Origin of the sequence: Tenacibaculum sp. M341 (genome assembly GCF_004337695.1) — a bacterium.
In the GTDB taxonomy this organism is placed as follows: Bacteria; Bacteroidota; Bacteroidia; order Flavobacteriales; family Flavobacteriaceae; genus Polaribacter.
This window is the reverse complement of the sequence record NZ_SJXJ01000002.1, coordinates 346,030-387,136: the sequence shown is the minus strand read 5'-3', so window position 1 is coordinate 387,136 and position 41,107 is coordinate 346,030. Positions and strand designations below refer to the sequence as shown.

Sequence of the window (41,107 nt, the reverse complement as noted above, 5' to 3'; positions counted from 1 at the left end):
TTTCGTTCTTTATTGAATAGATTTGACACCACAATTACTAGTTGGAAAGGCTTTAATTTCCTAGCATTTATTGTAATCGGATTAAAGAAATTTCATAAAATTGAAAAGTCAAGATGACTTCAATATATGAATTTCAACAAAATGAAAGAAACATCAACTTCATATTTCTAACTTCAAACTACTTAAAAAACAAAAAAACCTCACAGAATATCTGCAAGGCTTTGTTTAAATGTTTTATATCTAAATTGAAATCAAAAATTGTTTTAATACAATTCGTAATTCCTAATTCATCATTTGTAATTAAAAAGTTACATCATCAGCATCTGTCCAATTCCATTTTCCTGTAATTACTCCTTTTTCAACTTTTATAACACCTGGATTTGCACGAATTGCCGTTTTTAAAGCTGTGGCATCACAGAATCCAAATACATAAGGTAAATCATACTCTTGTTGCGATTTTGCTAAATCTTCAACATAAGAAGCTGTTAACACGTAAATTTCATATCCTTTAGATTTTGCTTCTTTAGCCACTTTAGCTATAGGAGCAACTCCTTCTTTTTCTAATTTTTCAAAATCACGAAGCACCACTAACATTGCTTTATCTTTTGCTAACATTTGCTCTAATAAATCACCTTCATCAGTATCAATCATAAAATCGTGAATCGGAGGTACTTCTCCATCTCCCTGATACTTCATTCCTTCTGCAATATTAGTACCAACAGAATAAGCTCTAAAATCTATAATTGGTAAGTGTTGTAACACGTAATACACAATTACAAATGAAATAAATATAGAGGTGTAAGTAGTTAACTTTGCTATTTTTAATGATGGTATTTCTTTAATATATTTTAAACCAGCTATTAAAATTCCTATTAAAACAATAAATATTACATTCTTATAAAATGTTTGTTTTGGTGTTATTTTTATGGCATCTCCAAAACAACCACAATCAGTTACCTTATTATAAGTATATGAATACCAGGTTAAAAACAAGAATATTAGTGTAATTCCAAACAAACTCCAAACGGTAAACTTCGGTTTAAATCCTACTATTAACATAATTCCTAAAACCGTTTCAGCTACAACCAATAAGATCGCAAAAATTAATGCATACGGAGTAAAGAATTCTAAATCTAATACTGCTTCACTAAAATATTCTTCTAATTTAAACATAGTTCCTAAAGGATCTATAAGTTTTACAAAACCAGAATAAATAAATAATAGTCCAACAAAAACTCTTGAAATGTGTGTTAAAATTTTTAGCATAGTTATAGGGATTTTTATGTTTACCTTATAAATAAATCGAATTAAAAGTATGTAGTATTTCCCTTGTTTAAAGAAATATCTACGTAAAAATAGCAAATCAAATAGGTTTTCGATTATTTTTATCGAAAAATTTAATTATTTTAATTATGAAATCGATTACTGTTTTCTGTGGATCTAGTGCTGGTTTTCAAAATGTTTACCAAAATATAGCCACAGAATTAGGTGTTTTTTTTGCTAAAAATAACATCGAGTTAATTTATGGAGCGGGCAAAGTGGGGCTAATGGGCATTATTGCAGACGCTGTTTTAAATAATAATGGAAAAGTTACAGGTATTATTCCTGAATTATTAAAAAAAGAAGAAGTAGTACACACGGGGCTTACACAAACATTGTTTACCAAAACTATGAGCGAGCGAAAAGTGTTAATGAGTAAAATGACGGATGCTTATGTGATTTTACCTGGCGGATTTGGTACTTTAGATGAACTTTTTGAGGCATTAACCTTACAACAATTACATATTGAACAAAAACCTGTGGGCATTTTAAACATCAACGGATTTTTTGATGCTACTTTGCAACAGTTGGATGTAATGGTACGCGAAGGCTTTTTAAAACCACAAAATAGAGAAATGCTTGTAGTAGATATTACTATTGAAGGTTTGTTTACCAAACTAAAAAACTATAAAGCACCTCAAAAAACACATGTTATTAATAAAGTGGTAAAATAATATTAGACGTTTTTATTATACTAGTATTAAGTAAACGATTGATAATAAATTTTAAAAATGAATATAATATCCAAATTAGTTTTACTGCTTACTCTAACAAACTCTTTTATTTGTCTAGGTCAAAACCGATATAATAATTTCCTAGTAAATTATGTTGACTCGATAAAAGTAGAATACACCTTAGAGGAAAATCCCATGATTCTTTTTGATGGAGTTTCGATTGATTATAAAAACATCAAAGAGGAGGTGTTTTCTATTTTAAAGAAAGAAATTCATAGTGTAAAATATATCCTTAAAGAAGAATCGGATATATATGGAAGTAGAGGAAATTTTGGAGTAATTTCATTAACATCAAGAGAACATATTCTAAAAAAATTAGATCATCATTTTGTTCATAAACCAAAACGCATTTATGTTTTAAACAACAAAGTAGTTAGTGAACATTTTATTGATTCTTTTGACCGAAATAAAATTCAAGATGTGAAAGTCATTAATGAGCAAAGTAAAATTTCAGAATATACTTCTGAGAATTTTGATCAATTAATTTTAATATCCACAAAAAAGAATGAATAATTTTGCTAGTAACATCGAGCCAACAACTTTGTACTTTATACTCAGTACTTAATTACTAATTAAAAAAATGACAATAAACTGTAAAGGAACGCTAATCGATTTTGATACTCCTAAAGTGATGGGAATTTTAAATATTACTCCCGATTCTTTTTTTGATGGAGGTATGTATAAAAACGAAAAAGAAATTTTATCGCAAACTGAAAAAATGCTGACAGCAGAAGCTACTTTCATTGATGTTGGTGCGTATTCTTCTCGTCCTGGAGCAAAACATATTTCAGAAGAAGAAGAACTTAGTAGAATTCTTCCTGTGATAGAATTATTAGTGCGTCATTTTCCTGATATTATTATTTCAGTAGATACATTTAGAAGTAATGTTGCAACACAAACAATCTCAGCAGGTGCGGCTATCATCAACGATATTTCTGGTGGAAAAATGGATAGTGATATGTTTGCTACTGTTGCAAAATTACAGGTTCCTTACATTTTAATGCATATGCAAGGTACTCCGCAGAACATGCAAGAAAAACCAAGCTATCAAAACATTACCAAAGAATTAATCTCTTTTTTTGCTGAACAACTTTTTAAACTAAAGCAACTGAAAGTAAACGATGTTATTATTGATGTTGGTTTTGGCTTTGGTAAAACATTAGATCATAATTACGAATTACTAAAAAAACTTTCATTGTTTAAAAGTCTAGATGCTCCTATTCTTACAGGAGTTTCCAGAAAATCAATGCTATATAAATTACTCAATTCTTCTCCTCAAGAAGCCTTAAACGCCACTTCTGTTGCCAATACCATAGCCCTTTTAAACGGAACTAATATTTTAAGAGTGCATGATGTGAAAGAAGCTATTGAGGCCGTAAAAATTGTTGAGCAAATAAAAAAATAAGATATAAAATGAAAAAAAAGGGATTTGTCATCATTTGTTCGCTATGGATTTTACAAATTTTAGTTGCATCTTGTTGTCCTGACTCAAAAAGTGTTTATAGTTATATTGTGGAATTAACCGCAGAAAACTATAACATTTCAACTAATGAAAATGCTAATGATATGATTTCTCAAGATGACTTTCGTATCAAGCTTATATTTTCTGAAGATAATGATCGTCTAGCTTTCAACCCTTATTTTATGGTGCACACGGCTAATGCTGCCTTTAGTTGTCATACTTATTTTGGGGGACTTGAACATAAAATCATAGATTTCTCTATTACATGTAATAAAGAAATACTCAATACAAATGCTAATGAGCCAATAGACTACAGTAAATTAAATGTGTATTCTCTTGATACATTAAATAATACAAGTAATGAAAAAATTACTATTCAAGAATGGCTAAACATTATGAATCGTAATGAATATTTATCAGTATTTGAGTGGTATTTTGAGTTTAATACTCATATAGATTCAGATGAGAACTTAAAATTCAAAATTTATTTGAAACAAGAAGACGGAACTGAATTTGAAGTTGAAACTAGTTCTATAGAAATCTCCTAATCTAATATGCTAAATATCATTAATGAACAAGTAAGCATAGATGCAACTTATTGTAACCTTTCTTTCTTTGGAGAAATTAGAAACTCCGAATTAAAAAAACTACTTCATTTAAAAAAGTTAAAACACTTAAATATAGCCATTTCAGATGTATTGGATAAACATCTTAAAATTATAGGTCAATTAGGCACATTGGAAATGCTTGATTTAGATTCAACAGAAATAACAGACAGAGGTATTAAACACTTACAAGAACTGACTCTATTAGAAGACTTGAGACTTAAAGACAATCCTCAGTTAACAGATAAATGTGTAGCGTTTTTATTACATATTAAACAATTAAAATTAGTACATCTTGGTAATACATCCATTACAATAACAGGATTGAAAAAATTGATCTGTAAAAAAGAGTTAAGATTAATCATTTTAAGTTCTGATTTCAAAAACCTCAAAAATGAGTTATTAGAAATTTCTGTTTTAAATCCTAAGGTTGAAATACTTGTTAAAGGGATAGCATTCATATCAAATGGAAAATTTGAATAAAAGTATACTATCTTTATAAAAATAAAATTACAACAAATGAAAAAAGAAAAAACATACAGAACAAATGGTGCTGTAGGTGCCTTGTTAGATGAATATGAAAAAGCCTTACATGAAATGATTGAAGTTATCAATGATTTAAATGATGAAGAGCTAAAAATCATTATTGATAAAAATACTACAGACAATGACTGTAAATCTGTTCAAACTATTCTTACTCATGTTGTACAGAGTGGATACACTTATGCCTTAGAAATCAAAAAATCATTAGGACACGAGATACACTACAGAAATAAAATAACCTTATTAAATGTTCATGACTATCAATTAGCTTTGTTAAAAATGTTCAGTTTTACTGAAAGTATTTTTAATGAAAATCCCAATATTAAAATTACTGAGTATAATTTGAATCAAAAATTTATAGTTAGATGGGGACAAATTTTTGATATAGAACAACTCATGCAACACGCTATTGTTCATATTTTAAGACACAGACGACAAATTGAAAAATTTAAAGCAATTATAAAACTAAAACTTGATTGAAATAGAGTTTGAAACTAGTGCTATACAAATAAATTAATACGCTTTCTTTTCACAAAATAGAATTATAACTAGTTTTGCCACAAATACAGTTTAATAATTGACAAATTGTATTTACAACACATTAAAAATTTAAATTAATATGAAAACAACAATTAAAATTGCTGCCATTGCTATGATGGGAATAGCGCTAAGTGTTTCTGCTCAAGAAAAAGTAACTACTGAAAACGGAGCTAAATCTGATTTTATTTATAAAGATAGTAAAGTCGGTATAGGAACTACCATACCGACTGAAAAACTAGAAATAAACGAAGGAAATTTAAGAATCTTTGGTGAAAATACCTCTAGATACATACGATTTGGTGAAAATAATTTTCAAGGTGCATATATTAATTATGATGGTACTAAAAACATTCTTCATCTTGGTGTTCATCAGTCAAATACTGCTGATATAAATGATGACTATAACTCTCTAAGTATAGTAAGAAGTAATGGATATATTGGTATAGGTACAACCACACCAGCTGAAAAACTAGAAATAAACGAAGGAAATTTAAGAATTTTTGGTGAAAATACCTCTAGATACATACGATTTGGTGAAAATAATTTTCAAGGTGCATATATTAATTATGATGGTACTAAAAACATTCTTCATCTTGGTGTTCATCAATCAAATACTGCTGATATAAATGATGATTATAACTCTCTAAGTATAGTAAGAAGTAATGGATATATTGGTATAGGTACAACCACACCAGCTGAAAAACTTGATGTTAACGGTAACACTTCCATAAACGGTGATATAACTGTTAAATCAGATAAACCTATTTTTTGGTTACATAATAAAGCTATTAATAATGAAAGAAGTGGAGAAATTAGATTAACTGAAACCTCAGGAAGATTTCAAGGTGGTGGTATCAAGTATAATGGTATTACAAATCAATTAAAAATTTTCACTCATAATACAGATGATTTAGATTTAGCTAAAGATTTTGATGCACTTGTATTTAATAGATCAAATGGTAACGCAATGTTTGGATCTAAAGTAGGTATAGGAACAACTTCTACAGGAAACCATAGACTAGCTGTTGAGGGCTCTATTGGTGCAAGAGAAATAAAAGTGGAAGCAAATGGATGGTCTGACTTTGTTTTCTATAATGATTATAACTTACCTACTTTACAAGAAGTTGCACAACACATTAAAGAAAAAGGACATTTAAAAGATATTCCTAGTGCTAAAGATGTTGAAGAAAATGGTTTTTATTTAGGTGAAATGGATTCAAAACTTTTACAAAAAATTGAAGAGTTAACTTTATATACCATTCAACAAGACAAAGAGATCAAAGAACTTAAAAAGCAAAATGCTAAAATTGAAGCTCAAGAAAAGAAAATTGAAAAACTAGAAGCTTTAGTTGAACAATTATTGAAAAAATAAGTTCTTACTCCCCCTTTCTTTTTAGAAAACATTAACGAATCCATATTGATAATCAAAATGATATCAATGTGGATTTTTCTATTTTTGTAAATAAAACTAAACCCATTGCAAATGAAAAACAAAATTATAAAAGGAATCACCCTCTCTTTTTTTACAACTCTTATAATTGCTTTTGTGGCATATAAATCAGGATATTTTAAAAATCAGCAACCTACAAATAATTCAACTATAAAAGTAGACTCAATTAAAAAAATTCAACTCTTATCTTCTTCTAAATTAATCGTTTTAAAAGATCATGAAATGGTAATTAATGATTCTGTAAAAAAAGAAATGGACTCTATGTCTATAGAGTCTGATAAAATTATTCTTTCTAGTTCTAAATCGGGAATAATATTTACTCAAGACGATTTAAAGAAAATGGCGGACTCTATAAAAACTAATTCTTCTAAAAAATGATGTCTTTAAGAGAGTTATACGAACTACTTGAAGTTACTTTCATTAGCTTCTTTTTTTTAGCACTTGTTTTTATTCCCATGGAAAAAGTTTTTCCTGCAAAAAAGAATCAAAAACTCTTTAGACCGAAATGGTTCCTTGATTTCTGTTTTTTTCTTGGTCAATATTTTCTTTGGAGTAGCTTAGTACTATTTACACTAAATTACTTTGGTGAATACTTAACTTCAATTATCCCTAAGCCTTTTCAATTAACAGTTAAAAATCAGCCTTTTATTTTACAAATAATTGAAGTTCTTTTACTAAGTGATTTTTTAATTTATTGGGGACATCGTTTACAGCATAATGTTGATTTTTTATGGCGTTTTCATAAAGTACATCACAGTGCTGAGCATCTCGACTGGTTAGCGGCTCATCGTGAACATCCACTTGACTCCATTTATACTATTGGTTTAATTAATCTACCAGCATTTGTTATGGGCTTTCCTTTAGAATCTATTGCTGGTATTATTGCTTTTAGAGGTATTTGGGCTATCTATATTCACTCTAATGTTAGATTACCTATTGGACCTTTAAGAATCTTAATTGGCGCGCCTGAGTTACATCACTGGCATCACGATTTAGATAGAAGAGCTGGTAATTATGCTAATATTTCTCCTATTATGGACATCTTATTTGGCACTTATAAATGCCCTAATCATGAACCTGAACAATTTGGTATTATAGAGAAAAGTCCAAAAACCTATTTAGGACAAATAATTGCACCATTAGTTACTAAAAGAATTTGGAATTATTTTTTAAAAAAAACTAAAACATAAACAATTCTCAAAAACGTCTTTGTGAACGAAACGCAGTGTAGTGAAACAATCTGTTTATTTCTTTGGTAATTAATTGTGAATACTAAATTTTTTCAAATTTACAATCTTATCAATTTCTAATGTTATTTTTTCAACTTCTGGATGATAATAATCCCTAAGTATTATTCGTATATTATTTAAACTATCCCCTTTTATTTCTATGACTTCTCTATCATGGGGATATTCTCCAACATAAAACTTTTTTAATGTATCTGTTTTAATTTTTTTTAGTTTACTGTAAAAATTATAAACCTTTTTCTTATTCAATACTTTCTGATAAATTATTGTGTCTTTACAATTCTCAAAATCACAATCATAATGTATTCTCAAACTATCTTGATTGATTACGTATTTGTACATAACACCTTCACTTCCATACCAATTAGTATATTCTAAACTGAAACGATCAATTTTATAATCACTGCTACAAAAACTAAATGTTAATACTATCATTGATAGTAGCGTATAAAAACCATTCTTTTTCATATAATGTAATCTACTTTAAATTTTATTTATACATAACAAAGAGAACTGATGTATTTTTCAAAACAAATTTATAGAAAACGATGTGAGTATCATCATTTCAATTTAGTCTAAATGGTATTTTTATACTATTTTTCATAAACTCCCCCCTTCAAAATTATCCATCAAAAAAAACCAACGCAACCATTACAACTTTTTTTCATCTACTTAAAAAACAATACCAATGAAAAAAATTATTCTATTAGCCTTTGCTATCATTACTATTAGCTGTACTAATAATAACGAGATTATTGATGACAACATAGAATACCAAGATATTGTAGCCTATAAAGATGTTATTATAGACGATGCTATTGAAGGAGAAATCAACTTTATGCCTATTGAGGTTTACAAAGCTGAAGGAATAACTACACCAAAACTCCAGTTAAAATTAGCTACAAAGCAATTTTATGGTTGTGTAAACTATGGCATTTCTTACAATATATTTAAACGAGATGATGAGTTAATTATACGATTCAACAAAATAAAAGAACCAACAATCTGTTTAACTGCTACAGGTCCTGCAACAGCGTATATTGACTTACCTGAAACTTTTAATAAAATTACTTTTATAAACGGAAAAACCATAGATACTTATAACATTGCTATTAGTACAGAAAAAGTATCATTTACAACTATAACCAGTAATTTTACAAACTCGCTATACAATCATACCTTCAGAATTCCACAAAATTCTTTTGCTTTTGTTTGTGGCACCAATACGAATAATACACATATTTACAACGACTTCTTAACCATTTTAAGAGAAAATCCAAATTTTACTGAATTCGAATTTAATGGAGAAGGAAGAATTCCCTACCAAGAAACCTCTAGTGGAAACTGGGTCAATCATCCTTCTAAATATTTCACGTATACCAATAATACTGAATTTGAAAATCTAGATAACATACTAGATACTTTTGCTTCTGAAAATATTGAACCAAATACAGGAGTAACAATTGCTATTTTCAGTTGGAATAATCAAAAATTCTATAGTTGGGATTAAAAATACAAGTCCCTAAAATACTTTATAAAAGCGTATGATTACATACGCTTTCTTTTTTATGGCATAGTAGTTGTTAAATTTTGTTAAAACCAAAAATTGTTCACACCAAGCTTTTAACAATTTTATTAATTATTAAAACTACTTTATTATGAAAAGAAAGCGTATTTCAGATATTAACGCGGGCTCTATGGCAGACATTGCCTTTTTACTTTTAATCTTCTTTTTAGTAACTACTACTATGGATGTTGATAAAGGGATTTTCAGAAAAATAGCCGAAAAACAAACTCATCCTACTAATATCAAACTACACGATAGAAATGTATTTGATGTAAACATTAACAAAAACAACGAAATTTGGATTAGCGACCGTGTGGTAGCAGCTAATGAAATTCAGAAAATGACGTTAGAGTTTATTGATAACGGTGGTGGAAAAGACATCGATGGTAATTCTTGTGATTGGTGTTCAGGTACTAAAAAAAGTAATTTATCAGATCATCCATCAAAAGCTTTTATTACCATTGCTGCTGATAGAGATGCCAGTTATGAAACCTATGTAATGGTATTAGATCAGGTAAACGCAGCCTATGCTACTTTAAGAAACCAATTAGCTTATAAAATGTATGGAAAAAACTACCATGTGTTAGAAGAAGAATTCAGAAAAACAAGAAATCCTAAAGTTTTAGATCAAATTAAAACGGTACGTACTAAATATCCATTGTTAATTGGCGATTTAGAAACGACAACAAATATGGCACAAAAGTAAATTATTAGTACTTTTACGAAAATGTCATTACGAATGTAACGTAACACCATGAAGTAATCTGCTTGTAAACATATAGATTCCTTCGTCATACCTTTTCGGAACGACAAAACAAAGGATATCAATCTTACTTTTTATATTGTAACCATTATATGTTAGATTTTATTGAATTTTCTGTTTTAGATATACTTGACATTATACTTGTTGCCGTACTGTTGTATTATATTTATAAACTACTAAAAGGTACAGTAGCCATAAACATTGTTATAGGTATTGCTCTAATTTTTTTAATCTGGAAAATTACGCAAGCCCTACGCATGGAAATGTTGAGTGGTATTTTAGGATACTTATTATCTGGAGGAGTTATAGCCTTAATCATTGTATTTCAACAAGAAATAAGAAAATTCTTATTAATGATTGGTACTACTAACTTTTCTGCTAAAAGAGGATTTTTAAATCAGCTAAAATTTTTACAATCTGAAATTAGTACAGAAACAGATGCAGATACCATTATAAAAACTTGCATTCAATTTTCTAAAACTAAAACAGGAGCTTTAATAGTTATCGAGAGAACCAATAAATTAGACTTTTTAGTTAGCACTGGTGATACCATGAATGCTTTGGTAAACACTGCTATTTTAAATAGTATTTTTTATAAAAACAGCCCTTTACACGATGGGGCTACCATTATACGAGACAATTATGTAATTGCTTCTCGAGTTATTTTACCTGTTTCTGAAAACACTAAAATCCCTGCTCGTTTTGGTCTTAGACATAGAGCAGCCATAGGTATTACAGAAAAAACAGATGCTGTATGTATTTTAGTTTCTGAAGAAACAGGTGAAATTTCTTATATAAAAGATGGTAATTTTGTGTTGTATAAAACGATTGAAGTATTAACAGAAACCTTGAAAAAAGATTTATCATCATAAAAAAAATCCGATGTTGAAGTGACCAGTTTCAACACCGAATTTGAACCAAATTTAATTATTTTTCATTGCTATTTATTTTATTACTATTTTCTTAACCATAGGCAGCTTTTTAGTATTGTCATTAATTTCTAAAATATACAGTCCTTTAGACAAATCACTAACTGACAACTCAGTACTCTGAGCGTCTATTAATGTTCGTTCTCTTACAACTTTCCCTTGCAAGTTGATCAATCTAACTACCGTTCCTTCAGCAAACTTGTTAGCTATATTATGAATTCTAATAAAGTTTGTAGCTGGATTTGGGGATGCTACAATTTCTGATAATGATGTATTTTTTTCATTATCTACTTCAGATAAAGCTACTACTCTATTTAACGCATTACAGTTTGGTTTATTGGCACTTGTACTTAAATAAATTGTAAAGTTTTTAGTTTTTGAAACAAACACTAAATTATCTCCATCTAAGGTTACCCAATAATTACCATCTAACCCTGCAAAACCAGAACTACTAAAGGTAATATCAGGCTGTGATTGATTAAAATTATGTGTAATACTTGGTATTAAATTATTCCACCAAGACGGCACTCCATTATTTGTGTTTATAGACAGTTGCCATAATCCGCTATCTGCTAAATTCCAATTAATAGTAAACTTATCAATATTACTCAAATCTGGACCACCAGTACCTAAAACAAAAACATTATCATATGTAGTATTAATACTTGGTAACGGATTGCTTACTGGAGTATTAAACTCACAACCAGATGGATTACCTCCACCAGGGGCAACAACACTTACGGTAGCACTTTTAGTATCTTGTAAAAGTCCATCACTTACGGTAAGTGTTACATTATAATCTCCAACTACAAGATACTCATAAAAAATCATTTTTCCAGTACCTGTATTACCATCTCCAAAATCCCATGAATAAGTTAAAGAATCTCCATCAATATCAGAAGAATCTGAGGCATCAAACTCCACAATCAACGGCACTGTTCCAGATGCAGTACTTAACGTAAAATCTGCTACTGGTGCTGTATTTACAGGTGTATCACTTACAGAAATTGTTACCGTTTCGGTACTTTGTTTTGTTCCATCACTTACAGTTAGTTCTACAATATAACTTCCTGTTGTGGTAAACTCATGTGATATTATTTCACCAACACCAGTATTTCCATCACCAAAATCCCATGCATACGTAATTGCATCTCCATCTGGGTCATAAGATCCTGAAGCATCAAACTGAATCGTTAAAGGCGATTGCCCCGAACTAGTACTATTGGTAAATGCTGCTACAGGTGCCCTATTTTCTTGAACAGAACCATCAGGTTCTAATCCCCAAACCAATACACCTTTATGATACAAGGTGACCATTACATGCTCTTTAAACGATTTTTTTCCTGGATCGTAAGAAAAATCATTCGATTGATTGTGTGTTTTAAATCCTGAATGATGCAATCTAGTAACTATTTGTCCAGATTTAGAATTGGCATTCAAATTACCAGATGCATTCGTAAACCCTAGCTCTACATAATTCTCTGCTCCTAAAGCATCATACAGACCAGTTACCCCTTTTGGCTGCGAGTAATCAATATTAAAAACCATTGCATTGGTATGCTCTGGAGTAAACCAGTATCGAATTTTAAAATCCTTTAATGGTAAATTTTCATCCGATTCGTTTACAATTTGAAACGCAGGTTTTAATTCTGATGAATTAACTCCAGCACTATTGTCTTTATATTCAATACTAAAATCTGTATTTGGTAAATTCGTAAGCCTATCATCAACAGTGACTGTAATTTCTGTAAACTCTCCTGTTAAGATTCCATCTGCTTCTACCAATGCCAATTTAATAGTATGATTTCCTTCCGATAAATTAGTCACAGTGATTGGAGCAATTGTAAACAAATCACTCACTTTTACATCATCTAAAAAGTAAGCCACATGTCTTCCCCCAACAGCTAAATCCCATAAAATAGTAGAAAACTCTATATTAAAATCTGGAGCTACCAAACCTCCATTTGAAGGTGATTCTATTATTACTGTCGGATCTTTTGGCAACGGATCATTGGTTACCGTAACGGTAATTGTGTCTCCTAATTCTGTTAACGAATTATCACTACGCTCCATTTGTAAAGTAAGTTCATGAGTTCCTTCCGATAAACTAGTTAAGTCATCATGCACTCCTTCCGAAGTAATTAAACCTCTATCCTGTCCATCAATTCGGTATCGTAACTGAAATTGTTGTGATGGTAAATCCCATCCTTCCGTTTCAAACTCAATTGAAATTGGTGCATTTACCAACTGTCCGTTGGTTGGCGACGTAAAATATACATCAGGTAACGGACCAATTGGAGTATCTGCATCACCACCATGTAAAGTCCATAACACCGCTGCATCAAACATTTTCAACCCTTGCTCGGTTAATAAATGCATAAACTGATCACGCAATGGAAAAGCAGTTCTTCTTGATGGAATCGTAGCACTAGCTTCATAACCAAATAAAATAGGTTTGTCACCTGCTTTTGCAATTACTATTGCTTCTGCTGATGGACTACCAAAAGGGAAACTTTGTGTAATACTATACATTGCTGCTTGTGCTCCTGCATTGGCTGCCATAGGGTGATTAGGTGCTTCTATCGCTATTTCTGAATATCCTTCTCTTGTAATACCAAAACCTGTATCTAAAGAACCCGATGTCATTCTTAAGCGATTATACATAAAAGGGTTCCAAGTTAACAAGGGTACTCTAGCTCCTTCTAAGTCATTTCCTAACTCTCTAGGGTCTACAGTAGCAGAAATCAATACTAAATCAAAAGGATTTGCAGATTGAGGACTTGTTGCTTCCTCGTCTGAATACAAGGTAATTGTAAAACCTAACTGTTGCTCTAACCTCGATTTAATACGCTGATCTTCGCTCGATAAATTTGTTTTATCTCCTACTACAAATAGTACTTTAATTGTGTTTTTATACTTCACTTTAGCTTCTGGTGTAATAGAAGCCGTTTTTCCATTGTTATAAAACACTTTTGCGGTAACTACATAAGTTTTCCAAATAATTGGTTGCCATTCGCTTTCAAACGGAGCTTTGTCTACTGTTTCAACCAAATTACCATCTACATAATAGGCTACCTTGGTAATACCTTTAATGTTACTATCAATAGATAGTTTTATAGGATCTGAAGTACTTATTTCTGCTCCATCTGCTGGCGAAGCAATTTCTAATAATTGCGTATCATTATTATTTAATTCTGCTCCATCTATTTGGTTGATATATGCTATAAGCTGATCAATTTCTTTTTTACTCAATGAAGATACGTTTCCGTGTGCATCATTGGTATTACGTGTTGTTAATACCTCTTCAATAGTCTTCGCAGAACCATCGTGTAAATAAGGTGCCGTAGCCCAAACATCTTTTAAAGTTGGTACATCTAAACCTAGCAACGTATTTTTAAGTCTATTACCGCTAGTAGCAACTACTGTACCTACATCGTGAAGTTTTCCTGAAGGGCTGTCGGTAAAAATACCTCCACTATGGCACGAAGCACATTGTAAATCTTTAAAAATTTCCTTTCCTGCAACTCCATCTGCTGTTAATGAACCATCATTGTTTTTATAAGGACTCGGTTCAAAAGTATCTAACGACTCTATATAAGCTGTTAAAGCATCTAAGTCCACTGATTTTCCTGCTTTGGTATCCCCTAAAGTTAAAGCTGTAGTTCCTTCATTAAAATCTGAAGTATTCATAAAACCTTGTCCTTTAAAATGTGTACGAATATCATTTTCAAAATCTTGAATTTCATCAAAATTTGCACTCCAATGCACTCTACCATGTCCAGTTCCTGCTCTACCTACTAACGAAATGGTATTTCTTAACCCTTCTCCTCTATCGGTAAAATCCCAAGTTCTTCCATCTTGAGTTCCGTCCACATGACAACTTGCACAACTTACATAACCATCGGTACCCATTTTTAAGTTTGCAGCATCGTAAAAAATTTGTTTTCCTTTTAATACCGTTGCAGATAACAATTCATTTTTTACTGTAGTTACTGTTTCTAAATTATGTAATACTGTAGTTCCTTCGGTTACCATATTTGTAGCATCTAAAACAGAAACAGTACGATCCATAAAGTTTTTCACAAATAAACGATTGGTACTTTTGTCAAATGCCATTCCTTGTGGCGATTTACCAACTTCTTGTTTTAAAATTTCCAATCCAGTATTTGGGTCTACTACAATAATTCTATTATTTCCTTGCATGGTTACAAACAAATAATTTCCTGTAGGACTATACAATGCTGACGAAGGTTGTCCGTGATTATCAAAATCTAGTCGATCATTTAGTTTTTCTTTACCAGATACCAAATCAATCGGAGAAATTGCTGTTCTTACACTATTATCAAAAGTAAGTGCCTTTCCATCTCTTGCATGTCCTCTTAAAATATTATCTTTTTTAGCTACAGACCATGCTGTTTTATTATTAGGATGAATACTAATACCAGATACATAATTTGGCAATCCACGTGCCTCATTTCCATTATCTACTGTAAAATCATCTAATGGCAATGCAATAGTTTTAGTATTTAATGTTTGTAAGTTTATTTCCCAAACTTGTCCTTCTTCATCTGGAGAAATAAAACGTGTTACTAACATTTTTTTTCCATCGCCTGTAATTGCCATTGCTCTTGGAGTAGTTCCTAAGAATAATGAATTGACAATACTTTTAGTCGTTGGATTTATTTCTATGATCTCTCCAGAACCAAATGCCGAAACATAGGCCTTTGTTAAATTTGGTGTAAACACTATCCCATATGGTCTAGTTCCTCTTGTTAGTGCTATAGTATCTTGCACAACTCCATTGGTATTTAACACATATACTTCGTCAGAATCTCTACATGTAATCCAAGCATTATTAGCTGCATCTAACGCTACACTTATCGGATCTTTCCCTACTGTTACCTCTTTGATTATTTTAAAAGTATCTGCATTGATAAGCGTTACTGAATTATTATCAGGATTTACTGACCAAACAATACGATTGACTTCATCTACAATAATTGGTCCCGATTGTGTTGGTAAAGTACTTGCCAATGGCTCAGAAACTACGATAGATTTAGAGGCTACTGTAAACCCTCCATTATTATCAGATACTTGCACTTGAACAGTATAATTACCAGCAGCTGTATAGTTATGCGCTACTTCATTAGTAGTCCAGTCTGTTTTTGCTGATCCATCTCCAAAATCCCATCGATAACTCAATGCATTTCCATCAGGATCAGTTGCATTTGCTGTAAATGTTACTTGATTACCAATAGTTACTGGAGAAGCCACATTGGTATCTATACTGGTAACCTCTGGCGATTGGTTAGACGAATTGCCTCCTGTAGTAAAATAAAAGATATATTCTTCCATTCCATTTCCTACAGCATCTTTAATTCCTCCTGCTACAAATTTTACTTCATAAGTAGTATTAGGTAATAAATTCTTTTTAGGCGCATAATTAATTACTTGGTAAGAAGTAGTTGTAACATCTCCCTCAATTACCTCTCCACCCAAAGGACGTACTTGTATCGTTTGATCATTTAAAGTAAGATCGTTTAACGTTTCATTAATTACAAAACCTATAGTAGATGTGATAGGCTGATTGATAGCTCCTGAAATTGGAAAATGATGTCCTACTGAGGGACCTTTAGTATCTAACTCATCTTGATGTGCAAAAATAGAGGTCTTATCATCTCCACTTGCTACCAAAATATGTCCAATTGGCATCCATTGATTGTCTATAAATTGTAATGTTTCATCACTTGACGGAGGAAAAAATTCATGATCTATTTCCATCGTTTCAAAATTGAACTTTACCCCTCTATCAAACCTTCCTGAGAAACCAAATTCATCTTGAAAAATCATGTAACGCCCCAAAGTAATTTGATCTGAGTGTAAACTAAACCCTCTTTTTACATTGGTTGGATCACTAATATCAAAACCAACCAACGCATCTGGTTCTTGGTTACCACTCATAAATACTAGGTAATTTCTCCATAATTGAATTCCTGTACTGTATTGCTCATGGGGAATATCTCCTCCAAAAGCTCCTAAAAATTTAATATTATCAGGATCTCCAAAATCAAACACATTAATAGCGCCTGTTTGTGGTGCGTAAAAAACATAGTTCCCTACACGCACTACTACATCTGGTACTGATGCATTTACAGGAATGTTATCTACTTGTTTTCCATCTCGCATGTCAAATACTCGATTGCCAACAATCGTATGAGGAAAAGTTTCTAGATTATCGTAATTCGCCTGACCGTCTTTTACAGTGTATAAAATATCAGAAGATGTTACTGGTTTTCTATTTAACATATCTGACAAGTCTAAATACTTATAACCGGTACCTTGTAATTCTGGCACTGAATATTCCCTGTAAAAAAGGTCTCCTTCTAACTTCCACCAACGGTGTCCGTTATTCGCGTCTTCACTAAATTGTACTCTTTTAGGTGTTGTAGGATTTGAAATATCCCAAACTCCTGTACCTGCTTGTCCGTTAATCATTAAATAATTACGGTGGTAAGTATTGATACGATCTCCTTCTGGAAAATTGGCTAAAAAAGTTCCTTTTGGCCAAGTTTGCTTTGTCATTTCTGGTCCTTTGGTTCCGTCATATACGGGTAACGCCGATCTTACTGCAAGACCTAGCGAAACAAAAACGAATAATAAATACCAAATAGAACGGTTGACTTTTTTCTGTGTTTTAAAAATACTTTTGATTTGTATTTTACTTTGAAATTTCATGATAGATTTTTGTTAGTTTTTCATGGTTGACTGTCTAACACCAAAAGTTTTTACGCTTTCTATTATATCCTTTTTCATGTGAAGGTAAACCTACTGTTTATAGAGATTTACCTCAACATGAAATTCCCTTTTATCAACGACTCATACATGCATAGAAACTTGTTGATAAAGGTTGGTTATCGCCCTGCGATTAAACTATTTTTTACTTTTTGGTTATTTTCTTTCTTATAATATTTCCTTGAGAATCTGTGATTTCAAGAACATAAATTCCTTTCAGTAATCCTTGAGTTGAGATCGTAACCTCAGATTCTGATGTAAACTTTTTCTCGTTTAATAATTGTCCTCTTAAATCCATTAAACGGATAGTTCCTTTTAAATTCAAGCTATTCAAAGACTCTTTTCTTTCTTTAAAAAAGACTGAAATAAAATCTTCCGTCGGATTCGGTCCTATACTAGTGATTATACGTTGCGTATTTTGAGATATAACCGTGGTTTCGCAATTTGGTTTATTAGCTGAATTGCTGAAATAAATACTGAAGTTTTTATTTTTTGAAACCATTACAAAATTACCTTGATCTATTGCCACCCAATAACTACCATCTAAACCTGCGAAACCAGAATTGGTAATTGTTACTGCTGGTTGCGACTGATTAAAATTTTGAGTTACTAAAGGCAATAAATTTTGCCACCAAGAAGGCGATCCATTATTGGTACTCATAGAAAGTTGCCATAATCCGTTGTTTTGTAAGCCCCAATTAATACCAAAGTTTGTTACATTACTTAAATCTGGTCCGCCTTGACCTAGTACGTGTATGTGATTGTAAGAGGCACTAATCGATGGTAATGGATTTGCCAATGGTGTATTAAAAGTACAACCTACTGGTGGCGAATCATCTGTTACCGTAATTACAGTAGTTGCTGAATCTTGTAAAGTACCATCACTTACTGTTAATGTTACATTGTAAGTACCTGGTTGTAAAAAAGTATTCGCAACAGTTACTCCTGTATCTGTATTTCCGTCATCAAAAGTCCATGCATAGGTTAATGCATCTCCATCTGGATCGAAAGAACCACTGGCATCAAAATTTACTTGTAATGGTGCTGTACCAGATACAACACTACTCGCAAACATAGCTGTAGGTGCTTTGTTTTCACTCGTGTTAGGTTTGTAAATTTTAAATGCTCCTGCTAAATGCATGTAACTCATCATGTATAACAATCCGTCATAATAACGATACATTCCAGAAGGTGGTGATAATTCATATAACTCATCTACAAATGGCCAAACTTTTGCATCTGCTATAGCTAAACTTCCTACTGCATTACACGCCACCAAACCAGGATTATGATCAAAAGTAATTGGTGTGGTACCATCTAAACTCCACGAACCTTCATAATTTGGCTTGTCTTTAAAGAAATCAATTTGATTGTTAATGATTGTTTGAGTATTGTTTTTACTTTTTTGAAACCATGCAAAATCAAATCCCATATTCATAATTACTCGCCAAGCATCAAACCCAAAATGCCCACGATTTAAGTCATCTTTAGGACTCCCATCAAATCCAGAATAATCTGGAGTTAATCCAGTTACTGGATGCGCAGCTCTTGGTAATAAATAATCTCTACTTCTGGTAGCCATATCTGCCCATAAGTCGTTATTATTATCTGCATACATTGCCCAAAGATCATAGAATGCCGCCAAATGATAAGAAGGATCTGTAAATTGTGCCGAGTCTCCACAAGGAGTAAACACTATTTGTTTCTCGTTTAAATCAATTAAATTGGTTGGACATTGACCGCTATTTGCACTTGCTTTGTTAATCATATTATCTAAAATATAATTTGCTTGTGCTTTGTAATTAAATACGTCGGTTTCTGAATTAAAATTACCCGTTCCTTGTTGGCTACCCCATCTTGCATCAGCAAAAAATAATGCAGTAATAAAATACTCTTCGCCATCTGGGGCAGAGTTTGGATCTATCATCCCATAATCTGTAGTGTTTAATTGCCAAGAAAACAATCCTTCTCTGGCGTCACCTGGCTTATGCTGACTGTATGTTTTTGCAAATTTCCAAAGCTTATCAAAAGCTTCTTTTTTATCTAATTGCACACAAATCATCATTCCATAAGACATTCCTTCAGAACGAATATCATTATTTCCTGTATCTAAAATATAAGCCATATCATTGCCTACCTCGTACAGCAATCTTTCTGATGTTGCATCTCCATTTACAAAATATCGATTCCACAATTGATCTAATTTTTGTTGAACAGCCGCTTCGCTTCTTCCTGATTCTACAAACATATTACGATACACATCTGTTACAAACGATGGTTGGTTTGGAATGACCGGCGCTGGTCTTGTATCACCACCAGCATCTGATTCATAAGTAAACGTTATGGTTGAATAATTGAAAGATCCTTTATCTATAAAAACTCTCATTACTTGCTCACCTGCACTAAGTGTAACATTCGATATTTTTTGAGATACATAACTAGACCATCCACCTGTAGCTGCTACATTTTGTACTCCTGTTACATCTACACCATCAAATTCAATATGGTAAGCTCCTTCTGATACTGCTGAAGCGACTAATACATCTAATGAATACACACCTGCCTGAGTAACATTAACCGTATATTCTATCCATTCTCCGTCTGCTGTAAAACCAATATTGCCGCCATCACCTCCAGATTCTGTATCTACATCTTCCTCTGGTCTTATCCCATCACCATCATTTCCTATCGTAGTATCATGATAAGCTACAATCTCTCCTCCTAAATCAAAAGAAGTCGCTTTTATTTTTCCAGGTATTGATTGCGGTTGACCATTTACATACGGTACTTGTGGCGGTAAAGGCACATCTTCAAAAACAACGTTAATTTTATGATTGGTAGTTACATTTGTAAAAGTATAGGTATTTACTGCACCAATTGAAGCGCCATCTACCAATACATCTCCTATTTTATAACCTCGATTAGCTGTTATATCAAAAGTTTGATTTTCATTTTCAGAAATAATTACATTTCCTGATGGTGATATTGATCCTCCAACATTAGTAGTTGCCTCAATGGTGTAAGTTACTCCACAAGCTGGAATACTCGGATCTAACATTGATGCTGGAATGATAGAGGTGTTTTTTATAGAGTTTACATCTGTTACCGAAATTTCCTCTGCAAAATTGGTAGCCCAACTTCCGAATTTTCCATCGGTAGTAACATCTAACTCACTGTTTGGTGAACCACAATCGTTATTATTCACAGCTCCCCAAGACCAACTTAACCATCCTATTTGTTCTTCTTGTAATCTCTTAATCATTTCTACATACGGAAAACTTTGTCCGCAAGCTATAGGAGAGGCTACTTTTTGAGGACCTTCACCAATGATATAAGGTAGTTTTTTAGCTTTTGCATCTTCAATCATTAAATTTAATCGATCTACTTTTGCTTGATCATCACCATTTGTCCAATAGGTATGAACAGCAAAAATGATGTTGTGTAATGGATCAAATTCTAACAATTCATTTCCTCCTTCTAAAAAATAACTTTCTCTATTACCATATCCTCCACAATCAATCATCAAAGGCGTATCAATACCTGCTTCTCTTAATTGTGTAATTGCATCTTTGTAATAAGCAACCCATTGTGCTGTAGTTTCTGAACCGTTTCCTACCTCATTACCAATGTTTACAATAAGCCATTTCTTATACTTTTGTATGGTTGATAATACTGCTGGACGCTTCCAATAATCTAATAACATTTGTAGCTTACTAAAATCTCCTGTAGCATCGTGTAATTCTGCTACAGGGATCATTGAGTTTTGTATACTGTTATTAATTAACTGATCGAATTCAGCTTCGTTACCTTCTGTTGTCCATACTAAACGAACTGCATTAGAACCTGTTTTGGCTATTTCTGGTAAAATAACATCTCCGGTTCTATCTTGCGACCAAATGAACATTTCATTATATCCTCGCATGACAATTTCTTCATCGCACGAGCTGTAAATTTTTCCATTTTCAACACGAATTGTGTTTTGTGAAAAGACGTTTTGATGAAAGGCACCGAATATAATCAGTGCTATTAAAATTATCGTTCTTTTTAAAATAGTTTTCATCAATTTTTGGTTTTAGAATCGTTTGATTATCTTTTTAATAATCGTCTGATTTCCTTTTTGTAAATGGATAAAATACATACCGCTTTCTAGTTTACTTAACTCAAAAACTTTACTTTTTGCATCGTCTGTAATTTCTTGTTCAGAAATAATTACACCTGAATAGTTAGCGATTTTAACTGTGGTGTTTTTTAAACTTGTATCTGACTCAACTAACAGTTCATTTAAAACTGGGTTAGGTGATACGGTAAGCGCTATTGGGTTTATTCCTACTGAATTTTCACAAACTGGTTCTTGTGAACTTGTACTGAAGTAAATAGTAAATCCTTGTGATTTTGAAACTAACACAAAATTATCATTATGAATGCTTACCCAATAACTTCCGTCTAAACCAGGAAAACCTGAGTTAGCTATTGTAATTTCTGGGTTCACTTGATTAAAATTTTGGGTAATTTTAGGTATAAAATCATTCCACCATGAAGGCTGACCATTACTTGTATTCATAGAAAATTGGTACAAACCGTTATTGGCTAAATTCCAGTTGATCGTAAAATCTACAACATTGCTAAGATCTGGTGCATTACCAAAAGTAAAAATATGATTATAAGTTGCATTTATAGTTGCCAAAGGAGTAGCCAAGGGTGCTCCAAAAGCACAACCTCCTGGTCCTTCACCTTGAGTTACCATAATTGATTTACTAGTTGAAACTTGAACTTCTCCATCATTAACCGTTAATACTACCATATACTCACCTTCACCTACAAAAGTATGTCTTACTTGTAAACCTGTAGCTGTGTTACCATCACCAAAATCCCATGAATATGTTAATGAATCTCCATCAGGATCAGATGAATCAGAAGCATCAAAAGCCACTGTTAACGTATCACCAACTACGGCTTCATTTGTAAATTGAGCAATTGGCAATTGGTTTTCATCTCCTATACCTCCTATTACATTTGGTATTTCTGGTTCAAAATAAGGCTTTAACACATCTAATTTCCATTGATTTACTGTAGCCCAATCGTCTTGTAAAATTCCACCAGTATCTCCTGAATTAGGATTCATACACCAGAAAGTCCAAGAATATCTACTCCCCATAAATTGCATTAACTCGGTAAACCAAGTGTATGAAATGCCATTAAAAGCATCTTGATTTTTAATTCCGAATTCTCCAACAAATAACGGAGATGTGTTTTCTTCGTATAAATATCCAAAATTGTCATTCCAAATAGAAGACATATTGTCTGGGAAATTAGGCTCATTAAACCAATCTTGAGCAGATACTTCTGGTCCATATTCATGAGCAGAATACACTAATTTACTTTGATCAGACAATTGAACAGGATACTTTCTTGCTCCCATTAATTGACCTCCCCACCAATAAGAATTTCCTTCAAACTCTCCAACTCCTTCTACTATAATTAGTACATTTGGATTTACCTCTAAAATTGCATTCCCACATCTTTCAGCTGCTTTATTCCAATCTGTTGCCGGATTACTGTTACCCCATGTAGATCCATGAGGTTCATTATTTAAATCCATTCCTACAACTGCCGAATAATCTTTATAACGTTCTGCTAAAAAAATCCAATCGTTAATCCAACGTTCTTCTGAATACTCCTCTGTATACCAATAATCTTCATCTAAAAAGGCATCAGAAGCTCTCGAATGATTATCTAATACAATTTTCATGTTATTATCTTGACACCATTGTACAAAAACATCTAACAAATCAATTGGTTTTGTTATGTTGGTTTCTACCTCATTCATTGGCGAAATACCTGTGTAAGCATCTGAACCATAAGAAGGAATGGTTATTGTAGTTTCTGCATTTAACATTTCATTACACCAAGGTAAACGTATGGTGTTAAAACCTAAATCTTTAATTTGCTGTAAAACACTTTTCATATCTCGGGTCCAAATACCATGAGGCATAAAATTTTGCGTTTCAAAACCAAACCAATTTACTCCTGTTAATCGAACTTCTTTACCTCTGCTATCTATTAATTTATTACCTGATACCGACAAGTAATTTTGCTGTTGTGCCATTAATAATGCAGAAAAGCAACAGCATAGTAGCGTTAAAACTTTGTATATATTTTTTTTCATTTTTAGACTGTTTGATTCAAAAGAATTTTAATGTTATCTTTTAATTAGTAGTTTTTTTCTAACACTTTCATTCGTCTTCGGATTGTATATTTCTATGGTATATACTCCTTGCGATAAATCGTTCACCATCACTTTATTTGAACTATCTTTATTGATGGTATTTCCTGAAAAGTCAATTACTCTAATCATTAAGTTACTGGTGTTTTCGTAACCTTTTATATTAATGTAATTGGTAGCTGGATTTGGGAATATGGTTACTGATGACAGTTCATTAGTTGCTAATGCTGACGGCTCTGTACCAGCAATTAAAGTTCCGTTAAGATATAAAGTGATGTTATTATTTTGCTGATAACTATTAGCGGCAGCATTGTAAGAATAGTCATTCGTTTCATCAAACGGGCTCCAATTTGATTTTGCTAAACGCCCTTGAATTGGTCCTGAGTTTTGTGAAGCTGCTAATGCACCTGCACCTGCATCAAAAGAAACTTCTAAATAATTAACGCCTCCTAATATTCCAAAAGTTCCGTTTACAAACTGAGAACCTAATTGTGCCCAATCACACCAAAAATTCAAATCATTATTTCCTTCAGAAGTAAACCAATATCTAATAGAAATGTCTTCATAATTCACCGATTCATTACCATTATTTACAATTCTTAGATGTGGATTAACCATATTATCGGTAGCATTACCTCCTCCATCTTTATACTCCAACCCAATAGATGCGGTCGTTTCTTCTCTTACAGTAATCGTCATACTTTCTGTATCAGAAAGACCTGCTCCATTATCAACAGTTAACACAACTTCATACGAACCTACTTGCGTAAATGTATGAGCAACGGTAACACCTGTATCTGTAGCTCCATCTCCAAAATCCCAATTATATGACAATCCATTTCCTGATGGATCTGTAGAAGCTGTTGCATCAAAATTAACTAGTAATGGCGCTACTCCTGAAGTAGTATCTGTAATAAAACTTGCCACTACATCTGTAGACTTAACTGTAATAGTTTCTGTAGCAGTAGTTGACAATATTCCGTCACTTACGGTTAAAGTAACCTCATAAGTACCACTTTCAGTAAAAGTATATGTAACCGTTTCTTCTGTTGATGTATCTCCGTTACCAAAATCCCATGCATACGTAATCGTATCTCCATCTGTATCACTTGAAGCCGATGCATCAAATAATACCTCTAAAGGTGCATCTCCCGATAATGTTGAAGCATTTAAAACAGCTATAGGAGCATTATTAGTGATCCCTGTAGGTTCTTCTCCACTAATTAAAACTCCGTTTAAATATAAACCAACTCTATTCCAAGTTTTAAATTCTTTTTGCAAACTGTTGTATGAATAATCATTTGCTTGATTCATATCTGACCAGTTGCTGTTGGCAAATTTTGCCTCTATTCGCCCTGAGTTTACATTGCTTTCTAATACACCTGCACCATCTGTAAAAGTAATTTCTAAATAACGTGTATCTTCATCAACAGTTACAAACTTTCCTTTTACATTACTGCTTCCTATTTGTGCATAATCTGTAAAAAAACTTAAGGCTAAATCATTTTCAATATCAAACCAATATCGAATACTCAAATCTTCATATGCAACACTTACCGATGCATTATTTTTAATTCTGAAATGAGGTTTTATAATATTTGTTACTGTACCTTCTGAAGCATCTTTATATTCTAAAGCTAAAATACCGTCTCCACCAACTTGAATAGTTCTTGGAGTAGATGTTTTACTATCGCCATTTCTTCCGATAGCTTTTGAAGTAATACTGTAATTTCCATCAGCTAACTGTATATCTAATTCAAAAGGAGCAATACTATCTTCGCCTATTTTAACTCCGTTTGCATAAAATTCTACTTTGCTAACCGTATTGTTTTCATTAATTAAATTGGTAGCTATATGTACTGAACTTCCTGATACATATTTATCGCCTGATTTTGGTGACATTAATGATGAATATATAATTTCACCTCCAGACATTTCTTCCATTTTGAAAGCATGCTCTTTATAAATAGCTAGCTCTATATCTCCTTCAAAAACACCAAACTTATCTCTAGGTGTATTGTTATCAGGAAACCACCAAAATGCGCTACCTCCAATTTTCTTTTCCTCTATAAATCCATAAATTTCATCCCACCATTCTAATCTTTCTATTTTTTCTACATTAAATTCACCTATGTATAAAGGCTTTTTAATTTGATCGTGAGATTCATCTGCCCATTGACAAATTAGTGCCATCGTTTCATCTAAAGTGAAATCTGCCCAACTCTCTCTAATATAAGGATGCGCTGATGTAAAATCTACATATGGTGATTCGTGAATTTTAATAAAATCATTTCCTTCATCTCCTCCAAACCCATACTTAAGTCCGTGTGCTTCTAAACCTGTACCTAATAAGTGATTGGAATCTATATTTTTTATAAAAGCTCCCATATCATCAACCCAAGCTCTCAATGTATCTGAAGTTAAATCATCTCCAAAACCTTGGTATCTTGGTTCATTCATTAATTCCCACGCTAAAATTGTAGGATCATTTCTGTACTCTACTCCGTCATAATGATTTTTTCTAGTGATAAAATACTCTACATAATCTTTATATCCTTGTATAGCCGATGCGTTGGTAAAAAACTGACCTTGATCATGAGTACCTGCACCTTCTACATCTATTCCTTCCCACTTTAATCTATCTTTAATTCCTCCATAGTCATTCCAGTAATTTTCTAATGCAATTATTAATTTTAATCCATTAGATTCTGCTGATTTTACTACATAATCGAAAAGAGAAAATTGTGCTTCACTATACACTCCTTTTTGAGGTTCAAATCCGTGCCAATCTTCATGGCTAAATCCCCAAATACGTATTACTCGAATACCGTTTTCATATAATTTTCTCATATGAGCATCTATACGATCTTTATCCATAAACTGAGTTTCAATATCTCCGCTTGAGGATCCGTAGGTAAAAAAATCGTACACATTAGCCCCTGAAAAATAAAAAGGCTTTCCGTTTAACATGAATTTATCTCCCTCTGCGTACACAAAGTTTGACATGTTTTTATTTGACTGTGATAGTATATTTAAAGAACTAAATAATAGCACTAAACACAACAATTGTATTTTGTGAATTAAGTTTTTCATTGTTCTCATTTTAGTTTATTGGGTTGATTAATTAAAACAATGCCTTTTACGAGTTTAAAAGAGAGGAGTTGTACAACTCCTCTCTATCTCAATAAAAAAACACACTAAATTTCCCTTTCTCTAGAAACTATTTTACAATAAGTTTTTTGGTAGTTACCAATCCGTTAGCTTTATCATTGATCTCTAAAATATATAGACCTTTAGCTAAGGCATCTACAGAAAGTTGTGTACTTGAAGTTCCTTTAAACTCTTTAGTTCTTACTACTTGTCCAGTGATATCAATTAAACGAAGAATTGTTTCACTAACTGCTTCTGTTGGTTGTAATGTATTTACATTATCTACAGATACAGTTACATAGTTTGATGCTGGATTTGGATATACACCTGCCACTAACTTAGGCTCTTTAGCTTTCACTGTAGTAGTTACAGGATCATTTCCGAAGAAGTATCCATAATCTGCATTTGCAAGTGCTACTTCAATTTGTGCCCAACTTCTGTGGTAATTTTGAGTAAACTCTTGACCAGAATTGTAAGCTTGCTCTAATCTTGCAAACTCAGGATCATTTCTATATCCAGATCTAATATCTAAGAAACTAACACCAGGTTGAATAGCATCACCGTTAGGCATAGTTCCAGAGAATCCATTAGGAACAAATACTTCTTGCTCAAAAATTCTTGAGAAATCTCCTCTTGATTCTGGTGCAGCAACTCCTTTATCATCTCTGTAAGTTCTCCACATTCTGTCTAAAATTTCCTTAGCTAAATCACGAGACTCTGTATCTAGTGTTGCATACTTTTTTGTAGCTGCTGCATAATAAATTAATGCTTTAGCTGTAGAAGCTGCAATTCCTAAATCTTTACCGTAATCAGTAACCGTTACACTTAAACCATTATTGTTACCTGGATTGTTAGGATTCCAAGTATCTGGCTCACCAGTCCACTCTAAAGTAGCAGGTACATCAAAATCATCTTCACCTATTAAAATAAATACATCTTTAACCCAACTAGACCACTTGTCCATTAAGTTTTTAGCCATAGGATCGTTAGTAATATAATAGTACTCTGCAATTCTTTCCATAGACCAAGCTTGCCATCCGAACCATGTTCCACTTCCTGGATCATGATATACTGGGTTAGGGTCATAAGCCATGTCATAGAACGTAGACTTTCCTGCTGGATATGGACTATAATCTCCATTCCAACTATTTGTTGCTCCACCTGCAATACCACCTTCTTTAGATTGTAACCAAGTGTAAAATTCTAATTGTCTTTGTAAACTTACACCCCAATCTCTTGATCCGTTTGGAGTAATAGGCTTTAATTCATTTGTTTGAGATAAAGCATAAGCTGCAACAGGATTTTGATATCCGAAATGACAGTGACTAGAACTAATTCTGAATGCCCAAGGTGCAGAAGTATCTACTGCTCCTCCCCATGAAATGTACCATGACATTAAATAGTGTGCACTATCGTAACCAGTACCAGCTCCTGTAGTTTCACTTTGTACTCCTAAAGGCTTAAAATATTTATCAAACATTCCTAATCTTAAATAGTCACCCATTTTAGTAGCCTTATCTAAGTCTAAAATATTTAAGTTTACATTTTGCTCTTTAGCATATACTTGTGCCCAATACATTACTTGTACCGCTCTTGCATCAGCATCAGTAGCACTCGTATATCTCCATTGTTTTGAATAATTTTGATCGATTGTGAATAATGGTAAATAACCATCAGCACCTCCCCAATCAAATCCTTCCCAAGATGGGTGTGGAATTGTTTCGTATACAGATTCTTGCTCTCCTCTTTGGAAAGTATTAATGTATGAAGGTGTACTTACACCATCTCCTCTATTTCCATATCCATAGAAATTATCGTTATCTAATAACCAGTGCATTTGATATACTTCTGGTCCGTAAGCTGCTGTTAATTCTGATGATACAGGATCTACACCCACAGGTGCAGAAAACTCTAATGGTGCTGGGTAATTTTCTGGTAATGGAAATTCTGGAGCATATGCCGCAGGACTTGATGGATTATAAGCAGCGTTTGTTGGCTGATCTGCTTTTGTTGGAATGATAAATTCTTCAATTTTATCCCATACATTGCTTAACGGAGCCCAATCACCTGTTACACGTCCATTCATTACTTCTAACCATAACCAATAAGAATATAATTCACTTGTAGATTCATGTCCATGATCTGGTGCTTCTACAATTAATGTTTCTATAGAGTGGTGCGGAGATCCATCTTTACTAAAATATCCATTATTCTTGTCTAAGAATTTAGCTCTCATTTCTTTAAACCTATCTATGTAGATATTTCCAGTTGGGTCTGGATCTGGGTCTGTATCAGGGTCACCTTTACTAACGGTAATCACTGTTGTTTTAGTTGCAGTACCACCGTTTCCATCATCTACAGTTAACTCAACATTGTAAGTTCCTTCACTTGTAAATGTATTTTGAGTAGCTTCTCCTGTTGCAGAGTTTCCATCATCAAATACCCAAGCATATGTTAAGTTATCTCCATCTGGATCTGATGAACTTGATGCATCAAAAGTTACTAATAATGGCGCATCACCAGATACAGGAGTTGCTGTAAAATCTGCTACTGGATCATTATTTTCTCCACCACCAGAACCACTACAATCAGGAGCTGTTGCTGTACTACTGAAATAAATGGTAAATGCACCTGTTTTTGATACTAATACAAAGTTTCCATTATCTATGGTAGCCCAATAAGAACCGTCAAAGTTTGCAAACCCAGAATTCGTAATTGTAATTTCTGGTTGTGACGAATTAAAATTTTGACTCACTTTTGGTTTTAAATCATTCCACCAAGATGGTACTCCATTATTGGTAAGCATTGAAAACTGATACAATCCATTATTTGTTAAGTCCCAATTAATTGTAAAGTTAGAGACATTATCAAAATTTGGACCACCTGTTCCCAATACAAAGATGTTATTAAATTGTTTGCTTATTGATGGTAAAGCGCTAGCTGCGGGCGTATCAAAAGCACAAGTATTCGCCATCTCTTTAGTATTATCGACGGTACTTGCATTACAATTTGGTACTTGAAAACCTACTATTAGGACCAAGCATAACAGTTGTAACTTGTTAATTAAATTTTTCTTCATTGTTGTTCATTTTGATTAAAAGGTTATTTACTAAAACTGTGTTTTACACTAATTTTATTTTATTCTAAAACTATTTTACAATTAGTTTTTTGTTAGTAATTACTCCACTTGAAGTATCTTTTACCTCTAGTATATACAACCCTTTAGCTAAAGCATCTACAGATATTTGTGTTCTTAAAGTTCCTGTAACTTCTTTTGTTTTTACCACTTGACCAGTTACATCAATTAATCGAAGTATTGTTTGATTTACCGATTGTAACTGCTTTAATGAATTACCATTATTGATAGTTACTGTAACTAAGTTTGATGCTGGATTTGGATACACTCCAACTTTGAATGCTGATTGTTTAGCTTGTGTTGTAATTACTTTAGAAGTACCTAAAGCATTAATGCTTTTACTAGCAATACTTGCATTACAATTTGGCTCTTGACTACTTGCACTGAAATAAATAGTAAACCCACCTGTTTGCGATACAAGTACAAAGTTTCCATCGTTAATAGTAGCCCAGTATGAACCATCTAAATTTGGAAAACCTGAATTAGCAATAGTAACTGCTGGCTCTGATGAATTAAAGTTTTGCGTTACTTTTGGTTTCAAATCATTCCACCAAGAAGGCACTCCATTATTTGTTAACATTGAAAACTGGTATAAACCATTGTTTGCTAAATCCCAGTTAATCGTAAAATTACTTACGTTATCTAAGTTTGGACCTCCATTTCCTAATACAAAAATGTTATTAAATTGCTTACTGATAGAAGCTAAAGGAGTACTAATTGGTGCTCCAAAACCACAAGAAATGTTTCCATCTGTAGCTGTAATTGTTTTAGTAACTGAATCTGACTCTCCATCTGCATTGGTAACTGTTAAAGTTACTACATATGAATTCGGATCGTTATAAGTAGTTGATGCTGTTGCACCAGTTGCTGTTTCTCCGTTTCCAAAACTCCACTCATATGTTAAAGCACCTCCTTTTGGATTTACTGAAGATGATGCATCAAAGTTAACTGCTAAAGGAGCTACACCACTTTCAACATCGGTAGTGAAAGCTGCTATAGGACTACCATCTGTTACTGTAATTGCTTTTGTTGCTGGTGATGATGTATTGGTACCATCACTAACAGTTAATGTTACTGTATATGAACCAATCGCTGTATAAGTTGCTGTTGGCTTTTTTAATGTTGACGTAGTACCATTTCCAAAATCCCAACTGTATGTTAATGCATCTCCATTTGGATCTGAAGAAGCTGAAGCATCAAATGTTACTTCAAAAGGAGCTATTCCTGAAGTTGGTGTTGCTGTAAATGAAGCTGTAGGAGTATCTCCACCGTTTGGTTCTTTACCTCCTACCAATACACCATCGGCATAAATAGGTACATTATCTACTATTTTCAAAGAATTAGTAATCCCTGTTCTTGAAAAATCATTTGAAGCATCCCAAGCACTTTCATCTGCTGTGTTAGGAATTCCTACTCTCATTTGAATTTCGCTTCTATATTCTCCTTGACCTCCTGGGAAAGGCATTTGATCTTGATCTACCTCAACCTCTACATAATAAATGTTTGTTGAAGCATCCCATGCTTGTAATTGTGAAACAGCACTTCCTGCTCCACGAGCTGTAATTTGATAATCACTTGGTGATAAACCAGCTGCAATACCTTCAGAAATATCTATAAAATAACGAGCCGTTAATGTATTAGGAACTCTTGCTGGCCAAGCTGATCTGTTATTTAACCAAATTGCAACTTCTGTAAACTTAGAAGAAGTACTATTAATTTTTACTTCATTCATAAATTCTGCTCCAGGAGCTTCTGGTTGTGGGAAATTTGCTAGAGGTGTTCCTCCAAATTCCATTACCATTCTTGCTAAAACTCCTTGATAACAAGCATTATAATCTGTTGCTACTTCGTTTTCTTGGAAATCAGAACGATCTTCATCATACCCATCATCTGCTGAGTTTGGACCACCTATTAAAGCTCCCCATAAAGTATGTCTAGATTCTGCAGGAATTGATTCACTACGTCTCCAACTACTGTGTTGACCTCTGTGGTGAATTTTTGTTGGAGGATTGTTTCCATAACCCGTTACAAAACTTCTGTTTAATGGATTATCTCCTAAAGCATATTTTACTTGATTTACAGCAAAATCATGATATTGTTGCTTTTTAGAGGTAGCTACATTATCGCTATAAATTAATGCTGTTAAAGCTGCATTCATAGAATGACGTAATGATCCCCATTGGAATAAGTGCGCTTGACCTCCTGGAGAATAATCGATTCCTCCACCTGGCTGCCAAAAATCTAAATGACGCTCAGAATCTGCTATATACTGATCTTTACCAGTTAAGATTGCTAATAAAACCATGTTTCCATATGTTTTATCATCCCATACTAAACTCCATAAAAAATCTGGCTGCGCATATTCTGCTTCAGCTTTGTCTAAATATTTTTGATCTCCTGTTGCTTGGTACAACCATAACGCTCCCCAAACAACTTCATCTTCGTAAGGTCCAGCAGGATATGTTGGTCCTACAGGTGTTCCTCCATCCGTATGATAAGATCCTCTGTTTTTGTCTCCAAATTCGAATAACTCTTCTGCATGTCTTAATAAAGTAGCACTGTAAGCAGGATCGCTATCTTTAAAAACCATACTTGCAGACGCTAATGCTGCAGCAGTTTCACAAGAAACTTCTGTACCTGGATTAGATGGAGTTAATTTGTGTGCTTTTCTTTCACCGTACATTGGGTGCACATCTACCATCTCTGCTGGCATCCAAAAATTATGATCTTGCCCTTTTTCTGAAATTTGTACGTAAAATTCATTTGGACTAGGATGACATTTGATAAAATAGTCTGTTACCCATTTAATATTACGCTTAAAAATTTCAGTTTGATTGGTATTATCATAACCGTCTTTATATTCTAAGTATCCCCAGTTTAAGGCAGTTACTGAAAATGCCATAGGGAAACCAAACTTGATATGGTCTCCGGCATCATGCCATCCACCAGTTAAATCGAGTCCAACGTCTTTTCCGTCGTTAATTCCAGAGTCTCCACGCCAACTAATACGATTCCAATCGGGGAGTACACCAGACTGTTGTGTTTCATAAAAAAGAAGTGATTTTTGCAATGCTTCGCCATAATTGTGTTGAGCAAATACATGCATTGTTAATGCGAGAAATATTCCCACACAAAACTGTTGTAGTTTCATAGTATTAAAAGATTTAGTTTGTTACTTTTTAAAATGAGTTATCCTGGTTGGCTAGCGATTTATTTTTTTTGCTACCAATAATGGAATAACCAATACAAATACTAGAATTGTAAAATTTTAATGAAGATACCGTGGTCGGGGGGATGCTTTGGTTAAAATTATTCTAGAGGATTATAATTTTTAAAATACAATTTTACTAAGATATTTTTTGAACATCTTTTAGTGTAAAGTTATATTGATTTTAATTTAAGGGGTTAAATTGTTTACTTGATTAATCTTTATTTTAGTTAATAATTTTACTTTAATTTATTTGGCTCACTATAAAATTAACCATAAAAAACTAACTAGCAAAGACTTCATTACAACATTGAAAAAAATGTTTAGAAGAAAGTATTTTTTGTATAAAAAACGACCGAAAATTGGTTAACCATCTGCTTGGAATTGTAAGGTATATAATTTCGTGACTCTTTTTTTTTCATAGTAATAATTTGAGGTATTGAAAAAAATTAATACCAAAAAAAAGCTGTTCAAATTGAACAGCTTATATCTTTATGAATATGTTTTGCTTATTATTTAGCAGCTGGTGCCATTTTAGAAGCAATTGCAGTCATAGTTTCAGAGAATTTCTTTGCAGTTTCTGCATCTTTAATTAATCCTTGTAACTCTTGACCTTTTTTAGCTAACTCTACTCCTTTAGCAGCTAAATCAGCATTCTTTACAACATCTTTACCTCCGTCGATATATGCTTTTGCATACTCAGCGTAAGACTTTAAGTACTCTCCAATTTTAGGATCGTCAAATTCAGGAATTGTAACACCTTCGATAGCTGATGCTACTGCTCCAGTAGTTTCTGTAACTGCTTCTTTAGCTTCTTCTACTACTTTAGCTGCCGCCTCTTCAGTTTTTTCAACAACCTCAGTTGTAGTTTCTTCTACTTCTTCTTTTGCTTCTTTAGCTTGCTTACAAGACGTTGCTAATAAAGAACCAACAACTAATACAGATAAAATTACTTTTTTCATGGTCTTAATGATTTTTAGTTTAAGATTGAATAACAAATGTAACATTTTAACAGAAGTACACAAGTTTTACTACTACTTCTTTAATGTTTATTACAACAAAAGAACGAACAACCTTATTGAATATTTTATGATTGTTCATTTTTGACAATTAATTTGTATTGTTATTATATTAAGTACCCTGCTTAAACTTTACCCTTGAAGTAATGGTTTTATTCTACTGCAGCACTAAACTGTTTATCGTACAGCTTTTTATAAAAACCTTCATTTTTATTTAAAAGGTCTTTATGGCTTCCCTGCTCTACAATTACACCTTTGTCCATTACAATAATTTTATCTGCTTTTTTTATGGTAGCCAATCGATGGGCAATAACAATAGAGGTTCTTCCATTGGTTATTTTATCTGTAGCATATTGAATCATTTGTTCAGATTCTGTATCTACAGAAGAAGTAGCTTCATCTAAAATTAAAATACTTGGTTCGCTTACATAAGCTCTTAAAAATGCAATCAACTGTCTTTGTCCAGAAGATAGCATTGCTCCCCTTTCCTTTACATTATAATGATAACCGTTAGGTAAGGTTTCAATAAAATCGTGAATACCTATTTGTTTGGCTGCTTCTACTACTTTTTCAAAAGAAATTTGATCATTCTTTAAAGTAATATTGTTTAAAATAGTATCAGAAAATAAGAAAACATCTTGTAACACTACCGCAACTTGGTCTCTTAATGAGTCGATATCATAATTTTGAACTGCTAATCCGTCAACTTTTATAGCACCACTATCAATTTCATAAAATCTACTTATTAAATTGATAATTGTTGATTTACCAGCTCCCGTAGCTCCTACAATGGCTACTGTTTCTCCTTTTTCTACATTAAAAGAAATTCCTTTAAGCACTTCCTCTCCTTCAATATAGCTAAATCGAACATCAGTAAACTGAATATTTCCTTGTAAATTTTGAGCTAAGGTAGTTCCTGATTTATCAATGGCACTTTCTGTATCTATTACATTAAATACGCGCTCACCAGAAACAATTCCCATTTGTAATTGGTTAAATTTATCTGCTATTTGACGTAATGGTCTAAACAGCATTTGTGCCATTTGTACAAAACTAATAATAGCACCTACGGTAATGGCTTTGTTTCCTATTACTTGTAAACCACCGTACCATACAATTAAACCGATAGCTATTGACGATAAAATTTCAGCAATTGGAAAAAAGATGGAATAATACCATACCGTTTTTACATGAGCATTTTTATGCTTTTCATTGATACTTTTAAAGTTTTCGTATTCTATTTTTTCTCTATTAAATAGTTGTACTATTTTCATTCCGGTAACTCGCTCTTGTACAAAACCATTTAAGTTTGCTACCTGATTTCTTACTTCTTGAAATGTTTTTTTAATAGCTATTTGAAATAATTTTGTAGCGTATATTAAAATAGGTAATACAGCAAGTGCTATAATTGCTAGTTTCCAATTAATAACAACCATTACCACTACAACTACTAGCATTTTTAATACATCACTCACAATCATAAAAACACCTTGTGAGAAAAAGTTTGCAATAGTTTCAATATCTGATACTACACGAGTTACCAACTTACCTACAGATGTATTATCAAAATACGCCATTTTAAACTGTAATATTTTGGTGAAAATACTGGTACGAATATCTTTAATAATATGTTGCCCTACCCAGTTTGCGTAATAAATAAATGTAAACTGAAGTAATACTTGTACTAATAAAATTACCGACATTAAAATGGTAAAGTTTAGTAATCTATTTAAATCTTTAGTAGCTGTAAAATCATCAATTGCTTTAAACAAAACAACCGGACTTGCAGCTGCAAAAATTGCTAACAAAATGGTAGCAATACTAGCTACCCAAAATTGTAAGCGATACTTTTTTGCGTATCCCATTAAACGGGCAAAAATTTTAATATCGAAAGCGTTTCCTGTATTTGTACTCAAAATTTATATATAATCGTATGCTACTTCAGTTAAAAATAATCCTTTTGCCGGAACCGAAACTCCTGCTTTGCTTCTGTTTTTACTTTCTATCACAGCTCTAAAATCATCAATTGTAATTTTTCCTAATCCTACATCTAATAACGTTCCTACAATGGCACGCACCATATTTCGTAAAAATCTATTGGCTGTAATATAAAAAGTTAACTCGTTACCTTTTAATTTCCATACTGCATTAGTTACGGTACAGTTATAGGTAAACACATCTGTTTTTACTTTTGAAAAACATTCAAAATCTTCGTATTCGTATAACATAGCCGCTGCTGTATTCATAGCTTCTACATTAATATTTTTATAATTTAATTGCCAAGTAGTATCTAATAAAAACGGATTTCTACCTAACCAAATTTTATATTCATAACTTCTTTTTGTGGCATCAAAACGTGCATGCGCTTCGTCTTCAACTTTTATTGTTTTGTAAATTACAATATCGTTGGGTAGAATTGCATTTAACTTATAGGTGAAATTTTCATCTAAATCGGCATCTACATCAAAATGCGCATACATTTGAGAAGCGTGTACACCTGTATCAGTTCTACCAGCTCCAACAATGTTTATTTCTGATCTTAAAATAGTACTAAGTCCTTTATTTATTTTTTCTTGAACAGTAATTACATCTGGCTGCACCTGCCACCCGAAGTAGTTTTTTCCGTTATATGAAAGTTCTATAAAATACCTCAAGAAGTTCTGTTTTTTTAAACAGCTAAACTACGCATTTTATTTGTTTTTTTAATTGATCGCTTTTTAAAACAAAAGCAAATTTTCTGTTAAACTTTTACGTATTTATCAGTTTTACAACCCTTTTTAGTATCCTAAAAACCTCTTTTAAAAATTAAGATAACTGTTTCTTTTTGTCGATGCAATTAAACCTTTCATCGTATTGAATGTCAAAATGATGAATTGATAGATTAATTTTAAATGCTAAACAAACATACGATTATGAAATACTTTATCCCCACTTTAATGAGCATCTCATTTTTATTAACTGCTTGCGGAAGCGACAATACCAATACCATTGTTAGTGATAATACTGATGATGGTGATGCTACTACTACACCTTGTACTAAAATAATTAATGTTGATACCTCTCGTGGGGACTGTAATGAAACATTGAGTTTTAATCCTTTGTTCACTATGTCTAGTGCCAATGATATTAGAACTATTAAAACTAATAACATTCCTGCACATAAAGTTGGAAAGTTTGGCGCAGGACAAGGAAGTTTAAATCCGCATGCTATTGCACCGTTAGATATTACCTATAATATTGATCTTACTCCTGCTACCAATACCAATTTTACTTCGTTGTTAAGAGATAGTGGTGGTATTGCTTATTCTTTTGGCGTTTTATTAAACGGTATTGAATTAGATCCGGTGGCTGCGGAACCATGGCCACATTCTGATTTAAAAGGAGCTGATCCAAATGCTAACTGGAATTGGAATTTAGAAGCTTTAAATACGAATTTAGGATTGGATTGTAGCAATGCACACGTACAAAGTACCGGTCAATACCATCATCATGGTTCGCCTACTTTATACTTAGAAAGTTTAAATATTGATGCAACTACCATGACTTTGATTGGTTATGCTGCCGATGGTTTTCCTATTTACTATAAATATGCTTATACAGATGCTAATAATGCTAGTTCTGGTACAGCAATTATGACTTCTAGTTATCGTTTAAAAACGGGTGATCGCCCTGGTGATGGTGAGTCAGAACCTTGTGGAGCTTACACCGGTGTATACACTAACGATTACGAATATGTGCAAGGCTTAGGAACCTTAGATGAAGCTAACGGAAGAACAGGAGTTACGCCAGAATATCCAAGCGGAACTTACTATTATGTTGTTACTGATGAGTTTCCGAGTATACCAAGATATTTTAAAGGTACTCCTTCTCAGGACTTTAGAATTGGAGGATAATTTTTTTTTACTATATTTAAAGGTGCGATAATACCATATTTTTTTATGTATTATTGCAGCTTTAAAATACGATAGATTTCTCTTGATTACATTTTTTATTAAACAGTTCTCTATTATGAAAAAAACGTTTTTTGTTATCTTTTTCTTTTGCACTCTTTTTCAGAGTTTTGCACATGATGTAAGCAAAGTAAACTTTAAAATTGAAACATTAAGTGATCAAATTAAAGTTACTGTTGACTTGCCTTGGACTTTAAAAGATGCTTTGGAAACGTATGATGCTTCTTTAAAAGAAGACAAGAGTAGAGAAAATTTTAATCGAGTTTTAAAAAACTATGTAGCTACTCATTTTATATTGTGGTCTACAGCAAACGAGAAAATTCCTTTAAAAAGTGTAGCAACAGCTCCTGTTGGTGATAAACATATACACGGAGCTTATTTTAATTTCTTTTTTGAATTGGATGATATTGGCAGAATTGAAAATACTTTTTTATTTGAAACCAACCAATCACAACACAACAAAAACCAAATTAAATTAAATGATACTTGGTTTTGTTTTGAAACAAGCACTGCTAAGAAAAATATTCAGCTTTGTTCTTCTAAAAACCTAAATACAAAATCTATTGTATTGGCTATTGTTTTTATCGTTTTTACTTCTTCTGCTATTTATTTTCGTTTTTTTAATTTAGGTAATCGTTCTTAATAAAAAAGACTAAAAATTATCCTACAATAATTCTTTTTTCTTTCTTTGTAAAAGAAAAGAAGATATGATTGTTATGATATTTATGTTTCAATGCAGTTCATCTGAAAATACCATCTCAGCATATTTCTTATTTAATTAACCAAATTGATAAATTGTAAAATATGCAAAAGACCTTATGGTATATTTTTATAATCATCATATTTATTCGATGTACCGTTAAAAACACTTCTGATATTTATGTTGGTGGCTACAGAGTTCTTGATGAAGTAATTCCTTATCCATACATTATAAAAAAGAGTAACGATAGTGTTATGCTTTATAACACAAAGGGAAAATTGTTAGACGCAAAAAAACTAGATTCAATTACTAAAAAAGACACCTTAAAAATCCACAATAAAGCTTATTTAATTAATTCAAAAAAAAGTGATTACTTAGAAGTTTTTGATCTTTCTGATACTATCAATTTCCCGAGATTTAGAAATGAAGAAAAATCTCCAGCTGTTTATAACTTTTGCGCTTATTTTTTTAAGACCGAAAAAACTAAACAAACTTTAAACCTTAGTAAGGTAGAAAAACTATTAAAAACAAAAGTTTGGAAATATACTTTTAAAGCAGATGAAAATTACAATCCTAATGAGGACCTAGATATAGAGAAATATCTTCTTTTTGAAAATGAAAAAGCGATTGAATTAACTAATTATTATTTCAATAATGAAAAAATAACTTCGCAACACAGAGAGTATGTATATAAATTAAGCAAAATTGATAATCGTATATTCTTATCTTTTATTAAAACTGATAAGAATCCTCAACCTATTTTTCAAGTTACTGCTGTTACTAATTCAGAAATTACATTACGTGATTTTTCATCAGCTAAGTATAAAGGTAAAACTATAAAATTATCAGCTACTACTAAAAATGATACTGATTTTTCTGATTTAATTTCTAGAAGTACATATTTTGAAAACTGCTTTGATGGTTTTCAAGGACAATACTATCACGAGAGTATTACATACAATAAAGGAAATGAATTTATATTAAATTATGTAGTTAAAGATATTCCTGAAATCACAAATGAACCTGACGGATATGTTATTGTTCACTTTAATATTAATTGCAAAAAAGAAATTGGTAACCTCGGTTTAATTCAAATGGATACTGATTATCAAAAAACAACTTTTTCTGTTGATTTAATTAAACACATTATACATAAAATAACTACATTAAAAGATTGGCCTAATACAGAAGATTCTATAAACAAAAGTTATAAAGATGTTCACGCTTTCTTAATGTTTAAGATTGAAAACAATAAAATTACAGATTTATGTCCGTAAAATACTGCTTCCTATTACTTACAATATTGTTAACGAATTGTAAACAAACAAACACTTCTATAAATTTAACTAAAGAAGAGAAAGATTCTATCGCTAAAAAATTAGATAAATATTCAACTTATTTTTATCAACCTTCAGATATTCATAGAACTTATAAAGACTCAGCTATAATGTACACACCAGCTAAAGTTAACTATATTCAAAGGTTGTCATATTCTTATAAAAAAGTAGGTGATCATATTAAAGCTATGGAAATATTGAACAAAGCTGTGAATATTGATTTAAAAAACAATAAACCAGATGCATTGCAATACAGAGCCTGGTCTTTACTATATTTTTACAGAGATTATATAAAAACTATTAAAGATGTTGAGCTTGTAGAAAAGATAACCAAAGAACCTTACAATCCTTGTTGGGGAGAACCTTGTGGTCTTATAAAAGGACAAGCATTATATAAGTTAGGTAAATTTGATGAAGCTATTCAAACTTTTA

Annotated in this window: 27 protein-coding genes and 1 pseudogene (1 of these 28 cut by a window edge); 17 read left to right on the top strand and 11 right to left on the bottom strand. The window is 32.2% G+C overall.

Going from position 1 to position 41,107, the window contains the following annotated elements; genetic code table 11:
* Positions 1 to 117, top strand: a pseudogene (locus EYW44_RS22765) (IS5/IS1182 family transposase); the annotation flags it as partial.
* A gap of 183 nt (positions 118 to 300) precedes the next feature.
* On the opposite strand, the gene EYW44_RS03535 reads toward EYW44_RS22765, so the two are convergent.
* Positions 301 to 1,266, bottom strand: a complete 966-nt coding sequence (locus EYW44_RS03535; RefSeq protein ID WP_132722282.1) for a DoxX family protein — start codon at positions 1,264 to 1,266, stop codon at positions 301 to 303.
* 146 nt (positions 1,267 to 1,412) lie between these two features.
* Here EYW44_RS03535 and EYW44_RS03530 point away from each other — a divergent pair, with 146 nt between their 5' ends.
* The 9 genes from EYW44_RS03530 (at position 1,413) to EYW44_RS03490 (ending at position 7,844) form a co-directional block, all read left to right on the top strand.
* Positions 1,413 to 1,994, top strand: coding sequence for a TIGR00730 family Rossman fold protein (locus EYW44_RS03530; RefSeq protein WP_132722281.1), 582 nt, complete (start codon positions 1,413 to 1,415; stop codon positions 1,992 to 1,994).
* Between the two features lie 57 nt (positions 1,995 to 2,051).
* Positions 2,052 to 2,567: a hypothetical protein gene (locus EYW44_RS03525; RefSeq protein ID WP_207893741.1), complete on the top strand. Its 516-nt coding sequence runs from the start codon at positions 2,052 to 2,054 to the stop codon at positions 2,565 to 2,567.
* Between the two features lie 67 nt (positions 2,568 to 2,634).
* The gene (folP, locus tag EYW44_RS03520; RefSeq protein ID WP_132722279.1) at positions 2,635 to 3,459 is read left to right on the top strand and encodes a dihydropteroate synthase; all 825 of its coding nucleotides are present in this window, start codon (positions 2,635 to 2,637) and stop codon (positions 3,457 to 3,459) included.
* 107 nt (positions 3,460 to 3,566) lie between these two features.
* Positions 3,567 to 4,064 carry a hypothetical protein gene (locus tag EYW44_RS03515; RefSeq protein WP_132722278.1) on the top strand — a complete coding sequence of 166 codons (498 nt, stop codon included), beginning with the start codon at positions 3,567 to 3,569 and terminating at the stop codon, positions 4,062 to 4,064.
* Positions 4,065 to 4,070: 6 nt separating this feature from the next.
* Positions 4,071 to 4,604, top strand: a complete 534-nt coding sequence (locus EYW44_RS03510; RefSeq protein WP_132722277.1) for a hypothetical protein — start codon at positions 4,071 to 4,073, stop codon at positions 4,602 to 4,604.
* A 36-nt stretch (positions 4,605 to 4,640) separates the two neighbouring features.
* Entirely contained in the window at positions 4,641 to 5,144 is a 504-nt protein-coding gene (locus tag EYW44_RS03505) for a DinB family protein (protein WP_132722276.1), read from the top strand.
* 139 nt (positions 5,145 to 5,283) lie between these two features.
* Entirely contained in the window at positions 5,284 to 6,576 is a 1,293-nt protein-coding gene (locus tag EYW44_RS03500) for a DUF4200 domain-containing protein (protein ID WP_132722275.1), read from the top strand.
* Between the two features lie 111 nt (positions 6,577 to 6,687).
* Positions 6,688 to 7,032: a hypothetical protein gene (locus EYW44_RS03495; protein ID WP_132722274.1), complete on the top strand. Its 345-nt coding sequence runs from the start codon at positions 6,688 to 6,690 to the stop codon at positions 7,030 to 7,032.
* On the top strand, positions 7,029 to 7,844 hold the full coding sequence (locus EYW44_RS03490; protein ID WP_207893740.1) for a sterol desaturase family protein: 816 nt from the start codon (positions 7,029 to 7,031) through the stop codon (positions 7,842 to 7,844). The genes EYW44_RS03495 and EYW44_RS03490 overlap by 4 nt, the downstream gene beginning before the upstream one ends.
* Positions 7,845 to 7,913: 69 nt before the next feature.
* Here the strand turns inward: EYW44_RS03490 and EYW44_RS03485 are convergent, their stop codons facing one another.
* Positions 7,914 to 8,369, bottom strand: a complete 456-nt coding sequence (locus EYW44_RS03485) for a hypothetical protein (protein WP_207893739.1) — start codon at positions 8,367 to 8,369, stop codon at positions 7,914 to 7,916.
* Positions 8,370 to 8,589: 220 nt separating this feature from the next.
* On the opposite strand from EYW44_RS03485, the gene EYW44_RS03480 reads away from it, so the two are divergent.
* The 3 genes from EYW44_RS03480 (at position 8,590) to cdaA (ending at position 11,103) form a co-directional block, all read left to right on the top strand.
* Entirely contained in the window at positions 8,590 to 9,411 is an 822-nt protein-coding gene (locus EYW44_RS03480; protein WP_132722272.1) for a hypothetical protein, read from the top strand.
* Between the two features lie 148 nt (positions 9,412 to 9,559).
* On the top strand, positions 9,560 to 10,174 hold the full coding sequence (locus EYW44_RS03475; protein WP_132722271.1) for an ExbD/TolR family protein: 615 nt from the start codon (positions 9,560 to 9,562) through the stop codon (positions 10,172 to 10,174).
* Between the two features lie 149 nt (positions 10,175 to 10,323).
* Positions 10,324 to 11,103, top strand: coding sequence for a diadenylate cyclase CdaA (gene cdaA / locus EYW44_RS03470; protein WP_132722270.1), 780 nt, complete (start codon positions 10,324 to 10,326; stop codon positions 11,101 to 11,103).
* A gap of 72 nt (positions 11,104 to 11,175) precedes the next feature.
* On the opposite strand, the gene EYW44_RS03465 is transcribed toward cdaA, so the two are convergent.
* The 9 genes from EYW44_RS03465 to truA form a co-directional block, all read right to left on the bottom strand.
* Entirely contained in the window at positions 11,176 to 17,895 is a 6,720-nt protein-coding gene (locus EYW44_RS03465; protein WP_132722269.1) for a PKD domain-containing protein, read from the bottom strand.
* A 202-nt stretch (positions 17,896 to 18,097) separates the two neighbouring features.
* Entirely contained in the window at positions 18,098 to 22,012 is a 3,915-nt protein-coding gene (locus EYW44_RS03460; protein WP_132722268.1) for a glycosyl hydrolase family 8, read from the bottom strand.
* A gap of 12 nt (positions 22,013 to 22,024) precedes the next feature.
* Entirely contained in the window at positions 22,025 to 24,118 is a 2,094-nt protein-coding gene (locus tag EYW44_RS03455; RefSeq protein WP_165872148.1) for a cellulase family glycosylhydrolase, read from the bottom strand.
* 33 nt (positions 24,119 to 24,151) lie between these two features.
* Positions 24,152 to 27,268 carry a PKD domain-containing protein gene (locus tag EYW44_RS03450; protein WP_165872147.1) on the bottom strand — a complete coding sequence of 1,039 codons (3,117 nt, stop codon included), beginning with the start codon at positions 27,266 to 27,268 and terminating at the stop codon, positions 24,152 to 24,154.
* A gap of 127 nt (positions 27,269 to 27,395) precedes the next feature.
* Positions 27,396 to 30,404 (bottom strand): glycoside hydrolase family 48 protein, encoded by a 3,009-nt coding sequence (locus EYW44_RS03445; protein ID WP_132722266.1) that lies wholly within the window; start codon positions 30,402 to 30,404, stop codon positions 27,396 to 27,398.
* Positions 30,405 to 30,474: 70 nt separating this feature from the next.
* The gene (locus tag EYW44_RS03440) at positions 30,475 to 33,612 is read right to left on the bottom strand and encodes a glycoside hydrolase family 9 protein (protein WP_132722265.1); all 3,138 of its coding nucleotides are present in this window, start codon (positions 33,610 to 33,612) and stop codon (positions 30,475 to 30,477) included.
* 569 nt (positions 33,613 to 34,181) lie between these two features.
* Complete coding sequence (locus EYW44_RS03435) at positions 34,182 to 34,631, bottom strand: hypothetical protein (RefSeq protein ID WP_132722264.1); 450 nt, start codon at positions 34,629 to 34,631, stop codon at positions 34,182 to 34,184.
* 209 nt (positions 34,632 to 34,840) lie between these two features.
* Positions 34,841 to 36,604, bottom strand: a complete 1,764-nt coding sequence (locus EYW44_RS03430) for an ABC transporter ATP-binding protein (protein WP_132722263.1) — start codon at positions 36,602 to 36,604, stop codon at positions 34,841 to 34,843.
* A 3-nt stretch (positions 36,605 to 36,607) separates the two neighbouring features.
* Positions 36,608 to 37,342 (bottom strand): tRNA pseudouridine(38-40) synthase TruA, encoded by a 735-nt coding sequence (gene truA, locus EYW44_RS03425; RefSeq protein ID WP_132722262.1) that lies wholly within the window; start codon positions 37,340 to 37,342, stop codon positions 36,608 to 36,610.
* A gap of 258 nt (positions 37,343 to 37,600) precedes the next feature.
* On the opposite strand from truA, the gene EYW44_RS03420 reads away from it, so the two are divergent.
* The 4 genes from EYW44_RS03420 to EYW44_RS03405 form a co-directional block, all read left to right on the top strand.
* On the top strand, positions 37,601 to 38,581 hold the full coding sequence (locus tag EYW44_RS03420) for a YHYH protein (RefSeq protein WP_165872146.1): 981 nt from the start codon (positions 37,601 to 37,603) through the stop codon (positions 38,579 to 38,581).
* Positions 38,582 to 38,696: 115 nt separating this feature from the next.
* Positions 38,697 to 39,281: a DUF6702 family protein gene (locus EYW44_RS03415; RefSeq protein WP_132722260.1), complete on the top strand. Its 585-nt coding sequence runs from the start codon at positions 38,697 to 38,699 to the stop codon at positions 39,279 to 39,281.
* A 161-nt stretch (positions 39,282 to 39,442) separates the two neighbouring features.
* On the top strand, positions 39,443 to 40,615 hold the full coding sequence (locus EYW44_RS03410; RefSeq protein WP_132722259.1) for a hypothetical protein: 1,173 nt from the start codon (positions 39,443 to 39,445) through the stop codon (positions 40,613 to 40,615).
* Positions 40,606 to 41,107: the 5' portion of a tetratricopeptide repeat protein gene (locus EYW44_RS03405; RefSeq protein ID WP_132722258.1), read on the top strand. The gene runs 332 nt beyond the window's last position; the window shows 502 of its 834 coding nt (coding positions 1-502); its start codon is at positions 40,606 to 40,608; its stop codon lies off the right edge, out of view. Before EYW44_RS03410 ends, EYW44_RS03405 begins: the two co-directional genes overlap by 10 nt.

Coding starts and splice junctions, on each gene's coding strand:
- EYW44_RS03420 (WP_165872146.1), top strand. CDS start 37,601: ATGAAATACTTTATCCCCACTTTAATGAGCATCTCATTTTTATTAACT.
- EYW44_RS03435 (WP_132722264.1), bottom strand. CDS start 34,631: ATGAAAAAAGTAATTTTATCTGTATTAGTTGTTGGTTCTTTATTAGCA.
- EYW44_RS03445 (WP_132722266.1), bottom strand. CDS start 30,404: ATGAAGAAAAATTTAATTAACAAGTTACAACTGTTATGCTTGGTCCTA.
- EYW44_RS03505 (WP_132722276.1), top strand. CDS start 4,641: ATGAAAAAAGAAAAAACATACAGAACAAATGGTGCTGTAGGTGCCTTG.
- EYW44_RS03410 (WP_132722259.1), top strand. CDS start 39,443: ATGCAAAAGACCTTATGGTATATTTTTATAATCATCATATTTATTCGA.
- cdaA (WP_132722270.1), top strand. CDS start 10,324: ATGTTAGATTTTATTGAATTTTCTGTTTTAGATATACTTGACATTATA.
- EYW44_RS03495 (WP_132722274.1), top strand. CDS start 6,688: ATGAAAAACAAAATTATAAAAGGAATCACCCTCTCTTTTTTTACAACT.
- EYW44_RS03415 (WP_132722260.1), top strand. CDS start 38,697: ATGAAAAAAACGTTTTTTGTTATCTTTTTCTTTTGCACTCTTTTTCAG.
- EYW44_RS03525 (WP_207893741.1), top strand. CDS start 2,052: ATGAATATAATATCCAAATTAGTTTTACTGCTTACTCTAACAAACTCT.
- EYW44_RS03440 (WP_132722265.1), bottom strand. CDS start 33,612: ATGAAACTACAACAGTTTTGTGTGGGAATATTTCTCGCATTAACAATG.
- EYW44_RS03460 (WP_132722268.1), bottom strand. CDS start 22,012: ATGAAAACTATTTTAAAAAGAACGATAATTTTAATAGCACTGATTATA.
- EYW44_RS03455 (WP_165872148.1), bottom strand. CDS start 24,118: ATGAAAAAAAATATATACAAAGTTTTAACGCTACTATGCTGTTGCTTT.
- EYW44_RS03475 (WP_132722271.1), top strand. CDS start 9,560: ATGAAAAGAAAGCGTATTTCAGATATTAACGCGGGCTCTATGGCAGAC.
- EYW44_RS03500 (WP_132722275.1), top strand. CDS start 5,284: ATGAAAACAACAATTAAAATTGCTGCCATTGCTATGATGGGAATAGCG.
- EYW44_RS03480 (WP_132722272.1), top strand. CDS start 8,590: ATGAAAAAAATTATTCTATTAGCCTTTGCTATCATTACTATTAGCTGT.
- EYW44_RS03465 (WP_132722269.1), bottom strand. CDS start 17,895: ATGAAATTTCAAAGTAAAATACAAATCAAAAGTATTTTTAAAACACAG.
- EYW44_RS03450 (WP_165872147.1), bottom strand. CDS start 27,268: ATGAAAAACTTAATTCACAAAATACAATTGTTGTGTTTAGTGCTATTA.
- EYW44_RS03490 (WP_207893740.1), top strand. CDS start 7,029: ATGATGTCTTTAAGAGAGTTATACGAACTACTTGAAGTTACTTTCATT.
- folP (WP_132722279.1), top strand. CDS start 2,635: ATGACAATAAACTGTAAAGGAACGCTAATCGATTTTGATACTCCTAAA.
- EYW44_RS03535 (WP_132722282.1), bottom strand. CDS start 1,266: ATGCTAAAAATTTTAACACACATTTCAAGAGTTTTTGTTGGACTATTA.
- EYW44_RS03510 (WP_132722277.1), top strand. CDS start 4,071: ATGCTAAATATCATTAATGAACAAGTAAGCATAGATGCAACTTATTGT.
- EYW44_RS03530 (WP_132722281.1), top strand. CDS start 1,413: ATGAAATCGATTACTGTTTTCTGTGGATCTAGTGCTGGTTTTCAAAAT.
- EYW44_RS03485 (WP_207893739.1), bottom strand. CDS start 8,369: ATGAAAAAGAATGGTTTTTATACGCTACTATCAATGATAGTATTAACA.